General features: G+C 50.1%; 53 protein-coding genes and 1 pseudogene (1 of these 54 cut by a window edge). 9 read left to right on the plus strand and 45 right to left on the minus strand.

Annotated features, from left to right (window positions below; all coding sequences use genetic code 11):
* From QQK89_RS07110 to QQK89_RS07135, 6 genes are all read right to left on the minus strand, one after another.
* On the minus strand, positions 1 to 728 hold the 5' portion of the coding sequence (locus QQK89_RS07110) for a carbohydrate ABC transporter permease (protein ID WP_284237808.1). The gene continues 223 nt to the left of window position 1, outside the view; only the first 728 of its 951 coding nucleotides appear in the window; the start codon lies at positions 726 to 728; the stop codon falls past the left edge of the window.
* 90 nt (positions 729 to 818) lie between these two features.
* Positions 819 to 2,255: an ABC transporter substrate-binding protein gene (locus QQK89_RS07115; RefSeq protein ID WP_284237809.1), complete on the minus strand. Its 1,437-nt coding sequence runs from the start codon at positions 2,253 to 2,255 to the stop codon at positions 819 to 821.
* A gap of 119 nt (positions 2,256 to 2,374) precedes the next feature.
* On the minus strand, positions 2,375 to 4,150 hold the full coding sequence (locus QQK89_RS07120) for a cache domain-containing sensor histidine kinase (protein WP_284237810.1): 1,776 nt from the start codon (positions 4,148 to 4,150) through the stop codon (positions 2,375 to 2,377).
* Positions 4,147 to 5,745: a response regulator gene (locus QQK89_RS07125; protein WP_284237812.1), complete on the minus strand. Its 1,599-nt coding sequence runs from the start codon at positions 5,743 to 5,745 to the stop codon at positions 4,147 to 4,149. Before QQK89_RS07125 ends, QQK89_RS07120 begins: the two co-directional genes overlap by 4 nt.
* A 399-nt stretch (positions 5,746 to 6,144) precedes the next feature.
* Positions 6,145 to 6,369 carry a helix-turn-helix domain-containing protein gene (locus tag QQK89_RS07130; RefSeq protein ID WP_006040330.1) on the minus strand — a complete coding sequence of 75 codons (225 nt, stop codon included), beginning with the start codon at positions 6,367 to 6,369 and terminating at the stop codon, positions 6,145 to 6,147.
* A 193-nt stretch (positions 6,370 to 6,562) separates the two neighbouring features.
* Positions 6,563 to 7,429, minus strand: coding sequence for a YhcN/YlaJ family sporulation lipoprotein (locus QQK89_RS07135; RefSeq protein ID WP_284237815.1), 867 nt, complete (start codon positions 7,427 to 7,429; stop codon positions 6,563 to 6,565).
* Between the two features lie 169 nt (positions 7,430 to 7,598).
* Between QQK89_RS07135 and QQK89_RS07140 the strand changes: the two genes are divergently transcribed.
* The gene (locus QQK89_RS07140; RefSeq protein ID WP_284237816.1) at positions 7,599 to 8,588 is read left to right on the plus strand and encodes a ketoacyl-ACP synthase III; all 990 of its coding nucleotides are present in this window, start codon (positions 7,599 to 7,601) and stop codon (positions 8,586 to 8,588) included.
* An 11-nt stretch (positions 8,589 to 8,599) separates the two neighbouring features.
* On the opposite strand, the gene QQK89_RS07145 is transcribed toward QQK89_RS07140, so the two are convergent.
* The 11 genes from QQK89_RS07145 to QQK89_RS07195 all read right to left on the minus strand — a co-directional run bounded on the left by QQK89_RS07145 (position 8,600) and on the right by QQK89_RS07195 (position 22,518).
* Complete coding sequence (locus QQK89_RS07145; RefSeq protein ID WP_284237817.1) at positions 8,600 to 9,712, minus strand: CgeB family protein; 1,113 nt, start codon at positions 9,710 to 9,712, stop codon at positions 8,600 to 8,602.
* Positions 9,713 to 9,721: 9 nt separating this feature from the next.
* Positions 9,722 to 10,822, minus strand: coding sequence for a CgeB family protein (locus tag QQK89_RS07150; RefSeq protein WP_284237819.1), 1,101 nt, complete (start codon positions 10,820 to 10,822; stop codon positions 9,722 to 9,724).
* Positions 10,823 to 10,940: 118 nt separating this feature from the next.
* Positions 10,941 to 11,225 carry a hypothetical protein gene (locus QQK89_RS07155; RefSeq protein WP_284237820.1) on the minus strand — a complete coding sequence of 95 codons (285 nt, stop codon included), beginning with the start codon at positions 11,223 to 11,225 and terminating at the stop codon, positions 10,941 to 10,943.
* 1 nt (position 11,226) lies between these two features.
* Entirely contained in the window at positions 11,227 to 11,535 is a 309-nt protein-coding gene (locus QQK89_RS07160; protein WP_284237821.1) for a hypothetical protein, read from the minus strand.
* Positions 11,532 to 11,867 carry a restriction endonuclease subunit S gene (locus tag QQK89_RS07165; RefSeq protein ID WP_284237823.1) on the minus strand — a complete coding sequence of 112 codons (336 nt, stop codon included), beginning with the start codon at positions 11,865 to 11,867 and terminating at the stop codon, positions 11,532 to 11,534. Before QQK89_RS07165 ends, QQK89_RS07160 begins: the two co-directional genes overlap by 4 nt.
* Before the next feature lie 25 nt (positions 11,868 to 11,892).
* Entirely contained in the window at positions 11,893 to 12,180 is a 288-nt protein-coding gene (locus QQK89_RS07170; protein WP_284237824.1) for a nucleoside-diphosphate sugar epimerase, read from the minus strand.
* A gap of 79 nt (positions 12,181 to 12,259) precedes the next feature.
* Positions 12,260 to 13,612: a glycosyltransferase family 2 protein gene (locus tag QQK89_RS07175; RefSeq protein WP_284237825.1), complete on the minus strand. Its 1,353-nt coding sequence runs from the start codon at positions 13,610 to 13,612 to the stop codon at positions 12,260 to 12,262.
* Positions 13,613 to 13,627: 15 nt separating this feature from the next.
* On the minus strand, positions 13,628 to 14,350 hold the full coding sequence (locus tag QQK89_RS07180) for a sugar phosphate nucleotidyltransferase (RefSeq protein WP_284237826.1): 723 nt from the start codon (positions 14,348 to 14,350) through the stop codon (positions 13,628 to 13,630).
* 29 nt (positions 14,351 to 14,379) lie between these two features.
* Positions 14,380 to 15,132: a glycosyltransferase family 2 protein gene (locus tag QQK89_RS07185; RefSeq protein WP_284237827.1), complete on the minus strand. Its 753-nt coding sequence runs from the start codon at positions 15,130 to 15,132 to the stop codon at positions 14,380 to 14,382.
* A gap of 187 nt (positions 15,133 to 15,319) precedes the next feature.
* On the minus strand, positions 15,320 to 21,088 hold the full coding sequence (locus QQK89_RS07190; protein ID WP_284237828.1) for a WIAG-tail domain: 5,769 nt from the start codon (positions 21,086 to 21,088) through the stop codon (positions 15,320 to 15,322).
* 101 nt (positions 21,089 to 21,189) lie between these two features.
* Entirely contained in the window at positions 21,190 to 22,518 is a 1,329-nt protein-coding gene (locus QQK89_RS07195) for a glycosyltransferase family 4 protein (RefSeq protein ID WP_284237829.1), read from the minus strand.
* Between the two features lie 208 nt (positions 22,519 to 22,726).
* Here QQK89_RS07195 and asd point away from each other — a divergent pair, with 208 nt between their 5' ends.
* Positions 22,727 to 23,515 carry an archaetidylserine decarboxylase gene (asd, locus tag QQK89_RS07200; RefSeq protein ID WP_284237830.1) on the plus strand — a complete coding sequence of 263 codons (789 nt, stop codon included), beginning with the start codon at positions 22,727 to 22,729 and terminating at the stop codon, positions 23,513 to 23,515.
* Between the two features lie 312 nt (positions 23,516 to 23,827).
* Here asd and QQK89_RS29720 read toward each other — a convergent pair.
* Positions 23,828 to 24,346: pseudogene (locus QQK89_RS29720) on the minus strand (transposase); the annotation flags it as partial.
* A 362-nt stretch (positions 24,347 to 24,708) separates the two neighbouring features.
* Positions 24,709 to 25,497 carry a helix-turn-helix domain-containing protein gene (locus QQK89_RS07205; protein ID WP_284237831.1) on the minus strand — a complete coding sequence of 263 codons (789 nt, stop codon included), beginning with the start codon at positions 25,495 to 25,497 and terminating at the stop codon, positions 24,709 to 24,711.
* A 210-nt stretch (positions 25,498 to 25,707) separates the two neighbouring features.
* On the opposite strand from QQK89_RS07205, the gene QQK89_RS07210 reads away from it, so the two are divergent.
* Complete coding sequence (locus QQK89_RS07210; RefSeq protein WP_284237832.1) at positions 25,708 to 27,003, plus strand: aminotransferase class I/II-fold pyridoxal phosphate-dependent enzyme; 1,296 nt, start codon at positions 25,708 to 25,710, stop codon at positions 27,001 to 27,003.
* A 53-nt stretch (positions 27,004 to 27,056) separates the two neighbouring features.
* Here QQK89_RS07210 and QQK89_RS07215 read toward each other — a convergent pair whose 3' ends face one another.
* The 6 genes from QQK89_RS07215 to QQK89_RS07240 form a co-directional block, all read right to left on the minus strand.
* On the minus strand, positions 27,057 to 28,310 hold the full coding sequence (locus QQK89_RS07215; protein ID WP_284237833.1) for an ABC transporter permease: 1,254 nt from the start codon (positions 28,308 to 28,310) through the stop codon (positions 27,057 to 27,059).
* Positions 28,307 to 29,059 carry an ABC transporter ATP-binding protein gene (locus QQK89_RS07220; protein WP_284237834.1) on the minus strand — a complete coding sequence of 251 codons (753 nt, stop codon included), beginning with the start codon at positions 29,057 to 29,059 and terminating at the stop codon, positions 28,307 to 28,309. The genes QQK89_RS07215 and QQK89_RS07220 overlap by 4 nt, the downstream gene beginning before the upstream one ends.
* A 136-nt stretch (positions 29,060 to 29,195) precedes the next feature.
* On the minus strand, positions 29,196 to 30,398 hold the full coding sequence (locus tag QQK89_RS07225) for an S-layer homology domain-containing protein (protein WP_284237835.1): 1,203 nt from the start codon (positions 30,396 to 30,398) through the stop codon (positions 29,196 to 29,198).
* Positions 30,399 to 30,512: 114 nt separating this feature from the next.
* Positions 30,513 to 31,934, minus strand: coding sequence for a DEAD/DEAH box helicase (locus tag QQK89_RS07230; RefSeq protein ID WP_284237836.1), 1,422 nt, complete (start codon positions 31,932 to 31,934; stop codon positions 30,513 to 30,515).
* Positions 31,935 to 31,958: 24 nt separating this feature from the next.
* The gene (locus tag QQK89_RS07235) at positions 31,959 to 32,732 is read right to left on the minus strand and encodes an SDR family NAD(P)-dependent oxidoreductase (RefSeq protein ID WP_284237837.1); all 774 of its coding nucleotides are present in this window, start codon (positions 32,730 to 32,732) and stop codon (positions 31,959 to 31,961) included.
* A gap of 139 nt (positions 32,733 to 32,871) precedes the next feature.
* Positions 32,872 to 33,333: a chemotaxis protein CheX gene (locus QQK89_RS07240; RefSeq protein ID WP_284237838.1), complete on the minus strand. Its 462-nt coding sequence runs from the start codon at positions 33,331 to 33,333 to the stop codon at positions 32,872 to 32,874.
* A 168-nt stretch (positions 33,334 to 33,501) separates the two neighbouring features.
* Here QQK89_RS07240 and QQK89_RS07245 point away from each other — a divergent pair, with 168 nt between their 5' ends.
* Positions 33,502 to 34,491, plus strand: coding sequence for a hypothetical protein (locus QQK89_RS07245; protein WP_284237840.1), 990 nt, complete (start codon positions 33,502 to 33,504; stop codon positions 34,489 to 34,491).
* Positions 34,492 to 34,566: 75 nt separating this feature from the next.
* Here the strand turns inward: QQK89_RS07245 and QQK89_RS07250 are convergent, their stop codons facing one another.
* A complete protein-coding gene (locus tag QQK89_RS07250; RefSeq protein ID WP_284237842.1) occupies positions 34,567 to 35,550 on the minus strand; it encodes an HRDC domain-containing protein in 984 nt (327 codons plus the stop codon).
* A 204-nt stretch (positions 35,551 to 35,754) separates the two neighbouring features.
* On the opposite strand from QQK89_RS07250, the gene QQK89_RS07255 reads away from it, so the two are divergent.
* Together QQK89_RS07255 and QQK89_RS07260 are read left to right on the plus strand one after the other, a co-directional pair.
* Complete coding sequence (locus QQK89_RS07255; RefSeq protein WP_284237843.1) at positions 35,755 to 36,051, plus strand: DUF3055 domain-containing protein; 297 nt, start codon at positions 35,755 to 35,757, stop codon at positions 36,049 to 36,051.
* A gap of 58 nt (positions 36,052 to 36,109) precedes the next feature.
* On the plus strand, positions 36,110 to 36,373 hold the full coding sequence (locus QQK89_RS07260; protein ID WP_284237844.1) for a hypothetical protein: 264 nt from the start codon (positions 36,110 to 36,112) through the stop codon (positions 36,371 to 36,373).
* Between the two features lie 47 nt (positions 36,374 to 36,420).
* Here the strand turns inward: QQK89_RS07260 and QQK89_RS07265 are convergent, their stop codons facing one another.
* The 14 genes from QQK89_RS07265 to QQK89_RS07330 form a co-directional block, all read right to left on the minus strand.
* Positions 36,421 to 37,278, minus strand: coding sequence for a 5'-3' exonuclease (locus QQK89_RS07265; RefSeq protein ID WP_284237845.1), 858 nt, complete (start codon positions 37,276 to 37,278; stop codon positions 36,421 to 36,423).
* Between the two features lie 730 nt (positions 37,279 to 38,008).
* Entirely contained in the window at positions 38,009 to 39,202 is a 1,194-nt protein-coding gene (locus tag QQK89_RS07270; protein WP_284237846.1) for an aminotransferase class I/II-fold pyridoxal phosphate-dependent enzyme, read from the minus strand.
* A 4-nt stretch (positions 39,203 to 39,206) separates the two neighbouring features.
* A complete protein-coding gene (locus tag QQK89_RS07275) occupies positions 39,207 to 39,569 on the minus strand; it encodes an arsenate reductase family protein (protein ID WP_284237847.1) in 363 nt (120 codons plus the stop codon).
* Between the two features lie 50 nt (positions 39,570 to 39,619).
* On the minus strand, positions 39,620 to 40,570 hold the full coding sequence (locus tag QQK89_RS07280) for an RluA family pseudouridine synthase (protein ID WP_284237848.1): 951 nt from the start codon (positions 40,568 to 40,570) through the stop codon (positions 39,620 to 39,622).
* A complete protein-coding gene (locus tag QQK89_RS07285; protein WP_284237850.1) occupies positions 40,567 to 41,148 on the minus strand; it encodes a cob(I)yrinic acid a,c-diamide adenosyltransferase in 582 nt (193 codons plus the stop codon). The genes QQK89_RS07280 and QQK89_RS07285 overlap by 4 nt, the downstream gene beginning before the upstream one ends.
* A gap of 125 nt (positions 41,149 to 41,273) precedes the next feature.
* On the minus strand, positions 41,274 to 42,482 hold the full coding sequence (locus tag QQK89_RS07290; RefSeq protein WP_284237852.1) for an aminotransferase class I/II-fold pyridoxal phosphate-dependent enzyme: 1,209 nt from the start codon (positions 42,480 to 42,482) through the stop codon (positions 41,274 to 41,276).
* Positions 42,483 to 42,494: 12 nt separating this feature from the next.
* Positions 42,495 to 42,986 carry an Lrp/AsnC family transcriptional regulator gene (locus tag QQK89_RS07295; RefSeq protein WP_015843024.1) on the minus strand — a complete coding sequence of 164 codons (492 nt, stop codon included), beginning with the start codon at positions 42,984 to 42,986 and terminating at the stop codon, positions 42,495 to 42,497.
* Positions 42,987 to 43,080: 94 nt separating this feature from the next.
* Positions 43,081 to 43,467, minus strand: coding sequence for a spore coat protein (locus QQK89_RS07300; RefSeq protein ID WP_284237854.1), 387 nt, complete (start codon positions 43,465 to 43,467; stop codon positions 43,081 to 43,083).
* Between the two features lie 26 nt (positions 43,468 to 43,493).
* Positions 43,494 to 43,712: a hypothetical protein gene (locus QQK89_RS07305; protein ID WP_284237855.1), complete on the minus strand. Its 219-nt coding sequence runs from the start codon at positions 43,710 to 43,712 to the stop codon at positions 43,494 to 43,496.
* Positions 43,713 to 43,779: 67 nt separating this feature from the next.
* On the minus strand, positions 43,780 to 44,952 hold the full coding sequence (locus QQK89_RS07310) for a Ger(x)C family spore germination protein (protein ID WP_284237856.1): 1,173 nt from the start codon (positions 44,950 to 44,952) through the stop codon (positions 43,780 to 43,782).
* The gene (locus tag QQK89_RS07315) at positions 44,949 to 46,454 is read right to left on the minus strand and encodes a spore germination protein (protein WP_284237857.1); all 1,506 of its coding nucleotides are present in this window, start codon (positions 46,452 to 46,454) and stop codon (positions 44,949 to 44,951) included. Before QQK89_RS07315 ends, QQK89_RS07310 begins: the two co-directional genes overlap by 4 nt.
* Positions 46,423 to 47,577: an endospore germination permease gene (locus QQK89_RS07320; protein ID WP_284237858.1), complete on the minus strand. Its 1,155-nt coding sequence runs from the start codon at positions 47,575 to 47,577 to the stop codon at positions 46,423 to 46,425. The genes QQK89_RS07315 and QQK89_RS07320 overlap by 32 nt, the downstream gene beginning before the upstream one ends.
* 109 nt (positions 47,578 to 47,686) lie before the next feature.
* Positions 47,687 to 48,352, minus strand: a complete 666-nt coding sequence (locus tag QQK89_RS07325) for a DUF2642 domain-containing protein (protein ID WP_349816718.1) — start codon at positions 48,350 to 48,352, stop codon at positions 47,687 to 47,689.
* Positions 48,353 to 48,430: 78 nt separating this feature from the next.
* Entirely contained in the window at positions 48,431 to 49,162 is a 732-nt protein-coding gene (locus QQK89_RS07330; RefSeq protein ID WP_284237860.1) for a hypothetical protein, read from the minus strand.
* A gap of 315 nt (positions 49,163 to 49,477) precedes the next feature.
* Here QQK89_RS07330 and QQK89_RS07335 point away from each other — a divergent pair, with 315 nt between their 5' ends.
* Entirely contained in the window at positions 49,478 to 50,542 is a 1,065-nt protein-coding gene (locus tag QQK89_RS07335; RefSeq protein ID WP_284237861.1) for a CotH kinase family protein, read from the plus strand.
* A gap of 20 nt (positions 50,543 to 50,562) precedes the next feature.
* Here QQK89_RS07335 and cysK read toward each other — a convergent pair whose 3' ends face one another.
* The 5 genes from cysK to QQK89_RS07360 all read right to left on the minus strand — a co-directional run bounded on the left by cysK (position 50,563) and on the right by QQK89_RS07360 (position 56,544).
* Positions 50,563 to 51,480 carry a cysteine synthase A gene (cysK, locus tag QQK89_RS07340; RefSeq protein WP_284237862.1) on the minus strand — a complete coding sequence of 306 codons (918 nt, stop codon included), beginning with the start codon at positions 51,478 to 51,480 and terminating at the stop codon, positions 50,563 to 50,565.
* 201 nt (positions 51,481 to 51,681) lie between these two features.
* The gene (locus QQK89_RS07345; RefSeq protein WP_284237863.1) at positions 51,682 to 52,977 is read right to left on the minus strand and encodes an MFS transporter; all 1,296 of its coding nucleotides are present in this window, start codon (positions 52,975 to 52,977) and stop codon (positions 51,682 to 51,684) included.
* A 76-nt stretch (positions 52,978 to 53,053) separates the two neighbouring features.
* Entirely contained in the window at positions 53,054 to 53,560 is a 507-nt protein-coding gene (locus QQK89_RS07350; RefSeq protein ID WP_284237864.1) for a hypothetical protein, read from the minus strand.
* A 135-nt stretch (positions 53,561 to 53,695) separates the two neighbouring features.
* Positions 53,696 to 54,118: a DUF350 domain-containing protein gene (locus QQK89_RS07355; protein WP_284237865.1), complete on the minus strand. Its 423-nt coding sequence runs from the start codon at positions 54,116 to 54,118 to the stop codon at positions 53,696 to 53,698.
* Between the two features lie 50 nt (positions 54,119 to 54,168).
* Positions 54,169 to 56,544, minus strand: coding sequence for an endonuclease MutS2 (locus QQK89_RS07360; protein ID WP_284237866.1), 2,376 nt, complete (start codon positions 56,542 to 56,544; stop codon positions 54,169 to 54,171).
* 155 nt (positions 56,545 to 56,699) lie between these two features.
* Between QQK89_RS07360 and QQK89_RS07365 the strand changes: the two genes are divergently transcribed.
* Both QQK89_RS07365 and QQK89_RS07370 read left to right on the plus strand, forming a co-directional pair.
* A complete protein-coding gene (locus QQK89_RS07365; RefSeq protein ID WP_284237867.1) occupies positions 56,700 to 57,074 on the plus strand; it encodes a phage holin family protein in 375 nt (124 codons plus the stop codon).
* Positions 57,075 to 57,228: 154 nt separating this feature from the next.
* On the plus strand, positions 57,229 to 57,600 hold the full coding sequence (locus tag QQK89_RS07370) for a cytochrome C oxidase subunit II (protein ID WP_284237868.1): 372 nt from the start codon (positions 57,229 to 57,231) through the stop codon (positions 57,598 to 57,600).
* Positions 57,601 to 57,671 lie beyond the last annotated feature (71 nt).

Consider the following 57,671-nt stretch of genomic DNA (forward strand, 5'->3'; position numbering starts at 1 on the left):
CCGATAATCGTCATAATCGTGTTGAAGAAGATCGTTGGCGTCAGCATCGGAACCGTAATATGGCGCAACTTGCTGTACCAGCCGCCGCCATCCACGTCAATTGCTTCGTAATACGATTTAGGTACCCCGGACAAGCCGGCCAAGAAAATAATAACGGTCCCGCCAATTCCCCATAACGTCGTCAGCACGATCGAAGGAATAACGCTGCCTTCGCCAAACAGCCAGTTGCTCGTTGGCAAATGAAGCCAATTCAAAGCGGTATTCAGCAGCCCCAGATCCGGGTTCATCAGCCACATCCAAATCATGGAAGAAGCTACCGCCGGAACAATGCTTGGCAAATAGATAATCGTGCGGAACAGGGAACGGCCCTTCAAATTCATATTGAGCAGAATCGCCAGGAAAAACGAAATAATAATGACGGCCGGCACGCGAAGGACAACAAAATAAAAGGTCGTGCCCAGCGATTTGTAGAACAGTTCATCTTCACCGCTAAACAGCTTGATATAGTTGTCCAGACCGATAAAGCTGGTCTTATCCTTGAACACATTGTAATCCGTTAAGCTGAGATAAAAGCTGGCGATCATCGGCCCTAAAGTATAAATGATGAAACCGAGAATCGCCGGCGATGTAAAGAGCAGACCGTAGAACAGCGCCCTGCGCTCCCTGATGGAGCTTTTTTTCTGCGGTGCTGTCTTGGCAGACTGTCCTGTCTTTGCCGAAATCTCCACGCCGTTTCCCTCCTGTCTATAGCAGAGGACAACGTCCTTAATGTTCTAAGAAGCGCTGTCCTCTCCTGTTATCCGCTATTTGCGGACAGCTTACTTCACGTCGCGCCGGCCTTGAACTTGCTGCTGCGCTTTTGCGGCAACCGCATCAAGCGCCTCTTGGGCCGTCTGTTTGCCCAGCCACACTTTATCGAGAGCAGGGTTCACGACATCCATAATTTTGTTGAAGTTTTTCACATAAGCCGTTGGTGTTGGATGGCTGTGATTAAGCAACATGTCAATGATGGCGCCTTGATAGCCGGATGGACGGGAAGGCAGATCGGCCGTCCACTTCGCCAGCTTCTCGGAGTCGGTGTACCAGTCTTTCGGAGCCGGCATCCATGTTCCGGCTTTCAATACGTCAATCGCGGCATCCGGATTAAGCAAAGCTTTCAGCAGCTCCCACGATTCTTGCGGATGTTTCGACGATTTGAAGATGGAGAACATACCTGCTACAACGGTTGTTACCGGCTGTTTCATGATCGGCAGAACACCTACGTTGTAATTGAATTTGGATTGCGCAAGACCTGCGGTTGCCCATTGTCCGTCAATCGCCATAGCTACTTTTTTCGTTTGAAGCGCTACGTTTGTACCCGGAATGTTTTTCGATTGCAGCGGTGACGGAGCAACGTGATGAACGTTGATCAGGTCGGCCATTTTCTGAATTACTTCAACGGCTTCCGGTTGATTCAGAGCAAAGGTTTTACCGTCAGGCGAGAGGAAATCTCCACCGTTGGAGTAGATAAAGTTACTGTACGCTCCCCACCATGTTGGCAGGTTGATACCGAATTGTTTAATATTTTTAGGGTCAAAGCTTGGATCTTCAGCATTGCGTCCCTTGTTGTCGATGGTCAGTTTTTTGGCAACTTCAACGAACTGGTCCCAAGTCCATGCTTTGGAAACATCGGAAGGAGGCGGTTCGATGCCTGCTTCTTTGAATACATCTTCGTTGTAGAACAGACCAAACGTTTCCGGTCCTGGACCAATACCGATGACCGTACCCGGCGTAAGCGAATAAGTGATGTTAGGCACGATGGATTCAAGCGTCAGCTCCTGGTCTTTCGCCAAGAAATCCTGCAGGTTCAAGAACTTCCCTTCTTCAGCGAGCGGAAAAGCAATTGTTGCCGATTCCATCATCGCTACATCCGGCGCGTCGTTGCCGGCAACCATCGTTGTCAGCTTCGTATCGTAATCGCCAGCCGAGATCGCCTGAAAATCAACCGTAACGTTCGGATGCGCATCTTCGAATTTCTGAATAGCGAACTTGTAAGCCGCTACTTCTTCCGGCGAACCCCAGCCGGTCAATTTCAGCTTGATTTTCTCGCCGCTGCCGGAATCTTTGCCGGTCGTGCCTTCAGCAGCGGTATTCTTGTTATTGGATGAGGAATTTCCATTAGAAACATCAGACTTACTACAGCCGGACATGACAAGCACGGCCGACAGAATCGTAACCATAAATGCAGAAGCGTATTTTTTTCGATTCATAATCATTATTTCGAGCCCCTCTCTTATTTCCATCCTCATGGATCATAGCTGCAGTCTATGAATGTCTTTATTGTAGAGGATAGATAACGCTTACAAAACCCGAGCATTTCTAGAATGGTGGACTTTTATTGGGTCTTGTGAGGCAAACAAATCATAATGCTCGTTCCCTTGCCCGGCGTGGAATGAATACGGATGCCATATTCGTCGCCATAAGCCATCCGAATGCGGGAGATCGTATTTTTAATGCCGACGGATGCCGATTCTTCATACAGAATCGTATCTATGCCGTCTTTGCTGATTCCCCGCCCGTTATCGCGGATTTCGAAATACCGGTTGCCCTCTTCAATCCAACCCCGGATCGTGATCACTCCGCCTTCCTCCATGCCGCTGAAGCCATGCAATATGGCATTTTCCACAAAAGGCTGGAACAATAGCCTCGGTAATTTATTCTCGTACAAAGCCGGTTCGATCTCGTAATTCACCGTGAACTTGCCTTCGAACCTGGCTGACATGATGTAGAAATAATTTCTCATCCATTCCAGCTCTTCGGACAGATGAACCGCTCCCCAGTCCTTCCTGGACGTATAATGAAGCATATTGGAGAGGCAGACGAGCATCTTGCTGAGTTCCTTCTGGTTATTCTCAAGCGCTGTCCAATTCATGATGTTTAACGTGTTGTATAAAAAATGAGGATTCATCTGCATGTTCAAAGCATGAATCTCCGCTTCTTTCTCCTTCAGCTTAATCTCGTAATTTTCTTTCACCAGCATGGCAATCCGGTCGTTCATCCGGTTGAACCGCTGCGAGAGCAACCCGAATTCATCTTGCCTGGTAATCTCGACATGAGTCCCGAAGTCCCCTTCTCCAACCGAACGCATGGCGCCCATCAGCTTTTTGATCGGGCCGGTCATGCGGCTAAGGATGAAATAAGCGAACAATAAGGCAATAACGCTCAGTACAATCGCCGTCACGACCGTTGAAGTGCGGATGACCGGTACAAGACTGGCTACAAGTACGGATTGCGGCGTAACGACGATAGACATCCAGCCCGTAATCTCCGAGCGGGCATAACTGACGATCTGATTGTGGCCATCGATCTTAATCCGCGCCGTACCGCTAGTCTTGTCCCGCAACTGCTCCAACCAATCCGCATCGTAGGATTTGGTTACTCTCGTCTTGTCGCTTGAAGCGACCACAATATTGTCCGGGTTCAGCACCATGTAGGAGGAGCCGGCCGGAATGCTTTTCTCGAACAGCTTGTCCATCACGGTGGATTTAAAGCTGATCGTCAATACCGGACGTTCAACCTCCGGCTTCAGCCCCATTAGCGAGCTGTCTTCCATATGGGAGAAATTGAGCAGCCTTGTTGCCGAGAACAAATACCGGAAATCGATTGTCCCGTCTTCCAGCCACGGCTGATCAAACATCTTGATGAAATCATACGTCGGATACCAGACCATCTTCCCTCCCGCCTTAACCGCTTCCTTGTAAATCGCCGATTGCGCAGGATCGCCAAGCGGCATTTGCACGGAACTTCCGAAGCTGTAATAAGAAGTCCACAGCTGCGCCGAATAGACATCCTCGTTGAGGGAGAAATACTTGCTTAATATTGCGGTAACCTGGCGGTCCGCCGCGACCAGCGCCGCTTCGTCAGACGGATTCAGATTGTTGAAGATTTGAAATAAGTCCTTGTCTACAAACAAAGCCCGGCTGTTCTGATCGGCTATGCCAAGCTTCGTGTCGATGACATCATTGTTTTTCATGACAACGTCATACACGTTTTGTTGCGCCTGCTCGGTCACTACATGAAGACTTGTTCGGTAAAACAAGGTACTGAGCACTAGCAGCGGCAGCGCAATCAGCGTCAGATAGCTAAGCAGCAGCCTTTTCCTGAATGTCATAGGGAATCTCCTCCGGTTAATGATCGTGCCGTGTGCTTGAATGCTTCCGGAGACAAGCCGACCTGCTTCTTAAATATCCGGGTGAAATACTTCGTATCCCGGTAGCCGCACCGCTCCGCGATCTCGTATATTTTCAGCTTCCCGGCTGCAAGGAGCGCTTTCGCTTCCCTCATCCGGGCTTCCGTAAGATGATCGGAGAACGAACGCCCCGTGCGCCCCTTAATCAAGGTGCTGAAATAAGACGGATTGAAGTGAAACCGTTCCGCTGCCGTCTCCAGCGTCAGATCCTCGCTATAATGGGATTGAATCCAGCTTAAGCACTGCTCGACGGCTGCGTCGCCGGTGCCCTGCTTCCGTTCGGATAAGGCGCGGTGAACCGTTGTCAAACCGCATAGCAGCTGCTCCATGAGTTCTCTGCCCGTTCCGCAAGCAGGAATCCGCTCGGAGGCCGCTTCGGTGAGAACGGTTCCAACCTGCTGATCAATAATGCCCGAGGTCCGGCTCTTGAGCTTGATTAATGTTAAGGCCGCATAATTATGAAGGAGCCTTGGTTCTGTATAACCTCCGGCTGCAAGGCTCTTGAAGGCTTCGCGGCACATCGCTTCGACTTTTGAGAAGGAAGGGTCTTGAAGAGCTTCGAACAACAACTCGCCGTCGAGCAAATACAACGTCTCCTTCGGCTCATTGCCTTCCAGCTCTTCCGCGCGGACCACTCCTTGCCACTCCTCGTGAAAAGCATAATGCAGCGCTTTCTCTGCCCGCCGATACATAGCAGGAATGTCTTCCGAATCCGTTCGGCAGGCAATGCCGTGTAGAATGCGGCCGGAACGCGTTTGCGTTTGCTCTCTTAGCTCATGCTCAAGGGCTATTGCCGATTGATCTGACAACTCGCTGAACTTCAACGCCGTAATGAGTCTCTCTCCCTGTTGTATGGTCTGCAAAGGAAATACGCAGGCTTGTCCATGGATCTCCGCCAGTACTTGAAGCTGTTCGGACAGAACCGTCATTAATGGCGGCAAGTCGGCATCCTCCGGCTCTGCCCGCCTGATCTCTGTAAGCATGAGAACATCCAGCTGCTCTAGCAGCGGGTATTCCTGAAGCTCTTCGCCTTGGTCTCCCGAAAGCTCGCCGATCAGCCATTGATGAAGCAGCTTGTCCCGGTAAGCGGAAGATGCCTGCTCCAGCTTATGCTTCATACCGGCGGATTCGCCTCTTTCCTTCGCTTCCGACGCAAGCTGCTGCTCGAGCCGCGCCAGCAACGATTCCACTTTGTCCATATCTACGGGCTTCAGCAAATAATCATAGGCGCCATGGCGGATGGCAGTCTGGGCATATTCGAACAGATTATAAGCCGATACCATTACGACCTTGACCTCAATGGCCTCTTCTTGCAGCTTCTGGAGAAAAGCGAGCCCATCCAAATTGGGCATTTGAATATCGCTCAGCACAACATCGGGCCTCTCCGCACGAACAAGGTCAAGCGCAGCCGCGCCGTCTTTAGCCGTCATCACAGCTGCGTCCGGACGCATGGAGCCGATCATGCCGGCCATCCCTCTTAAATGCCGAGGCTCATCGTCAACGATCAATATTTTCATGGTGCAGTCCTCCCCCGTCTCTCGCTCTCTTTGGTTATTACAGTACTACGCACCAAAGCGCTTGAATAGGGGGATAGTCATTTGAGAAAAATTTACAACTGGATCATCATGCTCAATTTGGGAATGAAGAATCGTGAGGGAAATGAATCTGAAGGAACAGAAATGGCGGAAGGAAGGACTAGGACATAAGGGCAGGAGGGTATATAAAAAAAGGGCCCGCTTGCGGAAGCGGGCCTGTCCTAGAAATGGTATCAACTGTGGGGTTGATGCATATGATTGTATCGAATGAACCTTAGTCTAAGATTAAAGAACTTTGTCGAAATTTAAAACAACAAGTAAAACCCCGTTCCAAATATAGGAACGGGGAACTAGGAAACAGCCCGAATCGAGTATGGGATGTTAGATTTGCAACTCCCCAAGCTTGATCAGCTCGACAACCGCTTGCGAACGACCTTTAACGTTCAATTTTTGCATGACATTGGAAATATGGTTGCGGACGGTTTTCTCGCTGATAAATAATTGCTGCGCTATATCTCTTGTAGTCTTATCCTGCACCAACAGCTCAAATACCTCGCGTTCGCGATGCGTTAATAAAAACTTGCTTTTATGGTCGCTACCCTTCAAGTTTGTCACCCCTCCTTGCTCGGGTTTTTATGGTTTAACAAGGTTAAGGGATACAGTCAAATTATAGTATGAATCGGCTATAGCAATGGTGCTGTATGTAAGGAAAATGGGCGCTTATAATCTTAAAGAAATAGGGCTGTCTCCTCGGTCAATCCAACGACCTCTGGGGACAGCCCATGCTTCGTATTACTTTTTAACGGTGATCATAAATATAAGGGGTCGTATGCTTCGTGTCTGGAGAATTCAGCTTTGTAACGTTAGCCGGGAAAATGCGCTCGACCATCGCGTTGAATTCGGACACAAACCCTTGAATCGGGTGGCCAAGACGCACATCGCCCATATAGCCGTTCATCCGGTCTACGAAATCCGGGTTGGCCGAAACGTAAACGTTCTTAACGGAAGGATGGATACGCTTTACTTCGGCGGCAATATCGCTTTTGATTTTGTCGGTTAGCTGGCTTTCGCCGGAATTCGTCATGCTGAGACCGCGCATGCTGCCGTTATGGCCATTCGTGTCATATCCGCCCATCGTGCCGTTCATGCCGTAGGTTCCGTTCATGCCGTTCATGCCGTATTTGCCGGCCGAACCATACGTTCCGTTCATGTGACGGTTCGTATCGGTAATCGGACTGCTCATGTTCGTGCGGCTGTAGCTCTTGGCGCTTAAGCCGCGCGTATGATCTTCAAAAGATACGGCAACATAAGCATTATTGTCGGTAAGCATGACATTGGCGGTTTTGACCGTATTCATGGCAACAAGCTTGTTGGCGATTTCTTCGCTCATTTCCATCTTATAATTTTTATGACTGCCCACGATATTGTTGCTGTTGAGGCGGCGGCCATTGACACGGTTCATTTCGTTCATTTGGTCATTCGCGAAACGTTTGTCCGTTATCGTGCCTGGCGCCGAGAAATTGCGGATCATATTTCCGTTAGCATCGTAACGCACGCTGTTGGGACGAATATTTTTGTTGCCGATATCCCCCTGATTGGCGGCGCATCCTGCTAACGTCGTTGCTAAAGCCACACTTGCAGTAAGAAGAATGAATTTGTTGTTCATGAGCTGGCCACTCCTCCATTCGTAAGTTTAAGCTTTGACCCGTCCTTTATTGTGCTCGGTTACGGCGAAGCTATCCGACAATCGGCTTGACAAATCCATTCAAGTTAAGTAATTTATTATCAAGTATTAGTACCTGGTGCTAAATTATAAACGCAAGGAGCTGGTTATCATGGAAAAACTATTGCAATCCAATGCGGTTATTACCGCCATCGGCACTTATACGCCCGAGAAAATTCTTTCCAACGCGGATTTGGAACAGCTTGTTGAGACGTCGGACGAATGGATTGTGCAGCGCACCGGTATCCGGGAACGCCGAATTGCCGCGGACCATCAGTTCACGAGCGATTTGTGCGTCCGGGCCGCGCGTGATATGCAGCAACGTTACGGCGTCCAGCTTGAGGACGTGGATTATGTTATTGTCGCAACCTCCACGCCGGATAATGTGATCCCAAGCGTTGCCGCGCAAGTACAGGCTGCGCTTGGCATTCGGAAATGCGGAGCAATCGATATTCAGGCGGCATGTGCCGGTTTCACTTCGGCCATCCAACTAGCGAACGGGCTTCTCCTCTCCGGTGTTTACCGCAAAATTCTGGTTATCGGCGGAGAAACGTTATCCAAAGTTACCAACTACGAAGATCGCACGACCTGCATCTTGTTTGGTGACGGAGCCGGCGCTTTCTTGATGGAAGCCGGGGCGGAAGGCGATATTTTGGCGATGTCCGCTCACACCGACGGATCGGGCGGTCATCATGTTTACCGGAGCGGCTTGTCCACTTCAATAAATGCGGCGGATATCGATACAACGAGCCGGATTGTCCAAAATGGACGGGAAGTTTATAAATGGGCGCTTAGCCAAGTATCCGAAGGAATTGCCGGATTGCTAAGAGACAGCGGGTATACGCCGGAGCAGATCAACTGGTTCGTTCCGCACAATGCGAATCAACGCATCATTGACGCGTTATGCGAACGGACCGGCATAAGCGAGCAGCAAGCATTGTCGAGCATTGAGCATTACGGGAATACGTCCGCAGCTTCGATTCCGCTTGCTCTTGATGCCGCTGTCCGGGACGGCAGGGTATTGCCGGGACATGTGCTGCTGCTCTACGGCTTTGGCGGAGGACTAACCCAATCCGGCGTTTTGCTTCGCTGGTCCATATGATTCATGATGGCTCACAGAAACGGGAATAATACGGACATCATCATATGAAGACGGTTGGAATACGTATGGTCCCGGTAAGCCCGGTACATGCCGCGAAGCGCGATTTGTTTCCGTTCCTGATCGTGCTTCAGGTAGTAGTCCAGCTTCTCGATTAGTTCCGCAGGCGAAGAATAAGTGACGATTTCCTGTCCGGGCGTAAAAAAGGATGCGAGGTCGTCGCGCGTATCGCATACCTGCAGTACGGCGCATGCCGCGATCTCGAAAGTGCGCGGATTCGGCGAGACAGCCGTCAGTCCGATTCTGTTGCTGTTATACAAAGCATCGTCATGAGCACGGTGCATGTTGATGACGATCTTGGAAGCATTGTACGTCAAGGCCGTTTCTTCCGGCCCCATCCAATGATTAAGCTTGATCTTGGAGCGGAGCAGTTCATAACGGGACAAACGATCCCACCATATGCCGGAAATCAACGTATTTTTCTCTGCCAGATACGGCGTTAACTCATTGAAATATTGGACCCGGTTCAAATAGGCCGAACCGATAAACGTAATCTCCTTGCGATTGGAACGGTCAGGGTTAATCGGCTTGTATTGGGCCGGATGAAAACAAAACGGCAAGTAATGGACATTCTGGCATCCCAGCTGCTTGTAATAATCAATCGTATTGCGCTCCAACGTAAACACGGTGTCGTAATGAGGAACAAGCTGCGTGGTAATGTCCGTATAATAGGGGTCATCCGTCAGCCATATGGCTGTTCGGATCCCTTTTTCCTTCAAGGCCACTACTTGACCGACGTCAAACTGAAGGCCATCGAGCACGATAACAATGTCCGGAGGATCAGCTGCCGCAATCTCGGCAACCGGCTGCGTGGAATTGACTACGGTTAACCGTTGAACCATCGCCGTTAACGTTTCTCTAACCGCTTGATCGATCGGCGAATAAGGAAACCCTTTGCCGGTCTCCACAAACATCGCATGAATCGGCCATACTTTATTGTTTTGAGGAACCCGGCTGATTGCCTCTTCGCATAACCCATACCAGTATCCGTGATCCCATCCCAGCTGATATCTGGCCGCCCGTCCAGCCTCCTCGCTTGTTTTCCTCTTGAGTCCTGGGGCCATCATTCGTCACTCCTACCTCAATAAATTGACAAGCGTTGCAATCCGCGACGTCATCGTATGATGGCGCAATGTCCGGTACATGCCTCTCATCGCGATTCGAAGCCGTTCTTCTTCATGGGACAAATAATAATCCAGTTTCGCAACTAGTTCTTGCGCGCTGCCATACGTCTCAATCTCGTGCCCGGGACGGTATTGCGTAGCCAAATCCTCCCGAATATCGGTTAGCTGAAGCGTAGCGCAAGCCGATACGTCATACGTTCTCGGGTTAACCGATAAACCCGGCATTTGCAGCATATTCGGATTGTCCGGGCCGGGAATGTCCGAGCGGTGCATATTGATGACGATTTTGGAGCCGTTATAATAATGGGCTGCCATCTCCGGGAGGACGCTGTCCATATGGATGGACGGTTTCAGCAAATGATGATTTTTCAAGCGGTCCCAATGTCCCCCGGCAATAAACACCTTCCGGCGCGACAATTGCTCTGCGATCGAATCAATGAGCTCCACCCTGTTCCAGAAAGCAACTCCGATAAAACAAATATCATATTGGTATTGCTTCTCCGCCCGGAATGACCCGAAGACCGTATCATTTACGGCTAGCGGCAAATGATGCACCTGGAGGCAGCCATGCTGCCGATACAGCTCTACCGTGCCCCGTTCATGCGTTAATACAACCTCATAATGAGGGGCAATCTGAATCGTTTGCGCCGTCATGTACGGATCATCGACAAACCAAATGACCGTCTTGATTCCCATGGCGCGGATAGCCGCAATATGTTCGAGATGATCCGGCGGAAACGTATATAATCCATTCAGCACCAGTACAATATCGGGCTGAATAGCCGTGACCTGCTGAAGCAAGCCCTCTTGCACGCCAACATGCACCTCGCTGACGCATTTTTGGAGCGCCAAGACGATGCCTGAATCAATAGCGTCGAAACCCAATGAGCCTTGCGGTATATACAACACACGCAGAGGCACCACTTCCGGCAATGGAGTCAAGAGAGCCGTCTTTGCCCACTCACAAGCTCCGTCCCGCCATCCTGCGTGGAAGCCGGCCGAATGTCCCTGCTGTTTACCCAACTGGAAGGACGCTGCTGCTCCCGTGTTCACAATTCCCCGTCACCTGCCCGATTGTAGTAGTTATACAAAAAAAGAGCCTTATTCCTGTTTTGTCCAGCTTGGGCATGAACAAGGCAGAAGCTAAGCCCTCTATTGAAAGTTAAAGCCGTTAGACCTGCGTCTCATAAGCAATCTGATGCCCATCTTCGAAACCTTTGGCAAATCCGGAATTATAGCCGTCATTATAGGCTTGGTTAAAACCGTTATCATAGCTGATCGGATCATAACTTGCGCTTTTTCTTCTTTTTCTGACCGACTTTTTCCGGCGAAGCAGGGAGCCCTTGCCGCTCTTCTTGCCAGCTGACTTCTTAGCCCCGCTTAATTTGCGTTTTGTACGGGCATAAGGCTTGCGTTTGGTTTTCCGTTTGGCTGCGGTAGTGCTTTTCTTCTTCATATCAAACGCCTCCTTTGCGTGGACGTTTCCTTCTTAATCCGCTGATTGTGGCATTCAGCCATGGCGTGCCGGGACTGCCAAGCTTCCTATACTTCCGGCGCATGGTCAGTCCCGTTACGGATTCCGCTATATATTTTTGCATCGTTGTCAGTAACTCCACATTTTCGGCAATGCTTTGGGCCAGCGCCGGGGAAGCCCCCGACACATCGGCTATGCTGTCCAGAATACGGGCAAGCGCGGTCTGGCTTCTCGCCAAGGAAGACAGAAGCTCGAGTTTAACTTCCCGCTCCGTTTGAGTGATTGTGCTCAATTCATATCACCCATGCCGAACAGCATTTCTTCGTCATCCCCTTCATTACCTCCGGCTTCGCCTGATTTAGGCAGCACGGATCTCATGACGGAAAGAATCCCTTGGCTCATTTTGTTTACGCCGTCCAATACTTCGATTACCTGCTCGTTGATTTGAGCCGTTTGCTTCATCTGCGTTTGATCACCAAGGAAGGATGCCTCCGTAATATGATTGCATATCCAATTCCGCGCTTTTTCCGCTTCCTCCGCTTTGGCTTCCAGCATTAAGGCGATATTCCACTGCATATTGGCCGTAGCGCCAAGCATGCGCATATAGGCCTGCTCCCGATTCATAAACAAACATCCTCCTTCAGGCCGTTCACTCTTCTTCCTCGAGGCGAAGCTCGCGAACGGTAAACGTCAGCTGCGCTGCAAGCGTCTCTTGCAATTCCGCTATGGTTGATAAATAGGAGACAATTCCGCCAAGCAGGGATTGCGTGCTTGTGAGCAGCCCATCCGTACCGCCGAAATTCGGATTGTTGTCCGGGATGGTCTTCACAACTTCAGCCATCCGAACAACAACATGGCGCTTGGAATCGATCATACGGGCCATTTGTTGATGGGAATGGGATAAATGTTCAATAATTTCGTTTACGATCTGCTGCAACACCAGTCCCTCCTTTGCAGCCATATACGTCTAGTTGTCGTCTTACCAGCATATGCACCTTTGAAAAAGGGTGATACTTCTACAAAGCCTGGCGCAGCTTCACCGGAGGAATGACCGGCAGCCCTTCCGGCAGCGCCTGAAGTTCTTCCACCGTAATCGGATATTTGGCTCTATCTTTCAAACACCAGGCAGCAGCGGCTGCTTCGGTAATGACTTTCCGCTTGGCGCCATGTTCCAGATAATAGAGAAAACCGTCGATTCCTCTTGCGATCTGGCCATGCTTCGGAGCACCGTGATGAACGGCATGGAGAGCCTGCCACTTCCACGAGGCGTCGCCTGCGGCAAGAACTTCGCCAGTCGCCCAGCTGCGGATCAACACTTGCGGCAACCGGACAACCGGTCCGGACCATGCTCCTTCAATTGGACGTTTGATCCCGTTCTCAATCCAGTAAACCTGCGGTCCAACGCCTTTCACAACTACTCCCTCCGGATAAAAGGCGGTTTCCCCCTTCGATTCTGGAGAGGTAAGTTGCGCTGCGTTTGCGCGAACCTGGTGAATCCATGCGTACGGGTTATTCCATTTGGTCATATAATAAACCATATTCCGGGCAGTCACTTGTTCCAGCTGGTCTCCCAGCGCTTTGATGCTGACGCTTCCGAAGTGATGGATAAAAGAATCTCTTGCGATAACAAGGGAGTATCCAAGGAGCCTGGTCCGAATATTATAATCATCGTCTTCATAATTGCCGTATTCGAACCCTTCATCGAGGAAGCCGATCTTCTCCCACAATTCTCGCCGGAATAGGAGGCAGAAGCCCGGAAGCCTGTCGGTTCTTTCCCAGCGCTTCGGATCGGATATATTGTTCAGTCTGGCAAATTCGGGCATATCCTCGACATTATCGTAAGATACCTGGATCTGCTGGTCACCGCTTATATAGTTGGTGACAGGACCAACCATCCCGATCGCCGGATCGCTGTGCAGACAGATCAGCAAGTTGCCCAGCCAATTATCCGTAGCTAATGTATCGTTGTTCAGAATTAGCAGCGTAGTTCCTTTGGCCATCATCAGCCCCATATTCACGGCGCCCGCAAAGCCGTAATTCTGGTCCAGCACCCGGAACCTAACCTGACCGTCAAGCTGCTCCAAATACTCTGCCGTACCGTCCGTAGAAGCATTATCAATGACTATAATCTCATGCGGCTGCTCCGTGTTGTCCATAATGCTGTCGATGCAGCCTCTCAGATAGTCGACTTGATTGTAGCTTGGAATGATAATGCTCGTTCCTTCAAACAAAGATTGGTAACTGCTCTGGCCGGCCTCTAGTCCCTGGTTGTATCCCGCTTGAAAGCCGGCCTGGAAATTGGCCGAGCGTCCGCCTTCTTTCGTCGGCGCGAGCTTGAGACGACGGATGCCCCGCGGTTTACGTCTCACTTAAATCTCTCCCGTCTAGTATTCTATATCCCAATACCTTGCCGATGCTTCCTTCAGCGACTCGAACGTTCCGGCATCCATCCACCAGCCGGATAAGGTCCGGTAGGTTAAGAGACCTGCAGCCGCATATAAATTGTTCAAATCGGTGATCTCAAGTTCGCCTCTGCTAGATGGGCTTATTTCCTCAATCCGCTGGAATACATCGGAGCTGTACATATACAATCCGGTCACCGATAGATTCGACTTCGGATTCGCGGGTTTCTCTTCAATATGCTTGATCGAACCATCCGATTCAAACACCGGTATCCCGTAACGATGAGGATCGTCAACCTCTTTGAGCAGCACCATCGCACCGTCTTGCTGCTCTTTGAAATCCTGGATAAAAGGAGTCAAATCCTCTTCAAACAAATTGTCTCCGAGCAGCACAAGAAATTTCTCGCCATCGGCAATAAACGGTCTTGCCAGCTGCAAAGCGTCCGCAATCCCTCCGGCCCCTTCTTGAATCCGGTAGGCAAGCGACACCGACAGCTCCGCTCCGCTCCCAAAGTATTGGATAAACATGCCTGCGGAATGGCGATTGGTTGTAATGAGAATCTCTTCGATCCCTGCCTTGCGCAGCGTCTCGATGCCATGATGGATCATCGGATGCCTGCCGACCGGCAGCATATGCTTATTGATATAAGAAGTAAGAGGCAAAAGCCGTGTACCGGTTCCTCCTGCCAAAATAACAGCTTTCAAAAGAGCAATCCTCCTATCCATGTGCAGACTTACAAGGCCATCTCGCGCTTGCGCAGCCGATCTTCAAATCCGCCCCGTTCATCTGTGCAGGACAGCAGCCAATGGATCGCTTCCAAATGGTCTCCTAGAATTAACCGTTCGAGCGGATTTCTCCGCTCCCGCTCCCGCCGGGGTTTGTTTAGTTTTCCGACATTAACCGTGTGTACGGCCTTTACTCTCAGCCCCTGCTTAATCGTCATGGCATGGGCAAGCGGCGGAACGGACAAGGCGGAAGCCCCGATCGTATCCAGGCATTTGCGGCTTATAGCATGCGGTACGGCCGTAAACGAGATTCCTTTCAGGTCGGGTCTTTGGAGAACGGCATTCAAGGCATGTTTAGCGAGAACCACGCTATGAACATTTGCCTTGTGCACAGGGCCGGAATAGTTGTTCAATGCGGCATCTACTCCCCGATCTCTCACAGCGTGAATGAAAGGACGCAATTGAGAGGCAGGAATAATCATATCTCCGTCTATAAACAGCAGAACTTCGCCCCTTGCTTCCAGCGCTCCTATCGTTCTTCCAACGTCATGACCAAGAGGCTTCTCATAGAACAGCACTCTAGCTCCCATCTTTCTAGCAATAGCGACGGAGCCGTCCGTTGAACCGTTAGCAACAACAATAACTTCTGTCCGGGGGTGCACTTTTGCAGCTTCGCGAATTACGCGCCCGATGGTCGATTTCTCGTTCATAACAGGGATAATGACCGATACGGCTGGATAAGGATGAGGTGCGCGTTTCATCCACTGAATCACCTCAGTTTATGCCTATTAAAATTTGCAAGCTTTATTGATGTACATCACATAGTATGTAGGATGATTGCTGGCGCAACGGCATTTGTACAACTTCCAAGACGTCTGTCCCCCACCAAATGAAAAAAGAGGATAGGAGCATAGATTATGCTCCCATCCCCTATTGAATCTATGAAGATTATCGGCCAATGGCGATCCAGTTCATATATCCCTCCGGTTCAAATGAACCTCTGGAACGAACAATGTTGAGAATGGCGCTTTCTTTCGTCTTGCTAAAGACGGATACATAACATTCCGGATTATCGCAAATGGCGGTAATGACATAATTGGCATCGCTATACGGCTCATCAAACGTAACTTCGATTTCGAGCTGTTTACCTTTTTTGAAGAACGAATAGGGTGCAAGGCCAAATTGTTGAATCACTTGACCGGTCCCCGCGGAGCGGATGAAGTTTGGCGCCGGTTCCGGTTCGGCTTGCACTTCTACGATGGTTTCGACGATTTCGGGAAATAACGCTGACACTAACTCTGGCGCTAATTTGTCGACTGTAATGGATTCCGAGGCGATATGCCAGCCGCATACGCTGCTCTCCGCCAACTTCTCGCTGATTACACTTTCATCGGCTAGCTTCTCGCTCGTTACGCTTTCGTCGGCCAATTTATCCGTCAGGATACTCTCATCCGCGAGCTTCTCGCTGCCTATGCTGCCGTCCGCCAGCTTATCGCCGGTCACGCTGCCTGCTGCCAGTTTCTCCTCTGTAACGCTATTAATTGCAAGCTTATCGTTTGTTACGCTGCCTTCGGCCAGCTTGCTGCTTGTAATACTGAATTCAGCCAGTTTATCGCCCGTTACGCTGCCGCCTGCCAGCTTCTCCTTCGTTACGCTATCGCTCGCAAGCTTGTCGTTTGTTACGCTGCCCTCAGTCAACTTGCTGCCGGTTATACTGTCATCCGCCAGCTTATCGTTTGTAATGCTGAAATCCGCCAGCTTCTCCGTTGTTACGCTATCGGCAGCCAGCTTGCTGCCCGTCACGGCCAGATCGATCAGCTTTAAGGTTGTGACGCTATCATCGGCTAGCTTATCGCTCGTTACGCTCTCATCGACCAGCTTGCGGGTTGTGATTGTATCGTCGGCTAGCTTTTCCGTCGTCACGCTCTCGGCAAGCAGCTTGCTGCCGGCGAGGCTTTCCGCAGCTAGCTTATCGCTCGTTACGCTCCCCGCTGCCAACTTATCGCTCGTAATGCTCGCATCCGCCAATTTGCTGCTTGTAACCGCCAGATCGGACAGCTTGATTGTGCTGACACTATCCGCAGCCAGCTTATCAGCCGTTACGCATTCATCGATCAGCTTGCGGCCCGTAATGCTGTAATCGGCGATCTTGCCCGTCGACACGCTCTCGTCGGCCAGCTTGCTGCCCGTCACTACGAGGTCGGCGAGCTTAATCGTAATAATGCTTCCGTCGGCCAATTTGTCAGCCGTTACGCTTTCGTCGACCAGCTTGCGGCTCGTGATGCTATCGTCGGCAAGCTTCTCTGTCGTCACGCTTTCATCGGCGAGCTTCCGTCTGGTCACACTCTCGCGTGCCAGCTTATCAGCCGTAACGCTGCCGTCCGTCAGCTTCTCCGTCGTAATGCTGTCGACCGCCAGCTTGCTGCCGATAACCGCCTCGTCGGCAAGTTTCGCCGTTAGGACGCTCTCGTCGGCAAGCTTCTCGCTCGTCACGCTTTCGTCGATCAGCTTGCGGCTTGTAATACTGTCATCGGCAAGCTTCTCGCTCGTAACACTTTCATCCGCCAGCTTGCGGCTGGTAACGGCTTGATCCGAGAGCTTGATCGCGGTTATGCATTCATCCGCCAGCTTCTCCGCCGTTACGCTCTCATCAACAAGCTTACGGCTTGTAACGCTGTCGTCGGCGAGCTTCTCGGTTGTAATGCTTTCGTCCGCCAGCTTACGGCCCGTGACGCTTGCATCAATAAGTTTCTCCGGCGTAACGATGTCGTCGGCCAGCTTGCTTGTTGTGATGCTCTCGTCAGTTAGTTTGTCAGTCGTGATGCTGCCAGCTGCCAACTTGCTGGCGGTAATGCTCTCATCGACGAGCTTCACGGTTGTAATGCTTGCATCCGCCAACTTGCGCGCGGTAATGCTCTCGTCGGCAAGTTTATCTCCGGTAACGCTGCCTCCGGCGAGCTTGCTGCCCGTGACGCTTTCAGCCGTCAACTTGTCGCCGGTGATGCTGCCTTCGGCCAGCTTAACTCCCGTCATGCTTCCGTCCGCAAGCTTCTCGGCCGTGATGCTGTTGTCGGTCAGCTTCTCATTCGTGATGCTTCCGGCTGCCAGCTTGCTTCCCGTAATACTCTCATTTGCCAGCTTCCGATCCGTAACGCTATTGTCGGCCAGCTTTTCATTTGTGATGCTTGCATCCGCAAGCTTAACGCCAGTTACGCTGCCTTCAGCCAGTTTTTCCGCCGTCACGCCTTCGTCAGCCAGCTTGCCGGTTGTTACGCTGCCCTGCGCAAGCTTGGAGGAGTCGATAATCCCTTCTGCCAACTGCTCGCTTGCGATGCTCTTCGGTCTAAACTCGTTAAGCACGTCTCCGTTCAGATGGTCGAAGGATACCGTCCCTTTGCGGATATGATAGCTTTGAATCGAATCCGCTTTAATATGCTTGCTCGCGATCGTCTCAAGCCGCAAGTGATCGCCGGACACGGTATCGAACGCAAGCTTGGAGGACGTTACCGATCCGTTCTGCAGCTTGCTCTCGTCAACGATGCCCGGTGCCAGATGTTTCTCCTGAACCGATTGCGGCTGAATATGGCGGGTATGAACGGACAGCGGAGCAAGCTTGGAATCCTGTACGGCACCGTCCACGAGATGATTCGTGTCCACAATATCATCAAGCAAGGCTTCCGCGCCGATCGCTCCGGGTTGAATATGGTCTTCTCCGACGCTAAGCGGAGCGAGTTTGGTCTCGGTGACTGCTTCATCGGTCAAGTGAACGGAACGGATGCTGCCTTCCCCAATATGAATGCCAAGAACGGAATCGTTAGCCAGATGCCGGCTGAGCACCGTTTCATTGCCGATATGGCCGGACTGCACGGCCCCCGTTGCAAGCTTCGATGCCGATACCGATTGGTTAGCCAATGCATCCGTGCCGATCGCACCGCCGCGAATATGATTGGCTCCGATCACGCCGTCCTTCAGATGATCCGATTGGATGGAATGCGGCTCGATATGATCCCCTTGGATCGCTAAAGGACGAATGAGGTCCGAGTAGATGGATCCTTCCGCCAGCTTGCTTGCCGTTACGCTTCCATCCGCAATCTTCGGCGACGTTACGCTCGAATCAAGCAGCTTCTCGGTCGTGACGGCATCCTTGGACAACTTGCTTGCCGTTACCGCTTGTTCCGTAAGATGATCCGTGCCTACAATGTCATACGACAGATTGATTTCCGTAACGGACTGATAACCCATATGCTCCGCTTGGATAATCCCTGCCTGCAGATGCTCGGAATTAATAGCTGCCGGTCGGATCAGCTCCGAGTGAATGGAACCGCTAGCGATATGGGTGTCTTGCACGCTGCCACCCGCAAGCTTGGAGGACGTTACGCTCGATTCCGCGAGTTTATCGGATGTTACCGACTGGGAGGCTAACTTCTTGGTCGTTACCGACGCATCGGACAGATGTTGCGTCTTCACGCTGTTTCCGGACAGATGTTGTTCCTTGACGGCCTCGCTTGCAAGATGAATCGATTGGATCGCTTCGTTTTTCACGTGGATTTGATCAATCGATGATGGCTGTACATGGCCGCCATGAATGGATGAAAGCTGAACCGCATCGGAATTAACCGATTCTGGCGCCATATGCTGCTCGTTGATGCTACCGGCGTTAAGCTTCGACGAAGTAATGCTGCATTCGGCGAGTTTATCCGTCGTCACGGACTCCGGGGCAAGCTTCTGGGAGCCGATGCTGAAATCGGCCAAATGATGCGGATGCACGGAGCTTGGCGACAAATTAAACTCGGTGACTGCTCCATACGCAAGTTTGCCGCTTGTTATCGATAAATCCTGCACGGCGTCCGTACTGACGGATTGATTGGCAAAATGCTGCTTCTCGATCAGCTTCGGCTTCAAATGCTCGCCGGAAACCGCCTCTGGAGATATTGCTTCCCCGGTAATGGCTCCAGCCGAGAAATGATAGGAACGGAGCGCTTCCGGCGCAATTTTTTGGAACGTAACAATTTCATTCTTTAGATGGGCGTTTTCAATGGAACTTGCGGCAAGCTTCGCGCTTTTAACCGCGCCATCGGCGATTTTTTTATCCGTAACGGATTGATCCGCCAGCTGCTGCGTATCTACCGCGGAATCACTTACATGTTCCGTGCTTATCGCTTGAGGGGCAATTTTCTCCCCTTTAATAGAACCGTCCTGCAGTTGCTCCCTGCCAACGGAACTTGCTTGCAGATGCTGACGGGATACGACCTGATGGGCAATATGGCGCTGTTCAATCTGTCCGATGGCAATATGGTCGGAAATAACGCTGCTTCTGCCGATATGCCTGGTTTGGACTGCTTCATTGGCGATTTTGTTCGAGATGATAATTTGATCGCCCAGATGTTTGCTTCCAATTTGTCCGTGTGCAAGATGCTCGCCTGTCACGGCTTCCTGTTGAAGATGAGTGGAACTAACGGCTCCAGGCGCGATTCGCTCAGCGTTTACGGATTGAGGTTGAAGGGCTTCGGTCCCTACTGCCCCTTCCGTGAGATGCTCTTGCGTGATAGCGCCTGGAGCTACGTGCTTCCCCTGGATCGCTCCAATCGAGACATGCCCGGCAAGCAGCAGCCCTTGCTTCAGATGAACGGATTCAATCGTATCCGATGCGAGTTTGCTGCCGGTTATCGCTCCGTCGCGAAGCTTGGAATGGGTGACGGACGCTTCCCCAAGCTTGGAATTCGTGATGGCTTCATTAGCGATTTTGTCCGCCCGCACGGCGCTATTCTGGATCTTATCCGTTGTAATCGCGTGGTTATCAATCAGTTCTTCCGTAATGATGAACGTTTGGAGATGCCTAGACGTAATGGAACCGTCCGCGATTTTGCTGGAATCGATTGTCCGGTCGGCCAGCTTCTCGGATGTAATGCTGCCATCCGCAAGCTTGCTGCCGCTAATGGAGGAATCTACGATTTTATCGCTTGTAATGGAGCTGTTGGCCAGATGATTCCCCGTAACTGCGGAAGCCGAAATCTTATTGCCGGTTACGGCTCCCGGGGCGAGATGAATGTTATTTACCGCATAGTCGGCAATCGTGGACGATTCAATGCTGCCCGGACGCATGTTCTCCGAATCAACCGAATACGGGGCAAGCTTGCTGCCGGTTACGGCACCGTCCACGATATCGTCTGTATAAATAAACGGAAACGGTTTGTACAGATCCTGTTTCTCCACCAGTTTATCAAGCTTTTGGTCATAGGTAGGTTGTTGGTTGAGTTGAACGGCAGGTGCAGATGCAGGCGCTGGTGTCGGGACTGGCTGCGGTTCCGTTTTTTGAATTTGGATGAGCGGGCTCGCTTGCGTTTGCTTTGGCTCCGTCACCGGAGCGGGTATCGGCTTAGCATCATACGAAACACTTTCCTCAATAAGCGGCTCCGTCTCGGTGCCGCTCACTTCAGCCGATGAGGAGGCATCGGCAATAAGGATCAATTCTTCCGTCAATGCAGGGATAATTAGCGTCTCCGCTTGTGGTGCTTCTTCTACAGGAGCAAAGGCGTTGATGTTAACCGTCCTGTTCTCTTCCGGCTTAGGTTGCGGGACAAGAGGGTTAAGATTTTGCACTGTATTTTTTTTGCGGTTTAATTCATCCAACCACTTTAATTCCGAGGCATTCGGATTGCTCACATAATAACTCGGTTTGCGCCCTTTGGCGTTTTTAGACGATTTTCCTTTTGTCATTGACCTCTCCTTCTTTCTTCCTCCTCAAAGTTATTTCACTATATGCTCCTACCCATGGGCGCGCTACTGCCGTTTAGGCAACAAAAAAAGGACGACAGCGCTTAACTGCCATCCTCCGGGGGGAGCACTTCTTGATGTTTTTGTTGTTCCGGGTTACAAAAACCCATGTCGTAGCTGATGGACTCCTCTAACGCGGCGCCTTTGCCGGGTTCAGACTCAAGCTCTTCTTCCGGACTATCGTACAGATCCAACTCCGGATCGTCATGGAATCTCATATCCACTTCATTTCTTTGAATCTTTAGCCATCGCTTCGCCGTATGTTCCCATGTAAACAGCTTCTCTACCCGCTGCCTGCTTTTTAGCCCCATCTGACGGCGCAGCGCTGCATTTTGAAGCAGCAGCAGCAGTTTTTCGGTCAGCTCGTTTTTAATTTCTTTTTGATTAATGAGATAACCGGTCTCCCCGTCTTGTATAATTTCTTGCATCCCGCCGGCACGGGTCGCGATCACGGGCAGCCCGGTTGCCATGGCTTCGACATTGACTAGGCCAAATGCTTCCCGCTTCCCCGAAGGCATGACCGCAACGTCCGCCGCCATGAACCAGCCGGGTACCTCCGAATAAGGAACGTAAGGCACAAATCGGATATGTCTCTTATATTGCTCGCCCATCTTCATAAGCTTGCGTGAATAAGCGGTCGTGCGATGAGAGCCGTAGAAAGGGCTGCCGACGATGACCACAAGCAGATCCGGATGAATTTTAATCAGCCTTGGCACGATCGCAAGCAAATGATGTACGCCTTTGAGCGGGATTAGCCGGCCCAGAAAAACGATTACTTTGCGGTGCGCAAGCCCTTTCCGCTCCCTGTGGTAACGGCGAGCAGCTTCGCCTTCCGCCGTATAGCGGGATTGGAATCTCCGCGTCTCCACGCCGGGATACACGACGCGGATCTTAAGTTTTGCTTCCGGCACTTTAGCAAGCACGAGACTTCGCAAAAATTCGCTGTTTACAATAATCCGGTCGGCAAGCGCAAAACTTCTGCGAAGCACGGTACCCGATATATGCCTCGGACTGATATACGTCGAAGAATGCAGATTAAGCCATATTTTCGCTTTCGGATTGGAACGTTTCAGCTTGATCACGTATGTCGGACGGTTCTCGACTTGTATGATTTGCGGACTGAATTTCTGCAATGCGTGTCCTACGTTCGCCACATAGGCGGATCTATTGGCAGCATGGAACCTCTCGCATAGACAATCGTTAACCAAGCTTCTGCGCGGTAAATGCCGCCCGATTTTCCCGTAAATACGAGGCTCTACATGAGGACGCAAGAGCGGAACGAATTTTTCGACGACCCGTTCAACAGAGCTGCTGTTCCCCGAAGGAATCGGATAGGCTCCTGGCGTAACGAATGCCACTTTTAAAGGCGACATGTCGAAGGAAGGCCTCCCTCGTAATCAATTTGCAGTTAGCATACGCGAGCTTTCGCGATATTGCCACAAGGCTAAAGCGGATACCTGCGCTATTGATTTGTAGTGCCGGTTGTGTCACACTGTTCGGAGAACATCGCAAGTTCATCAAACGGCAAATGAATGAGCAATAGTTAAGCAAGATGCAAGGAAAGGACGTGTTGGTGCGGGCATGATGGGATGGTTGTTTCAAGCCATGACGGAACTAAGTTCGCGCAAATGGATTTCCAGAATAACCGGCCGTTTCGCGCAGTCGAAAGCGAGCCGCAGCTGGATTCCGAGATTCGCAAAGATGTATAACATTCAAGTTGAAGAAGCGGAGAAGCCGCTGAAGGAATACAGCACTTTAAATGAATTTTTCACTAGACGACTGAAACCCGGCTCCCGGATTATTCATGAAGAGACAACAGCACTTATTAGTCCGGTAGATGCGCTCATCACAGGCGCGGGATCCATACAAGCCGGAACGATTGTCAATGTAAAAGGGCAAGATTACACGATCGAAGAATTGCTTAACCGTTCTCCGCGGACGGATCATTACCGGGACGGCTATTACATCGTATTGTATTTAAGCCCAACCGATTACCACCGCATCCATACGCCGGTAAATGGACGGATTGTAGAGCGGGAACATGTTCCGGGCAAAGTATATCCCGTTAATGATTTTGGCCTTCGCCGGATGCGCCGGGTTCTTAGCCGGAACGAAAGACTTATTACATACATCAAACATGCCGGAGGAGAAACGGCGGTCGTCAAGGTTGGCGCGATGAATGTCAGCAGCATTCGTTACGTGGAGCCGCTGCGCGATCAAGCTGTAAAAGGCGACGAGCTCGCTTACTTCGAATTTGGTTCAACGGTCGTTCTTCTCATGGAAGACGATACCTTTATCCCAAGGGAGGATCTTGCTCCGGGGTTGAAGGTTCGTATGGGTGAGAGGTTGGGTAAGTTGATTGATGGGTGAGATGTAAAGCATGCTCATTGCGCATTGAATGTTCTTTCGATCGCCATTGCTCGGGGATTCCTTCGAACAATCCTTGCGGATTGGAATCCCCAGAGCAAAAGCGAACGTTACACTTCTACAGAATCATTCAATGCTCCAATCGCATTTTTACAAACCCCACAATCAACTTGGGGTTTATGGGGCCTTATAAAAGCCATTACTAAGTTAATGGCTGCATGTATCGCTCACTGTGAAGACGGCTCGCATAGGTAAATAAAAACGTTTTTTATGAAAATAGCACTGTAGGGATTACCCTTGCAGTGCTATTTTTGCTTTGTCCACGTGTGGCTTGAGACAACGCTTATCTGTTGGACGTTGATGAATTGATCTTCCGTTCCAATCTGCACGTTATATCCCGGCTTCAGCTGACCATTGCGCATGTGGTCTTCCTACATGTGCAATCATTAACGGTTTGTCCTTCGGCTTTTCTTGAAGTTTGTTTTCTAGTCGCTGAACAGCTTGCGCTCGTGATAGCGGAAGCCTCTCCGAGCTTAGGAAGGTCCAAGTTATTCAGCGCCTGATCTTCCTGTTTCTCTGCCTCTTCAATGGCAGCGAACAAAGCCTGTACCTTCTCTTGCAGCTTCATCTTCTGTTTGACGACAGCTTTACCCCAGTTTCGCGATTTGACGAGAAGAGTAGATTCGCTGCGTGTAAGCGTAGATGATGACCTTCATGAGCATTTTGGGGTGATAGCCTGTCCCAGCCACCTCCGGGATAAGCTTAGATAAAGAGGTACATATCTGAGCGATTGACCGCGTCGTTGATGACGCGTACGAGATGATTTTCGGGGATATCATCTTACAAGTCCATTAGCAAGGACAGTTGATCCATAGTATATTCTTGTTCATAAAGAAGCCTCTCTTTACTTAAATTGGTTGGGTGGTACCTTCATTTTAATAAGGGTCGGCTTCTTTATGTTTAAGCATTTTATGAATAGGTTAAGGGCAGACGGAGTATTTAATGATTCTGGAGAAGCGAAGCGTTCGTTTTTGTGAAGGGATGCCCACCATACCTCGTTGATTCAAGAAATCCCTGAGCAATGGCGATCGGAAGAACATTAAATACGCAGTTGCTGTTTTACCTAAATAAAAAAGGAGTGCCCATCCGTCATTTTCATGACTTATGGGACACCCTTTTTTATCGTGGTGACAAGATTAACGGATTTCGGACGGGCTACGGCCCGTGTATTGCTTGAACTGCCTGCTGAAGAAAAAGATATCCCGGTAGCCTAACGCATCCGCGACTTCCGTTACGTTCATGCCCTCGTACATAAGCAAATGCTGGGCTCGTTCAATTCGCGTGCGAATCATATAAGATTGGACCGACATCCCGATCATTTCTTTGAACTTGACGGAGAAATACCGCGGGGACAACTGAGCGCGCATCGCCAGATCTTCTACCCGATGGGCAACGCTTGGATGCTGCTTCACGTAATTGGCGACCTCGTGAATGGCTTCGGTCAGCTGGTTGCTTCCTTTTCGCTCAATCATCGGCTGATCATGGTCCTCCCGCAGAAGATGGATCATGAGCTGCTTAAGCACAAGCAACGCCTCATCCTCCGCCGCATACGTCTCAACCAGAAACAACCGGACATAACGGGACAATAAATATTCGAAATCAACGGTATCCTCAAGCTTCCGGTAACGCTCGGGAACAAACTTTACCGGCTCGCGCACGTCAAAATGGATATAGGTTAACACAAGCGGTTTTTGCGGATTATGGGTTGCGCTTGTATGGTCGCCGGGACGGAACAGAAAACAGCTTCCCTTTCCAACCGGATAGATGGTGCCGTTTACTTCCACTTCCCCTTCGCCGCTCCATACATAAAATAAATCATAGTTTGCCATCGGCTTTTCCCGGCGCTGCCATTTCCAGTTCGGTTCGCAGACGATTTTGGCGATAGGCGGCAATTTGATGTAGGACTCCGGAGATAGGTGCAGCATGAATTTCCTCCTAAAAACTTATCAACAACGCTTGATGCCGACATCATACAACAGCCGTAAACTCCCGCGCAAGCAGGTATATTCACCCGTTTGCACAAAAGACAAAAAATTTTGCATTTTGGTTGGCTTGATTTATTAAAAAAATGTTATAATAGCACCCGATAAGCGTTAAATGACGAATTGATTTCCCGGAAGGATGGAATGAAGTCCATGAACCCACTTGCTCAGCAGTTGAACGAGACGCTCAAAGCCGAAAGTCCGAACGTCTATGATATGTTGTCCGCTTTAGGAAAGGCGATTTATTTCCCGAAAGAAGGCATACTCAGCCAATCCGCAGAAGCAAAGGCCAAGGCTAAGAAATTTAACGCCACGATCGGCATTGCAATAGAAAATGGTCAGCCCATGCACCTTAAGGTTATTCAAGACACGTTGTCTTCGTATGAACCAAAAGATATATACGAATATGCGCCGCCTGCAGGCAAGCCGGAGCTGCGCTCCGCATGGCGCGCCAAAATGGTTAAAGAAAATCCTTCTCTTGAAGGCAAAACATTCAGCAATCCCGTCGCTACAAACGCTCTGACGCACGGCCTTAGCATTGTGGCCGATCTGTTCGCCGACGTAGGCGATGCGGTCATCATCCCTAACAAGAACTGGGAAAACTACGAATTGACCTTCAACATCCGCCGCGGTGCCGAGATCGTTGAATATCCGCTGTACAATGAAGAGTACCGCTTCAACAGCGCGGGTCTACGCGAAGCGTTGTTTGCTCAGAAAGACAAAGGCAAAGCGATCGTTATCCTAAACTTCCCGAACAATCCGACAGGTTACTCGCCGGGTCCTAAGGAAGGCGATGAGATTGTTGCTGCGATCCGCGATGCGGCTGAAGCCGGCATTAACGTTGTAGCGGTAACGGACGACGCGTACTTCGGTTTGTTCTTTGAAGATTCGATGCACGAATCGCTGTTCGGCAAACTTGCCGATCTGCATCCTCGCGTGTTGGCTGTTAAAGTTGACGGCGCTACAAAAGAAGAATATGTATGGGGCTTCCGCGTTGGTTTTATTACTTACGCAAGCTCTTCCGATAAAACGCTTGCTGCTCTCGAGCAGAAGACAATGGGCATCATCCGCGCAACCATTTCCAGCGGTCCTCATCCGTCGCAAACCTTCGTATTACGCGCGTTGCAAGCTCCTGAGTTCGACGAGCAAAAAGCGGAAAAATACGATGTGATGAAAAAACGCGCCAATAAAGTAAAAGAGCTGCTAGACAGCGGACGTTACGGCGATGTATGGGGCTATTATCCGTTTAACTCCGGATACTTTATGTGCCTGAAGCTGCAAGGCGTATCGGCGGAAGCCGTCCGATGCCGTCTTCTCGACGAATACGGCATCGGAACGATCGCGCTTGGCGAGACTGATCTTCGCGTGGCATTCTCTTGCATCGAAGAACCAAACCTGGAAGAACTGTTCGATACGATTTACAAAGCGGTTACCGAGCTGATTGGATAATAAAAAGCGGTGAGAGGATTTAATCCTCTTCACCGCTTTTTTCATGCCGGAAATTATTCATCTTCCGCATCCTCGGCCAGTTTGCGGCGCAGCCGGCCGGGCCGGACAAACCAGATTTGCGCATAGGCCGCCAATAGGGCAACTATAGCAGGGATGAACTGGCCATGGACCAGCAGCATAATGGCTGCCGGCAGCCACATAAGGGTCGCTGTTGCCGCCATTGCCCAACGGTCGACGGTCAACAAGCTGTCCGCTCGTTTCGCCTCGGGTAACGGATAAACATGCCGCCACACCGAGTAACGATGGGCATGTCTAAGCCCTCCCAGCTGCACGGCAACAAGCTGCAACAGTACGATATACACGGCCGCGGCTCCCCAGCCTTGCAACCAACTATCTTCAGAGAACCAATATAAGATCAGAGCAAACAATACCATAAGCCGCAGTATAATGCCGCCAATTTCCGTACGGACAAGCGATGCGGAGTACAGATAAACGTAGGTCAATCGGTGCCTGGTAGGTATGTAGCGCAAAACCCATGACAAGTAAGCTCTGGAAGCCGCCTTGGACGGCATCGTAGGAACGTCTATAAATAAGCCGAAAAACAAATAGTAGCTTCTTCTCGTACGCGCCTCTTCTTCGATCAACCGTTCCCACGGAAAGGCATGCTTGTCCGGCAATCTGTACAGCAAGGCAAACAAGGCTGCAAGCAGCAGCAGGAATAAGGCCGCCTGCCATGGCGCGCTTGTCAGGATTACGGCGAGCGTCAGCCCTGTTGCCACCCAGCGCAGCAGACGGAGCAGACGGCGGATACCGGACCAGGCCAACCTCCGTTCTTTCCATGCTCCAAGCAGATTAACCGCCCGAATAACGGCTGCAAACAGCAGCAGCAAGCCAAATCCGGCTTCCCCTTCGCCTTGCCTATAGATCGGCCAATATAGCAGCAGTACGGCTAGTCCAAACAAACCGGTCATTATAGCGGAACGCCGGAACGATCTTCGCATATAATTGCCCATTTCCGCTTCCCTTGGCGTATGGAAGACAATATCCGGCAACGTCAGCCAGGTCCGAAGCGGACTCCAGCTAAGAACCATAAATAATGCCGCTACGCCAACAAGTGTAATCGGAAAGTCGCTTGGCAGATTGCGAATGAGCCTTATATAGCCAAACGCTGAGGACAACACGATAAACGACAGAAATAACGGGAATCCGCTTTGTCCCATGTAACCAAAATACGGGGTTACCTCTTTGCGGAATTCGCGCGCCCTCTTCTCCCATAAAGCTTCAAGCGACCGATTTCCCCCGCTCATTGGCGTCCCTCTGTAACAAGTTTATAGAAGGCATCCTCCAGCGCTCCGCCACGCGCCTCGATTCCGGCTGCCTGGCATACCTCTTCGAGAGTGCCGTAAGCGGCAACATGGCCTTGATGCATGACGATAAAGCGGTCGCAATAGGCTTCCACCGTGGATAAAATATGGGAGCTCATAAGTATCGCGGAACCTTTCTGCTTCACCTCGACAAGCCGCTCCAGCAAGGAGCGAATACCAAGCGGGTCGAGACCAAGGAACGGTTCATCAATCATGTACAGCGGCGGCTCGGAGAGCAGCGCGTTCATAATCATAACCTTCTGCTTCATCCCCTTGGATAGATGGGAAGCAAACGCCTTGCGTTTAGCCCTCATCTGGAATTCATCGAGCAGCTGTTCCTGCCGCTCGCCAAACGCGGATTCGGCTACATTATAAGCCATGCCGGTCAACCGCAAATGTTCCTCCACCGTCAGTTCGTCAAACAACACAGGCGTTTCGGGCACATAAGCAAAAGCCGATCGATACCGCTCCGCATTCTCCTCCAGCGTAACGCCGTCTACCTTCACTTGCCCTTGATGGGGCTTCATAAGACCAAGCACATGTTTGATCGTTGTGCTCTTGCCGGCACCGTTCAGGCCTATTAACCCTACCATTTCCCCGGCTCGGACCTCAAACGATACGTCATGAAGCACGGGTCGGCGCGGGCTGTAACCGCCGGTTAGACCGGCTACCTGCAGAATCGGTTCACTCATAAATGTTGTCACCTTCAATATCCTATTAAATGAATTGCTGTTTACTTATCAGCATACCGAATTATAGCGGCAATATCAAAAAAAGAGGCATTCCTTTCCACCGGGGAAAGAAATGCCTGCTTTCTGTCATTCGCGTTTAGAGAATCGTAATCCCTGCGATAACGCCGTCTTTGCCTTGGATTCTAACGTCATGACCCGTTACAAGATCATCGCGGTCTCCGGCGATCAGAGCGTTGTCCGCCACGTTATAAATCGTTACGATCGTTTGATTGCCGTCTTGCTTCGAAATGGAAATCGTAGACAGCTTGCCGTTTGCATTGTACGTAATGGTGTTGATTTTGCCTGTTACGTCAAATACTTTGGATTCGTCTACGGCTTGTTTCGTCACTTCGATGAAGACGATTTTGTTCTGATACGTGCGGACAAGAACTTCGTCGCCGGCTTTCAGCGCGCTTACCGCTACTTTCTTGTCATCTCTGAAAATAAACACGTTCGAATCAACCGCAAGCGTCAAGTCCGTACCGCTGGATTGCGTAATGGTCAGTTGGCCGTTCGACACGGCTGCCTTAAGCTTGCCCGTAATAGCTTGTCCATCGTTATCCGGAAGTTCCGAATCCGTACGGTCCAGCAGTGCCGCCAGTTCCGCGCGGGATACCTGCTGGTTAGGACGGAACGTATTATCGTTATAACCGGTAATGATGCCTTTTTTGATCGCGAGTGCTACATAACCAACGGAACCCGCCGGAATGTTTTTCGCATCCTTGAAGTCCAGCTGCGTGTTGCTGAGAGCTTTTGCTTCGTCTTCCAGCTTAAGCGCTTTTACCAGAATCGTTGCCGCCCACAGGCGAGTTGCATTCTCCTGAGGTTTCACTTCGAAATCGTTTTCGTTGAACAAATCGTTCTCAACGGCTACCGCAACATAACCAACCGCCCAAGGATATTTTTTCTTGATCAGATCCGCATCCTTGAAGTTGAGTTTTGTATTCATCTCTTCCGTTGATTCGGCTTGCTCGCGCAGGCCCATCAGACGAACAGCCGCTACAATCGTCTCAATGCGGGAAATTTTTTGGTTTGGTTTAAACGAGCCGTCCTCGTAACCTGTAAATACGCCTTTCGATGCCAGGCGCATAATATATTCCATTGCCCATTTCATATCATCTTCATCTTTGAATTTCCAGCTTACTTTTATTTCTTGCTTATGATCGTCCCGGTCGTTGCCTTTTCCTTTGCCGTCATCGTTATGGTTGCCGTTTGCAAATGCCGAAGACGCTCCGCCTGCGAGCATCATTACAGCAAGCGATGAAATCACCGTTTTTTTCCATACCGTTTGTTTCGTCATAAAAAAGCCACTCTCCCTTGAACTTTTTATCGGAAAAATATTCCGCTTGTACCTTCGCTATACGTTTCGTCAAAGGTTTAAAGTTTTGGGAGGGTGGCTATCAAAAAAAATTTCTTATTTTTGGTTATCCTGGCTTTCGCGTTTGGCTTTCAACCACTTCGGAGCGCCTTTGTCTTTCTTGTCGCGTTGCCGTTCCTGCTTCGTTTGCGCCTGCTTAGGACGAGGTGCTCTAGCATCGCCTTCCGGCTTTGCGGCTTCTTTCTTCGGCTTGCGGTCTTCCTTCAGAAGCGTTTGCCATTCTCCGCTGTTCTTCGGCGCCGCAAAGGAACGGGAACTTACTTCCTGCTGCTCAGCCGTACGGCGAGGAGCAGGTCTTGTATTTGTTCTGTCCGGCAATTCGCTTGGAGCAACAAATTCACCTTTGAACATCGCTTTCTCAGGCAGTTCAATTCGGAGCGACTTGCGGAACTTGTCCATAATAAACCGTTCTTGCGGCGTAATAAGCGAGACGACGGTCCCTTTCCGCCCCATGCGCCCAGTACGGCCGGCACGGTGAACATAATGATCCGCATCAATAGGCGGCTCCAGATTGATAACAAGCGGCAAACCTTCGATATCCAGTCCTCGCGCCGCTACATCCGTTGCGAGCAGCAGCTGGATTTTCCCTTCGCGGAATCTAGCCAGCGTTGCGGCCCGGCGCTGCTTATCCGAATCTCCGTACAAGGTTTCCACGGTAAAACCTTCGTAACTCAGCTTCGCTTCCCAGTTCGCAATATTTTCCGTTACGTTCAGGAACAGAAGCGCCGATTCAGGCTTCAGCATACGTACAATTCGTCTTGCGACATCCGGCTTGTCCCGTTTATCGCATACGACATAAAAGTTGTTGATCGTCTCGGAAACCCGTTGTTCCGGAGCGATCTGAATACGGACCGGATCCTTCATCCAACGTCCTTCGAACCGGACCATAACATCCGGATAAGTCGCCGAGAAAAAGGCCATCTGACGCTCCTGGCTCATGGCAAACAGAATCGTCTCAACCTCTTTGGTAGAGCCTAATTCAAACACTTGATCCGCCTCGTCAATGACGATATGGCGCACCTCGCTGAGCTTCAGCTTGCGCAACTTCAGCAGTTCATGAATACGCCCGGGCGTACCGATCACAATCTGCGGACGAAGCTTCAGCTTCTCAATCTGGCGCTTCATCGCCGCTCCGCCGATCAACTGCTGGACGCGAAGTCCAAGCGGCTGCGCATAACCGTCCGCAACGCGCACGATTTGCATCGCAAGCTCTTGCGTTGGCGCAAGAATAATCGCTTGAATAGCACTCGACGAAGAATTAAGTTGCTGGAGCATCGGCAGCAAATACGCAAGCGTCTTGCCCGAACCCGTCTGCGAACGGGCAGATACGTCCCGTCCCGCCAGCAAAGTCGGGATTGCGTCGGCTTGAATAGCCGACGGCACCTTTATGTTGTTCGCTTCAAGCTTAGCGCTAAGCGTCTCGTTAATACCAAGTTCATTCCATGTCTTCTGACTCATATACGTTCCTCTCTTATTCCACCGCTATTTTCGATTAAACCAGCCGCCGAATATACGATCGGCTATCCGCGGGAACAGCTGATACAGCTTAATGCCAACAGCCGCGGTTTTAGGCAGGTCCACTTCGGCTTTTCGGCGTTCCATCACTTTAATAATTTGATTAGCCACATATTCGGGCTTCATCATAAACCAACTTACGTTTTTCACATAGGTGCCGGAAGGGTCGGCAACCTCAAAAAATTCAGTCCTTATCGGACCGGGATTAACCGCAGATACCGCAACATTCGTACCGGCAAGCTCCATGCGCAGCGAATTGGTGAACCCGAGTACGGCATGTTTCGTTGCCGAATAACCGGTAGACTTCGAGGAACCGATCTTCCCTGCCATAGAAGCGATATTTACAATATGTCCGCTTCCTTGCTTCAGCATGTAAGGCAGGACGGCTTTTGTGCAGCGGACAACTCCCATATAGTTCGTGTCCATCATTTCCTCAAAGCTTTCTACCTTTGCATCCAGGAAGGTCTCGAATTTGCCGAACCCCGCGTTGTTCAGCAATACGTCGATTCTGCCGTATTTAGCCATAATCGCATCCACTGTCTGCTGCACCTGCGACATGTCCGTTACATCCATCCGATACATCGGACAATCGGTTCCGATCGCAGCCGCATGTTTGCGAAGCCGCTCCAAATTCCGCCCCGTCATAATCGGAAGCGCTCCAAGCTTAGCGAGCTGTTTGGCCGTTACCGCACCGATCCCGCTGGAGGCTCCCGTAATGAGGACAATTTTCCCTTTTAACACTTCACATCACCTGCATCCGCATCTCTCATTATCTCTTCAGTTTACTTGATCAGACCATGATTAGCAAAAGAAATACGCAGGGTGTGAACCTATAAATGCTATGAATTAAAAAAAGCTCCCGAAGGAGCCTGCTTCTATGTTACGATGCGACTAGAACTTGAATATCAAATTGACCTATGCCGTCCATAATGAGAGGTACCGTTAGTGCCTGTCCCGAAGACAAGCTTTCGGCGCTTGCCGACTGGATAATTCGCGGAGGCGTAATGTCAACGCTAACCCCCTGATTGTACAACATCGTGCTTGCATTGCCGCTAATCATATTCCCTAGCTCCGATATTGCGCTGCGGCCGATTTCATCCAATTCGGAGATGATAAATCCGCCCATCATGGCTGAGACCATCTTCAGAGCCACCTGCTCGCTCAGCCCGAACACAATATCACCGTTCATTTGTCCATTAATCCCAATCTGAATCCAAATATGATTTTCTACCATCTCGATATTCTTAAGGCCCAGCTTTCCAGTGGAAGGCCGAATTTGGACCACCTGTTCAATGACGATCGTCGCGGCTTCAAGAAATGGATTAATGTATTCTGCCTTCATTAGCGGGAACGCTCCTTTTCGACAAAATTCGCACGTAGTCTATTCTGATTTCCATTATACTGAAATATGTAGGACAAGTATACTAGTATTCTCATTATTGAAACTTAAGACCTATGTAAATAGTCACTTTATCACGCTAAATTTGACAGTTATTGGAGGTGAATTTCCATGCCAAACGTGTGGACCCATCTTATTTTTGGCCAAAAAGTACTTGATCGGCTGCAAGAGTCCAGCCTTATTGATTCGGGGCCCCTTAAGCGGTTATTTAATATGGGCTGCCAAGGTCCGGATTTTTTATTTTACCACCGTTTCTTGCCCTGGCAGGGCCATTCGCCAATGACCCAGCTTGGTACGGAATTCCATAACAAACATTGCGGCCCCGTCCTTATGCAAATGCTCGACTCCGTTCTCGGACGTTCGACAGATGCTGGCCAGCCTGATTCCTCCGTCATTTATTCGCTTAGTTTTGTGCTGCATCACGTGCTGGACCGGCATATGCATCCGCTTGTGTTCAGCAAATCCGGCTTCCGCAAATGGGATCATCAGCGTTATGAAGTGATGATGGACACGTTAATCGCAAGGAAGCTATGGGCCGTAGAGACATGGAAGACACCTGTCTGGCGGCATATCGACACCGGAGGCCGGCTTCCGGACACCATCGTTCAAACCTTTCAATCGATCACAAGCAGCTTTTATCCCGAGCTTGCGCCTGCCGTTCGCGCGGAAGACTGGAATTCCGCAATCCGGGACATGATCCGCGCCCAGCGGCTGTTCCATGACCCTGTAGCTGTCAAGCGATCCTTGACCTTCGGCCAGATTGATCCTTTTGTCTTTCGGAAGACGGTCCCTTACGATGTGCTGAACGAAAACCGGCAACCATGGATAGACCCCACCGACAAGTCGGTTATCCGGAGCGAAAGCGCCTGGACGTTATGGGACCTTGCCATGGAGGATGCCTTGCTCGTTATTCCCGCCGTTCTGAATTATTTAAGAAGCAGCGGATCAAATCAACGGGAGCTTCGGCAAATCGCGGCGGAGCGGATCGGCAATCTTTCTTACGAGACCGGTTTGCCTTGCGATTCCGGCGCCATGATTCGATATGCGGAGCCGATTTGGCCAGGCGGCATTAAAGAACTGTCCCATGAGTCTGCCAATTGACGAAGGGCAGCAGAAATAGCGTTGCCGGGTCAGCAACGCTATTTCTGCTAGAGCCTATTCAATTGCAAAATGCGGCTACACAGCCGTCTGCTTGACGGATTTGCGGTAGTGGAGCCTAACGAGCCGCAATCTTTCATACAGTACATCCATCTGCTTCTCCTTCAAGCTATCCTCCCCGTACACGCGCTGAAGCACGGGTTTCAAATAACGGTCTCCGGCCTGACGGAACGTCTCCCAGATCAACTCCCGCTCCGTGTCCGGCATATCCGCGAGCTCCCTTGCGATCAGCGGCTCGAAATCGTAACCTTCCGTTTCCAGCTGCTCGATACGGTCCATAATTTCCCTACGGGGCAATTCGAGCTCGGATTGCAGCTCTTCCATTGAACCGCCTTCAAATACAAAACTCAAAATCCGTTTTTTCTGCTGCTGGCGAATCATATCGTTTTTGTATCTGGCTTCCTTTTGCTTGTACATCCATTGCCTATAGGCTGAAGCTTCCAGCTTCTCGGCAACCCATTTGAGCGGAAACTCGGTCTCACGGCTGTATTGCAATGTAATTTCGAGGAGCTCCTGACCATATAACGCATGTTTTTGCGAGCCCCAGCCCGGGATTTGCAACAGCTCTTCATTCGTGAAAGGGACAAAAGCGCTAATCATCCAGAGCATCCGGTTCGTAGCAACGAGATAAGCGGAGCGTTTCTCGGACACGGCTTTCTTGCGCCGCCATTCGCGAAGCGCTTCGAAGAGTTCCTGCTTCGCGTGAAGTTCGCCGTAACATTGCAACATGGACAAGAAGCTGCCGGCTCCTCCCCGCTTCTCCTCCAGCATGCCATCCACGACCGGCGTATAACCTTCGCCCATTTTGACAGCAATCCCATGGCGGAATCCAATCATCATCTCTTGCCAGGAAGTGCCTTCAAACCAGCTAACCGCCTCTTGCGATCCTTCCGACCATAGAACGGCCCAAATTCCGTCTCTCTCGCAGATCGACAGCTTTGCGCTTACGATCGCCCCATTGTCCGAAGGCTTCTCAAAGGTGTTCAAAAAAACGATTTGCATACCTGCTCACTCCTCTAATCGCGTATTTAATCCCTTCGAAAAAGACCGGAACAAAAAAAAGCACCCCTCCTGCAAAATTTGCAAGAGAGGTGCTTCCTCACGTTCGGTTTATTCGATTAATTCAATGCTATCATAACCAAATCTTTCTTACAAGCGTTTTCTTATTGTATAATGTGTGGAAACGAAAACGTGGAGGCTTTACTTATGCTGCTGCCAGATTATGATTTTATGTCCGATACAACGGAAGAGACTTCGACTCGATTTGTGACGTTTATTACGCCAAGCCTGAAACGGTTTGACCTTGCGGTTATGTCCACGGCAAGATTTTATGGCAAGAAGCTGATTACCGATTTGCAAGCAGGACGCACGGCTATTATCGGTCCGGATGACCTCGAAGAGGAGGGTTATCTGGAACATACGTTTAAGATCAGCGAAGAAGAAGCGGCCGAACTTGCCCAGTTTTTATATTTTGTAGTAGGAACGGTGAATTTTACCGATTGATGCTGGGAAAACTGAGAGGGCTAACGTAAACTTAAGCCATTTCAGGAGGAGATCTCGGTTGAATCGGTTTAATAGCGATGACCATACGGATTTGTCAACGGTTGAATCCCAGCGCAATGATCTTGCGCATGAAGAGTTTCCGGACGGTTCCTACGGCTCCATCATTTCCGGGCCAACGGGCAAAAGCAGACCTTGGCGCAATGACCAACGTTCTTCCAAGCCGTATGGCTACGAGAACCGCTCACTGCACGAAGACCTGGGCCGTGATTATCCGGGCGACGACGATTACGGCTCGTTCCCGGATGCCATGGATGAACCATAATAGAATGAAATGAACAAAACCCCGGCCAGAATTGGCCGGGGTTTTCATTATCCGATGATTTTAAGGAATGAGGACAGACGATATTTTTCAAATACAACTTCCGCTTCCGCCGGAATGCTCCAAATGCATTCCTCCAGGCTGCAGGCTACCGGCACTTCAATGTTGATCCGCGCCAGCGTCCGGGACAAATGCAGCATGTCGAGATCGGCTTCAATCTTCGCTTTTACGCTTTTGGACAAGGAGTCCAGATTGCCCAAAATGCCGTCGATCGACTCGAATTCTTGAAGCAGCTTCAGCGCTGTTTTCTCGCCAATGCCTTTGACGCCAGGGTAGTTATCGCTCGTATCGCCCGTCAGGCCCTTCATCTCAACCACCTGGAATGGATGAATGCCTTTATCTTCCTTAAGGAATCCTAGATCATATACCGCATAGTTGCCGCGGCCTTTCTTCATGATGACAACGTGTATGCGCTCGTCAACAAGCTGCAGCATATCTTGGTCGCCCGTCAAAATGTACACATGAGCCATCTCGCTTAGTTGCTTCGACACGGTCCCGATGCAATCGTCCGCTTCGTAACCTTCAATCCCGATGTTCGGAATGCCCAGTGCGGCTACGATATCTTTTACGAGCGAGAATTGCGGGATTAAATCTTCCGGGGCTTCCGGACGGTTTGCCTTGTAATTCGAATACATTTCGGTACGAAACGTCTTGCTCCCCATATCCCAGCAGCAAGCGACGTGTGTCGGCTGGAATTGCTCAACCGCGTCAAACAGATATTGCATAAAGCCATAAATGGCATTGGTCGGCGTACCGTCGGCCATTCGTCTAACGCTGTATTGCTGGGCAAAAAAAGCACGGAACAACAAAGCCATTCCGTCTACGATAAGAATTTTATTTTCATTCATTAGGAGGCCATCCTCTACTCATAATATAAAACTATTGTACATTAGTTTGGGCGCTCGTTGTTATGCAAAAAGCTGGCATTGTTCGCTTAGGTCGCATTCACTGGGCAAGGGAATGTTCATTAAACCTAGCTTCGCCGCGTTCACTGCGTAAGGGAATATTCTTAAAAATGACGTCGCCGTGTTCACTGCGTAAGAGAATATTCTTTCAATCGCTGTTGCGTCCAGATTCTTTGAACAATCGGACTAAGGTCCGAATCCGGACACAAAGGCGAGCGCTACGCTTTTTCAAGAACATTCCCTTACTCCGCTCACCCACTCCGCTATTCAAGAATATCCCCTTACTTCGCTCACCCGCTCCGCTGTTCAAGAACATTGCCTTGCTCCGTTCCTTCGCTCCCGGCTCACTTGCCACCGCATAAAGACGAGACCCAACCATGTACATATCGGTGGGCCACAGTCCATCACTCAATTCCCGAGTGATGGTAACTAGTGAGGATCCATTACTCGTATTCCGAGTGATGACATATAGAGAGCTGCCATCACACAGGTTGTCGAGTGATGGAGTATGGCCCCTTAGATTGCTGGACGAAGCGAAGCAAGCCAATACTCTGGAGAAGCCCCGCGTTCGCTTTTGTCCCCAAATTTCATCCGCTAGCGGATTACAAACAAGAAATTTGGGGACAATGGCGATCGGAAGAGTATTGGCTTGCATAGTGCCGCATCGCAACGATTATCCTTTTATAAACGCACCAATACGCCCAGCCGCCACAAGCAACCGTGCTTCGTCTTCGACCAGCGCAATCCGCACGTATCCTTCGCCTTCGCTGCCAAACGCCACACCCGGAATGACAACTACTCCAGTCGCATCCAGCAGTCCGCGGGCGAACTCGCGCGAGGTCCATGTTGTGCCGTCGCTGCGTTTAGGCAGCTTTGCCCAGATGAACATCGTTGCTTTGGGCTTATCCACGGCCCAGCCCTCTGCCGCCAAGGCGTCGATAAATTTATCACGCCGCTGTTCATATAATACGCCTGCTTTAGGCGGAGCAGAAGGAGACATAGCTTCCTGCAATGCAGCTACGCCCGCTTCCTGTACGACGCGAAATACGCCGTAATCAATGTTTTCCTTCAGCTCCCGAAGCGCTCCAACAGCATCGCGATTGCCTGCGAGGAAGCCGATTCGGCAACCCGCCATATTAAAGCTTTTGGATAAGGAATGGAATTCTACCGCACTTTCCAGAGCACCCGGTACAGCCAATATACTTGGCGGTTCATGGCCGTCGAAAGCCATTTCCGAATAAGCCGCGTCATGTACGACCAATACGCCATATTGTTGTGCCTTGGCAAGGAGACGTTCAAAGAAAGCAAGATCGACTACCGTTGACACCGGATTGCCCGGGTAGTTCAGCAAAATAAATTTTGCGCGCTGCCACACGTCTTCCGGCACCGATTCCAGATCCGGAAGGAATTGATTCTCTTCCTTCAATGGCAGCAAATAAGGCTCAACGCCGGCTAATGCTAACGCAGCGGTATATATCGGGTAACCAGGATTAGGTACGATTACTACATCGCCAGGATTGCATAACGACATCGCCAGATGGGACAAGCCGTCCTGCGAGCCCATCAGGGAAACTAATTCATGAGCGGGATCAAGTTTTACACCGAACCTGTGCTCCATCCATGCCGCGGCCTGCTGCCGGAATGCCGGACTGCCATGCGTGCCCGGATACGAATACATATCTGTACGAAGCGCCGCTTCGCTAAGCGCTTTTCTTACAGCTTCGGTAGGCGGCTTATCCGGACTTCCTATGCTCAGATTAATAATATCCCTGCCGCTATCCGCAGCTTCCTTCATCCACTCCGCTACCTCTGCGAAGATGGACGAACCGAGCTGCGACAAACGTTCCGATCGCCACGGTTTGCTCATGACCTCACCCGTTCCATTCTTGCTCGTATTGTTCTTCCTTGTAGCCCAATGTTACTTTGTTGCCGTCGGTTACAATCGGCCGTTTGATCAGCATGCCGTTAGAAGCAAGCAACTCCAGCTTCTCGTCTTCATTCATCCCGGCAAGCTTGTCCTTGAGGCCAAGCGCCTTATACACTTCTCCGGATGTGTTGAAAAACTTTTTGAGCTCCAGTCCGCTGTTCGCAAGAAGCACCTTCAGATCAGCAGGGGTTGGCGTCTCTTCCACAATGTGCTTGAGCTCCAGCTCATGTCCTTTTGCCTGCAAGGACTTCACCGCTTGGCGGCATGTACCGCATTTCGGATATTGATATATCGTTAACTTACTCATCTGGTTAAAATCCTCCTGTATGTTGTATAACGGACGTCTTTGTATTCGTGTTAAACCTCGTTCAACACTTGCTCCAGCTTGACGAGTTCAGGCGGCAATGCCGCTGTCCATTCAATCCATTCCTTGGTCATCGGATGCGTCAAGCCAAGCGTCTCGGCGTGCAAAGCCTGGCGTCCGGCGGCTGATTCCCAATCCTCGTGCTTGCCTGCCAGCAGGCCATACATCGCATCGCCAATTAGCGGACAGCCGATATGCTTCATATGGACGCGGATCTGATGTGTCCGGCCGGTCTCCAGCTTAAGGCGCACCTTGGAGGCCAGGCCTTGTCCAAATGCAGCCGCCGTCTTGTAATGCGTTACCGAAGGATAACCTTCAGGGGTCACAATCCGTACATGTGGGTCAACGGGATCGCGGTCAATCGGGGCATCTACCGTGCCGTCTGCGGGAGACGGTACTCCGTACACGTACGCGCAATACATTTTCATAATGGTGCCGGCCTGCAGCTGTTCCGATAACTGCTGGTGGATATATGGATTTTTTGCGATAACGACAAGCCCCGACGTATCTTCATCAAGCCGGTGCACGGGGCGGAAGCGGACCCGCTCCCCCTGCATCTGCCAATGATGCACAATGCCATTGGCGAGCGTATTCGTGTAATGTCCTTTGGTCGGATGAACGATGATTCCCGCCGGCTTATTCACCACCAGCAAATAATCATCTTCAAACACAATGGATAGAGGAAGCTCCTGCGGCAAAATATCTTCGGATACTTCTTCCTCCATCCGAATGGCGACCTGGTCTCCCTCCGCTACCTTGGCCGTCGTATACGCTCTAACGCCATTAATGGTTATCCCATACTCCGTCAGCTTCAGCCGCGACAGAAGCGAGCGCGAGACGCCAAGCTTGCGCTCCAGCACCGTTCTGACATCTTTCCCGGCCATCTCTGCGCCAACCTCGACGCAAAGCGCTTTGTAATAACCGTCCATATCGGGTGCCGTCATTTGGACTTCTTGCGGAACACTTCCGCGCTCCGTACATATTCCGTATCCGGTACGCCAAGCTTCGCATTAGCCGCTCTTGCCGCAGCGAAGAAAAAGTCCGACAACCGGTTCAAATATTTCTGAACCTCCGGATTCGCCGGATTTGCCGGATGCTCGGCAGCGAGCGTCACCACTCGGCGTTCCGCGCGGCGGCATACCGTTCGGCATACATGCAGCAGCGCCGATACCGGACTGCCTCCCGGCAATATAAATCTCGTAATCTCAGGCGCTTCTTCCGTATAGCGGTCAATCAGCGCCTCGAGTCTTGCCGCGCCTTCCTCCGTCACTTTCAAATGGGCTCCCGGACTTGCATAAGCCAGATCAGAGCCGCAGTCAAACAATTCCTGCATAATGTCCACAAGCTGATCCGCCATCTCTTCCAGCTGTTCGTGTTTTGCGGCTTCCGCAGCCGCCTGCCCGACAAAAGCATTAAGCTCGTCAATGGTTCCGTAAGCTTCGACGCGAATATCGTCTTTCCGTACCCGGCCGCCAATTAGCGAAGTTTGCCCTTTATCTCCCGTACGCGTATATATTTTCATCCTTGATCCGCCCTTTCCCAGCAGGGTAATTCCTTTCACTATACCACAAATTAACTTGTCCGATTGAACAAGGCGCACAAAAAACAGGCAGGGCGCGCCCTGCCTGTTCGTCACACATTCACGTATTAGCCCTGCTTCAGCTTATGAACAAATTGCCCGATCCGGTCAAGCGCTTCTGTCAGTTGAGCAACCGAAGTTGCGTACGAACAGCGCAAATGCCCTTCGCCTCCAAGACCAAATACATCGCCCGGCACCGCGGCAACATTGCCTTCCTCCAGCAACCGTTGCGCGAATTGCTCGGAAGTAAGTCCAGTTGACGTAACCGACGGGAACGCGTAAAACGCTCCTTCAGGCTCATGGCATTCGAGTCCAATCTGACGGAAGCCCTTCACGACAAGCCGTCTGCGCTGGTTGTAAGATTCCATCATACGGTCCTTTTCTTCCAGCCCATGCGGAGTGAGCGCTTCAAGCGCAGCGTATTGCGCCATAATCGGTGCGCACATCACGGTATATTGGTGGATCTTCAGCATGGCGCCAATCAGATCCTGATGGCCGCAAGCATACCCCATCCGCCAGCCTGTCATCGCAAAAGCTTTGGAGAAGCCGCTCACCAGAAGTGTCCGGTCCTTCATGCCCGGCATCGCGGCAAAACTTACATGCTTCGAACCATAAGTAAGCTCGGCATAAATTTCGTCGGAAATGACGATCAGGTCGTTTTCTTCCACAACCTTTGCAATCGGCAGCCAGTCTTCGTACGTCATAATGCCGCCGGTTGGATTGCTCGGATAACATAAAATAAGAACTTTGGATTTAGGAGTAATCGCCGCACGCAGCGATTCCGCCTTCAGCTTGAAATTATCTTTCGCAAAGGTTTCAATGCCAACGGCTTTCCCGCCGCTAAGCGTCGTAATTGGCGAATAAGAAATATAACACGGTTCCGGAATAAGAATCTCGTCGCCAGGGCTGATGAGCGCCCGTAGCGCCAGATCAATCGCTTCGCTGCCCCCGACCGTAACGAGAACTTCATTCGCCGGATTATAAGGAACGGCAAACGAATCATTCAAATATTGCGCAATCGCTTCGCGCAGCTCGGGCATGCCCGCATTCGAAGTATATTGCGTTTTGCCTTTCTCCAGCGCGTACACGGCCGCATCGCGGACATGCCAAGGCGTTACGAAATCCGGTTCGCCTACGCCAAGCGTAATAACGTCCTTGCGGGTACTAACCAAATCAAAAAAACGCCGGATGCCCGACGGCTTAATGCTCCGTGCAAGCGGCGATAAGTAATCAGCCATCGATTGGCGGTGATTGGATGTTACCTCGTCTTTAATCATTGCCATCACCCTTTACGGCGAAATCATCAATCGATGGTCACCTTCATGCTCCTCGAAGATAATTCCGTCCTGTTTGTATTTTTTCAAAATGAAGTTTGTTTTTGTCGACAATACTTTGTCAATCGGCGACAATTTATTGGATACAAAAGAGGCAACCTCTTTCAAGTTTTTGCCTTCAATCTCGACAAGCAAGTCATAAGCTCCGGACATCAGATAAACCGACTTCACTTCCGGATATAAGTATATGCGCTCGGCGATGCCTTCAAAGCCGCGCCCGCGCTCAGGCGTAATTTGAACTTCGATCAGGGCGGTAACCTTCTCGTCATCCACCTTGCTCCAGTTCACGACTGTCGCATATTTAACGATGATATGTTCTTCTTCCATGTAGGCGATTGCCTGCTTTACGCTCTCAACCGGCTCATTTAACATGGCGGCGATCAGATCGGCGTCTCTGCGCGCATCTTCCTTGAGCAGCTCCAGCACTTTCAGCTGTAGTTCGTTCATCGTCAAACTCCTTCCAAAACTGCGGTTATGACAAATATTTTACAACGAATTAATGGTTACTGCAAAGAAAAAAACGAAAGACCCCGAAGGGTCTTTACATGTAAAAAGGCTGATGCGGCTGGTGCTGCTGAGGTTGCTGGTATTGTCCGTATTGCGGGAACGAAGGCTGCATGCCGCCCATGCGTTGCTGCAAATACTGCGAAGTTTTTTGCTGCGTTTGCTGATATTCCTTCGTTTGCTTGTCGATTTCTTGGCGCAAAGCCGAGGAAGCCGTGCTGTACATATTATTCTGCTGCATAACTTGGAACAGATTCCCTTGCAGCTTAAGCGTGCTGTTTAAGAGCTGAGTGAACATTTGGCGTACTTCCGGGCAGGTAGACTCCGTAGCCGCCGTCGCATATTCGCGAACAACGCGCTTCAGATCGGACAATACCGTATAAGCCAAATCTTCATCCGGCAAATGATGCTGTTGTTGATACATGGTTATTCCTCCTTGATGTCCAATCTTTATTGTGGCTGCGTAGGCGCCATATGCTGGTGCTGCTGCAAGGCTTGCATCAATGTTTGATAATGCTGCTGATGGGTTTGCAATTCAGCCATGCCGGCTTGTCTTAACTGCGGATTCATCGCAAGGGATCCAAGTAGTGCATTTTGTTTGATTAACAGATCTTCATTGGACAGCGAATCTGCAATATATTCGAGTTCCTTCGCGGTTAATGCTTGCATCTTGTCATAACTCTCCTTCATGCCATGTTTATGGAAGCATACGTATTATGGGCGCAAATCCCATAAATTATGTACTCGTATGAAGCTCCGATTTGGAGCGGATCTCCGATTCCTTGGTCAGCTTGCATTTTACCTCAATGCTCACATCTTCCGAACCAGGCTTCCACCCCTCTCGTTCAAGACGCTTCCACCATTTGTTGTGATAACGGTATATCTCATGTCCCAGACCATACAGATCCGCATGCATAGCTACTCCTCTCAGATACGTATCCTCCAACTGTTTCTTTACATTCTGCTCCACTTCCGAAATAAGCTCCTGGTCCGTAAAATCCGTTGAGGCTTCCAGTAAATGTCCGGTCACATTAACCTTCAGTTCAAATTGGGGTTGACCGTTTGCGCCCTTCACTTTGATCTTGGTGTTGGAAGAGTCTACGACAACCGATCCTTTTTTATCGTCTATACGAATAGGAACAAGCGATCTCTTAAAGGCGGCATTGGTCCAGGTTAAACCTTTGGATTTCTCTTTGGATAAATACCCGATTGGTTGTTTTTCGTTAAATAGGAATGTGCCGCCTATCGTTAAGAAATTTAGTTTCTTTTTATTATTCTCCCAATCATTAGACACCATGGAGAGCGATGGAAGAGCTACCGTCAAAGCAGGTTCATATGCCCCTCGCACCAGTGTTTGCAGCGTCATTGGCTCCACATAACTGTTCTGGTCATTCTCGATATGAGGGGCATAGAGCGGGGTTGTTAACGGCGTTTTGTTGAATAACATATCCATCGTAAACAGGCTATTGATATCCGTCTTGGTACCAAACACCAGTGAATTAAACCGGGTCGAGCTCAGACGGTTGACGCTGTCGATAATTTGTTCAATTTGACCAAAAGCGCGCTCATGAATAACGACGGATTTCAAATGATCGAGTGAAAGCTTGTATTGGGAGGAATCCATCAGGTTAAATATGGCGGCAAGATTAGTGTCCCCTTCATGTTTTCCTACCCATATCGGACTCCCCGGCGGAGGCGCCGCATCTTGTTTGGCTAACACGCCAAACGAAATCATCTGGGCGTACACCACAAATTTATCGTCGACATAATCGATTCCAACGGCTGAAATATAACTGACATCCTGCAGATTGACTTCATCCCAACAGCCTCCGGTCATTAGCATGGCACAGACAGCCAGACTTGCTTTGATTGTTTTGACATAGGTTTGAAACCGTCTATGCGAGGTCATGGTTTCTCCCCTTTCGCTCTGGATTTCCATGGTTTTTGAATAAAGGCTGTTACGAGTTCTCTCCATTTGATCGGAGCAAGCGGCTGCATATAATGCTGGTTAAACGTCTCCAGCGAACACATATAGATCAGAATGATAAACACGCCTGCAAAAAAACCGAATATTCCGAAGATCGAAGATAGGATTAATACGAAAAACCTTAATATGCTCACGGTCCCGCTCAAGGTCTGGTTGACGAGCGTAAACGTCGCTACGGCCGTGATCGCCGCTGCTACAAGCATGGTTGGAGAGGTGATCCCCGCCCGGATGGCCGCATCGCCAATAATAAGCCCCCCTACGACAGACACCGTCTGGCCAACTGGTCTTGGGAGCCTGACGCCCGCTTCCCGAAACAATTCAAACATCATCATCATAAGGAACATTTCCATCGTTGCCGATATAGGTAGTCCAACCCTGGAATTTGTGACCGTAGCAAGCAGCGTAAACGGAATTTGATCGGTATTGTAAGCCGATAACGCAACCCAAAAACCGGGCAGACAAATGGCCAGAACAAAACCCGCAAAGCGGAGCAGCCGCTCAAGCGTTACAAAATAAAAAGGAAGATGGGCATCCTCCGGCGATTTGACGAGCAGAGTAAAATTGCCAGGAAGAATGATGACAGACGGATTGCCATCAACGACTAAACATACTCTGCCTTTCATCAAAGCTTGAACCACATAGTCGGGGCGACCGATGTAATCAACAAGCGGAAACAAGCTGTTTGGTCTGTCCGACACCAATTCTTCCAACTCCGATGAACTGTACAGCGCTTCGATGTGAATAGCATGAAGCCTTTTTCTCGTCTCGTTGACCAATGCGCGATCCGCTTTACCCCGCATGAACATCATGGAGATTTCCGTTTGTGATTCGGAACCTATTTTCAAATACTCCACCTGCAAATCCGGTGTCCGAAGACGTCTGCGAATAAGTGCGATATTGGTGGATAAGCCTTCTACAAACCCGTCCCGAGGCCCCTTAATCGAAAGCTCCATTGTAGATTCTTCCGGCTGGCGCCCAGGAATGCTCGCGATATCGAAGATATAAACCGATCTCGTAGCTTCGTCAACCGTTATGACGCTGCCCGAATAAAGACTCGAGAACAAGTAGGCAACTTCTCGCTCGTTATCGAGAGATAGACGCGCGCCAAACGAGCAACCTTTCTTGTACCGGTCGCCTTTTTCCATGATGACGGATTCCTGTTTATGGTCTGCCTGTTCAAGACCGCCGGCATCTTTATTTAAATCCTCGGCCAGCTTGTCCATCTGGGGCAATAAAGCAATAAACACCGTCTGCATATCGACCATGCCGCTGCACATGAGAATGCGAAAAGCGCGTTTGGGCTCTTCTTTGCCAACATTAATCGTTTGGATAATGACATCGCCGGAACCGTCCAGTTCATCGTAAATCCTATCCAGACGGTCCCGATGCCGATTACGCTCCTCGGTTTCCGTTCTTTGACTCATTACGATAACCTCCTTCTGCATTCGGCTTGTCTGCGTTCGTAGACTTGCGGAATGAAAGTAACCATACAATCAACAGAACTACTCCAAACAAGATCCAAGCCGACATAAAATAAGCATGCATTAAGATCATGTACCAATTCATGTGCATAAGGACCAACAAGCTTATAGATGCCAAAATGACAACCGTGATCATCATACCGATCCATTTCCGCCGGATCTTTTGGAACGGACCATAAATGGATAGGAGATAAAGCGGCAGAGAGATTCGTACAAGAGCACCCGATAACCATTGAAACACAGCAAAGAAATCAACGTGTTCGAAATATTTACCGATTCTAACCAAACGCCATTGCGAATACGCCGGGTAACGCATGTAACTTGCCTCCTCTGGCCCGAACAAAGTGATCGCTCCGATCGTTGGTCCCATGGTCAAGAGCATAAGCATAAGAGTCAGCAGGATTAAATGCCATTTCTTGAAGCTCTTTTTCATCTCATGCTGGACTAACAGCAGGAAGGATAGCTCCATAAATGCGCTGAGCGAATAAACAGCCCCCTTGAATACCGGATACATTCCCCCTTCTAACAAGGGAAGCAAATAGTGGTAGTCTTTGACCGGCATATTAGCCGACATAACGAAATCGCCTAATACAACGACAAGAGGAAGCAAAATACAGGATACATAGGTAATTGTACGCAGCCCATTCATCGCGGCAAACATGCAAATCACGCAAAAGACCAATAAGACCATAAACTGAGGGGTCCGCGGCAAATACGTGGTTGATGTCCAGGCAACAACGTCCACTAAGGCCCCAAAAGCAACAAACAGAAGAGACAAATTAACAATTGCGAGAAGCAGCCATACGAAAAATGTTGGAACCTTCTGTTGTCTCAACCACTGGTCAAAGCGGACTCTATTCATCTTGTGCATGACCCGCTGCAACGGGAACGCAGCAACTGGAAGCGCAATAATAAGAGCAACCGGCACGCATAACCAAGCATCTCTCTTGGCTTCGGCTAGCAGCAGCGGTACAACTATGACATGATTCACAAGCCCTACAGTAAGCAAAGTCATCATCACGATTGGCCATAAACCGATAGGCTTGGCAGGAAGCTGCACGGACATTCACCACCTTCGCTTCCAGCATTCCCCTAAGCAAGGAAAGTGATGCATATTTCCCCGCATGCAAATAGCCCTTTGACTGGCTGAGGCAATCAAAAGGGCTGTTTGTTTTTTAAGGCAAATGAATCGTTTTGACATGATCGTAATGGATAAATACCGATGATCCGCTTGCATCTGCTAGCTCCAGCAAGTTAAGATCGACATTTTTGAGTACTCCTGTTTTTCTTGGATTCTCCCCTAAATCAAGCACGACGAATTGTCCGATATGCTTGCGCAACTGCTGATCAAAGGTTCGGGCAAGGGTTAACGGCGTTGGCTTTAACGGGAATTGCTCCGAAGAAAGCGAATAAGGCGTGACATTGGCATTGTAGGGAACGAGATATTTCAAATGCCTCATCGAAATCATAACGGAATGGTAAATTGGCGAGTAGAAAACAAAGAAATCATTCATTACCGCTGTCACATAACCATGTATGGACTGATTGCCCGTAATATAGATTTCCGAGAACATGCCTTTTGCGTTTAATAGAATTTTACGGAAAGAAATAGAGTCATTATACGGTTCAAAAGGCAACTCCGGCGTACCGCTATAGGTTTGTTCTTCATCTTGCACGATTCTCAGTTGCTGCAAATGGATTAAAGGGACATAGAAAAATTGGATGCCGTTATACAACACGAGAATATCCTGGCCAAAATCAATAAGCTTGCCTCTAATGCCCGCCCTGCCCGAGATAACGAGTTCAACCTGCGAATCCAGGAGTGGATGTTGGTTCTTCAACTGCTCGACCTCCTTTTCAAAAAGCTCCATCTTAGTAAGGATGCCGGGCAAGAAAGATTCATGCCCGGCATCTATCGATTAGCCTTTTTTCGAGCGGTTGCTGCCACCTGATTTTTTGGATTTATTGCCTGTTGTTGTTGTTTGTTGAGCTTGAGCACCGGATTTGTTGCCTGATTTGTTGCCTGATTTGTTGTTCTTGTTACCGCCCGATTGGCCGCCTTGATTACCGGATTTGTTGTTGTTTTTGTTGCCGCCGGATTGGTTTGTGCCGCCAGTTTTGTTGCCGCAAGATTTGCCGCCAAGTTTTTTAATGGTTTTGATGTGGTCGATCAGAATATAAACAATTTCACGTCCTACAACGACAAGCGCCGTGTTTCCTTGTACGTCTGCGAGGAAGCCTTCAACTTTCTCCGGACCGCCCCAGTTGATTTGCACGAATTCTTGTTTCAGAGCTTTTACAACGCCTTTGAAGTTGTCTGCGTTGATGAAATCAGCGCCATGACCGCCGCTCTTGCAAGTAGATAGTCCAGTCACGCTTTTAACATGACTCAGATCAACATAAACAACGCCATCTTTTGTAGAAAGTACTAGATAATCGCTTTTTACTGCAAGCAATCTGCCTTCCAAAGATTCCGGACCGCCACGGTTGATTCTAACAAGTTCACCTACCAGATTTTTAAGCTCAGTGTTGCCGGATCCTGTGTTACCGTTGTTACCGTTGTTACCGTTGTGTCCGTTGCTTCCGTTGGTTTTGTGGCAGTTGTGGCTCTTGTGGCTGTTGTTCCCTTGTTGCCAATTGCATCCGTACATGTAATAAATCCCTCCGATGATTCTCTTAATAGATTTACAACCGTGCCATCCAATTGACATTCTACCGCTAATAGGCTGATCTACTTGGTGATTCACTTACTAGTCATCTACCATTGGTGACGGTTTGTAATATATCTATATGTAACCCGTATATGAGAGGTACTAGATTAGTAACTATTTATCTGGACAATAGATAAGAAATGATCAAAATGATGACTAAATGGTGTCATCCGCCCCCATTGCCGAATAGGGTAAATAAGCACAGAAGCCTATCGGTCGCGGTAGGCTTCGACTTGAGTCTAAGGGGTGAGGCCCGTGGCACAACTGCCAACTCGAAAAATTGACATTGACGAGGATGATCTGAGGGATCTGAAAAACAATCCTTGGAGCAAATCGTTTAAGCCCATCACGATTGCCATTGATGGCAAAGATTATTCGGGGACTTGCGGCATTCGGGGCGGCCATACGCGCAATTACAATAAGAAATCGTTTGAAATCCGTCTTGACGGGGGCAAAACGCTGCACTGGAACGCCGAGTTTGATGATCCGTCCATGATCCGCAACGCTTTGTCTTTTCAGTTTTTTAACGGGATTGGGGTACCGTCTCCGGATACTCAACATATCTCCGTTGAGATCAATGGCTATCCGCAAGGAGTGTATCTTGAGATTGAAGCCGTAGATAAACGTTTCTTCAAAAAGAGAGGAATAGGCTATAATTCCCTGATCTATGCCGTCAATGACAACGCGGACTTTAGCTTGGTTGATCAGAGCACCAGTATAAAGAAAAACTCCTTGTTCGACGGTTACGAGTTGGTTACGGGACAAACGAATACCAAATACCGTCTCGTCCGGTTCATCCGCAACATCAATACGCTCCGTGCCAAGCAGCTAAACGTCTACGCAGCTAAACGACTGGATATTAACCAGTATTTATTATGGCTTGCAGGTGCGGTTCTGACCGGGAATTATGACGGATTTGATCAGAACTATGCTCTGTACGAGCACAAAAAAACGAGCAAATACAGAATTATTCCTTGGGATTACGAAGGAACCTGGGGAAGGAACTGCTACGGCAAGCCTTGCGGCAGTGACTTGGTCCGGCTGGAAGGCTACAATAAACTAACCAGCAAGCTGTTCACTTATTCTTCTTGCCGCTTGCGATATCGCCGCATTATGCAAAACTTATTAAAGACTGCCTTTACCGTCGAACGGATCGATCCTATAATTAGCCAACTTTACAAAGAGATTACGCCGGCGATCCGCGACGATTTCACCCGCAAAAGCAGTTATGATACGTTCCTCGATGAGCCGTCTTTCATCCTTGACTATATTCGCGAACGCCGCGGTCTAATAAAAGAAGCCCTAAAAGCTTGGAAATAAGCTTTTAGGGCTTTCTCATTCTAAAATATATTCATGCTCAAGTACCTCTCGCCGGTATCGGGAGCAATGCAGAGCACGCGTTTGCCCGGTCCGAGTTTCTTCGCAACTTGCATCGCCGCCCATACTGAAGCGCCGGATGAAGGTCCCAGCAGCAAACCTTCCAGCCGTGCAAGATCCCTCATCGTATTTAAGGCATCTTCATCGGCAACCTGAATGATCTCATCGTAAACCGCCGTATTCAGAATGGCAGGAACAAACCCGGGGCTTGTGCCGACCAGCTTGTGCGGTCCGGGCTGTCCTCCCGACAGGACCGGCGACCCGGCAGGTTCAACAACTGCAATATGTATATGAGGTAATGACGCTTTAAGCGTTTCGCCGGTTCCGGTAATGGTGCCTCCCGTCCCTGCCGTCGCTACAAAGGCATCAAGCTTGCCTTCGGTCTGCCGCAAAATTTCCAAAGCCGTTGTCGTGCGGTGGATATCCGGATTGGCATGATTCTCAAATTGATTCGGGATAAAACTTCCCGGAATTTGTGCCTGGAGCTCCAATGCTTTGCTGATGGCACCGGGCATTCTTTCGGCAGCGGGCGTAAGAACCACTTCCGCCCCGTATGCCTGCAGCAGCTTGATCCGTTCCGCCGACATATTGTCGGGCATAATCAGAATAAGCTTATACCCCTTGGCAGCGGCATTCATCGCTAGACCAATTCCGGTGTTGCCGCTTGTAGGTTCGATGATCGTGCAGCCCGGTGCGATCAGGCCGCCTTGCTCGGCGGCATGGATAAGAGCGGATGCGGCACGGTCTTTCACGCTGCCGCTTGGGTTGAACTTCTCGAGCTTCACTAATACGTCTGCACTGTTTTCTTGGACGAGCCGATTAAGCTTAATCACGGGCGTATCGCCTATAAGTTCTGTAATGGAGGATACAATTTGTGGCATAAATTCTCCTTTTCGTGATAGTTTCCAGTCGATCCCCTGAGCCCCGAGCTACACGAGTCTATCTTGATTCCGATCGCTGTTGTCCCCGAATTTCTTTGATTTGATTCCGCTAAGCGGATGAAACTCGGGGACAAAGGCGAACACTACGTTTCTCCATCAAGATAGACCCGCTCCGCGCTCTCGGACGACTGAAAAAAACACTTAACGAAATTTATTGTTGGCCGAGAGGAACGGCCGGATAAAAAACCAACCGGCGATCGGAACGATACCAACACAAAACATGAGAGTAACGATTGCCGACGTACTCTGCGTCTGGGATAAGACGATCAGATAAGCGGCAAGGCCGATGACACGGCCAATAATGAGACCCGCTTCACGGAGAACGATTAATTCTTCGCGGTTGCTCGCGCTCTCCTCGGAATGGCCGATCAGGTCAAACACTCGGGATGTCATCGGAATAATGTACAGCGGCATGAACAAGGAGGTTCCGATGCCAAAGATAAGCAAGGTATTGTAATCGACTTTATAGAAGAGCGGAAGTACGATCAGTCCAATCATAATCGTGCCCGCAAGCATCGCTATTCTCCGGTTGGCCGGTTTAAGACGTTTGCCTACAAACCAGAAGCTGATTAAAGCAACAAGGGAAGTAATCAACGAGAAGTTGCCCAGTTTGCCTTCGTTTTTGGTCGCGATATAAATAACGAGCCCGATCAGGAACATAAATACGCCTTCGCGGACCCCTTGCGTTACAATGGCCGGAAACATCCGCCGCCAAGGATTACCCTTCTCCCTCAGTTGCCTGGCCCCAAGGAACCATTGGTACTTCTCGCCTTGTACTCCCCGATTAGCCAACCAGAAGCTGCCGACGACGGCTAGTCCAAATATGACAAGAGATATCGTAAAGATCAGTCTGTACCCGCGTTCACCTTGCAGCGATGTAATGAGGAACCCCGACACCCACGGCGCGATAATTCCCGACAAAGCGCCAAGGATGCCCGCAATACCGTTAAACCGATCGCGGTTATCGGGCTCGGTAATTTCGAAATAAACAACGTTGTAAGCCATCCAGTAAAAGCCAAGCGCCATGCCGCTTAACATGCCAAGCGGAACGTAATAGACTTTGGCCTGTTGCCCTAGCATTAATACGGTAAAATAAAACGCCCCCGACAGCACGATGCCAAGACGGAGGCTGTACATTTTATGATGTTCCTTCACCCATTTGCCAGCCAGCCAAAAAGTGATTCCGCTCGTTAGGTATTGACCAAGCGTGAACCAGCCGATCAGCATAAAGGACTGGCTTGCCTTCCAGAGATAGACCGGGATGAACGTACCGGATAGCGCGCTTGCTACACCAAACAGACCTTGCACGGTCAGCAGTAAAATAGCCTGCGCCCCCAGCGCTCCGCCTTGGCGCGAACCTGTGACGCTGCGGCCCAGCGATCCCGGTCTGGCAGCCATGCCTCCCCTGGTTTTTACGCCATGATGACTCTGCTTCAATCCGATTCCTCCTAACAATGGTGATTCTCTGTTAGGTTTACCGAAGCGGGCAGGGTACATGCTTACCTGCCAATAATTACTCTTTTGGCGTTAGTAAAGCAAGCATCTGATTGCGTGCTTCCGGGCTAAGTACCGACGAGGTTTGGAAGCAGGACGGGCAAATGTAGGTTACCGTCTCGAATGGCGATTGAATAACCGGTTTGCCGGTAGCTGCATGAATGGTTGGCGTAAGCGCAACGCTTTGTCTGCCCGCTTCCAGCATATATTCGCGGCATGTTGGACATTCCGGCGCTTCATCCTGGCTATCCGTCATTTGGCGGATGGTTTCTTCCGCCGCAAGCCAAGAAACATTCATCTGGCGGAAGCCTTCATTGGACTCGTCATTATAAGAGTCGTCCTGCGCTTGTTCTTCCTTCTCATCCCAGCTGTCATCTTGATCGTCTTCATCACGGTCAATCCCGATCTGCATCGTACGGTAACCGCTCAGCTCGTTATCGCAATGCGGGCAATGTTTCTCCGGTCCAATCTCCTCATCCCATACGATTTCAGAATCACACCATGGACAAATTGTTTGCTCTTCCATTTTCAAAAAACCTCCACAAGCTTCATTGTTAATTGTTCATAATATATATAACGCCTAGTCCAAAAAAGATAATTGCGATTGCGAGCAAAATCCCCCATAAATACTTCATGATTGCCCTGCCCTTCTGAACATGTCTTACAAAATAACCGTTGCCCCAATCACATAGGACAAGGAAATCGAAATAACCATGGCGATAAAGCCTACTGCCCGATTATCCTTGGCAATTTCATCATCGATCTTAAATACCGGGGTAAGAAACTCAAATAAGAAATAGGCGGCAAGCAAAACAATAAAACCGAATATGCCCCAGATCAGACTTTCATAGATGGAATCTTTCGCTTCGATCGAAAACCTGAAAATATTGCATATGCCGAATATTTTGCCGCTTGTCGCCATAGCTACCGCCAAATTGCCGTTTTTAATCTCTTTCCAGCAATTATAACGGGTTACAAGCTCAAATACGGACAAAAAGACGATTAGCGACATCACTACAAGCGATACATAAACAAGAGATGCCGCATACGAATTGCTCAGCAAACGATCGACTTCATTACCCATTATTATCACTCCTATGGGCCTTATTCCTTACCGCAAGCTTAGCGGCGAAGCTATTTCAGCTCCGCTACCGTTACGCCTGCGCCGCCCTCGCCGTATTTTCCAAGACGATATGCCTTCACAAGACTATGTTTGCGCAAATATTGCTGGATGCCCGCGCGAAGGACGCCGGTCCCCATCCCATGGATAATATACACCTGGCCAAGACCGCCTAAATACGATTCGTCCAAGAAACGGTCCACTTCAATAATGGCTTCTTCCAGATTCGCTCCGCGAAGATCCAATTCCATCCGGAGACTATCTTCCTTGGAACGTTTCAAGCTTGCGGTTTGCTTCGGCTGCTGCTGTTTATTGAGCTGTGCGACCGGTTTAAGCAATTCCAGATCGTCTATGGCAACTTTCATTTTCATAATGCCAAGCTGAACCGTTGCGTCGGATGCGCCAATCTCAACCACAATGCCTTTCTGATTGAGGCTGTATACCATAACTTCATCGCCTGCACCAATCTTCGCGGGTTTCTTCGCGTTACCGCCGCCGGCAGGACGTTTCTTCTTCGTAGCTAGTTCCGGCGCCGCTTCTTCCAGTCTGCGTTTCGCTTCGATCAGCTTATGTTCCTTCACGGACGCCCCTTCTTCAAGCGCCAGCTTGCGCAGGTCCGCAATGATCTGGTCCGCTTCGCGTCTGGCCTTGGCTACGGCTTCGTTAGCTTCCTCTTGCGCCTTCAGCAGCATCTTGTCGCGTTGTTCCTCGAACCGCGCCAACTCCGCTTCATGGCGTTTGCGCTCCGCTTCCATCTCGCGGCGCAACGATTCAGCCGTATTGCGCTCGGATTCGGCGCTGAGACGGTCTTCCTCGAGCGAAGCGATCATGTTCTCCACGCGTTGATCCTCTTCGCTGACTTCTCCGCGGGCGTGATCGATAATCGTCTGGCTTAAGCCAAGGCGCTCGGCAATGGCAAACGCATTGCTTCGGCCAGGCACGCCAACGAGCAAACGGTAAGTTGGACTAAGCGTAGCGACATCAAATTCCATGCTGGCATTAATGACGCCTTTCCGGTTGTACGCGTAAGCCTTCAATTCGCTGTAATGCGTAGTTGCGATAATCCGGCTGTCGAGCTTATGGATATGTTCAAGAATAGCGATTGCAAGCGCGGAACCTTCCGCCGGGTCTGTACCGGCACCAAGCTCATCCAGCAACACGAGGCTTTTTGAAGTCATGGACTTCAGAATCCGAATAATATTCGTCATATGGCTGGAGAACGTACTAAGGCTTTGTTCAATGCTTTGTTCATCGCCAATGTCGGCGTAGATCGAATCGAATACGCATAGCTGGCTGCCTTCCTCTGCCGGAACAAACAAGCCCGACATCGCCATCAGGCTAAGCAGACCTACGGTCTTCAAGGATACCGTCTTGCCGCCCGTATTCGGGCCGGTAACAATAATGGCAGTGACTTGATTGCCCAGCTCGATATCAAGCGGAACAACCTTGTCCGGTGCAATTAACGGGTGGCGGCCTCGTTTGATTTTGAGGAAACCCCTGTCATTCATGCGCGGCAACGTAGCTTTCATTTCATGGGCAAATCTAGCCTTTGCATAAGCGAAATCAAGCTTGCCGAGCAGATCCTGATTGTAAAGCAAATCCTCTACGTGTTCCGCCGCGCGGGCCGTCAGCTTTTGCAAAATTTTCTCAATCTCGCGAAGCTCTGCCGCTTTCGTTTCCCGCAGCTTGTTGTTCATGGACACAATCGCTTCCGGCTCAATGAACAAGGTTGCGCCTGAACCCGACTGGTCATGGACTATCCCGCCAAAATGCGAACGGTATTCCTGCTTGACCGGAATAACATAACGGTCATTGCGAAGCGTGATAATGGAATCCTGCAGCATCTTCTGTACCGACGACGAACGGATCATCTGCTCCAGCTTCTCGCGGATTCTCGATTCGCCGCTGCGCAGCTCGCGGCGGATGGAAGCAAGCTCAGGGCTTGCGCTGTCCATTACCTCAGCCTGATCATCGATGCAGTCAAAGATGGCGTCCTCCAGAGGCTTGTGCTCGGATAATTGTTCGGTCAATTGGAACAACAGCGGAATCGGATCATCCTCATGAAGGTTGTCGATATGCTTCTTCACTCGGCGAGCGCCTCTTGCCGTTGCCGCGATATCCATCAGTTCCGCCGGATTCAATGTGCCGCCAATTCTTGCGCGGTGCAGCGACGCGCTAATATCGACAATGCCGCCAAACGGGGCGTTGCCCTTCAGCCGGTCAGCCTTGTAAGCCTCATCGGTTGCTTGCAGCATAAGCTTGACCTGTTCCAAATCGGAGTTAGGAGCAAGCTGATCCGCTACGCTTTTGCCAAGCGAAGTAGCGACGCGCTGCACTAATTTATTCGTAATTTTATGAAATTCCAAAGTGGATAAAATTTTGCTGTCCAAGTGAACACTCCTCTCGCCCTTTTATTATAGCTGATCAGGGTTTAGGATGCACGGGTGTCGCCTCTTGTTTCATACATGTTTCCCCGATTTAATGGCCATAATAGAAATGAATTCGCACCATACTTAGGCTAACCTAATTAAAGGAGGCTAACGATATGAGTTTTCTTGGCCATGTAGTCCGTTTTATCGTTTCAGCCATTGTATTGATGGTTGTGGGCTGGATCGTACCGCAGTTTAGCGTCGGCGGATTCTGGAGCGCGTTGCTGCTGGCTCTTGTTATTGCGGCGCTTGGTTGGATCGTTGAAGGCATTTTCGGCAAAAGAGTCACCCCGTTTGGACGCGGCATTGTTGGTTTTATCGCGAGTGCGGCGGTCATCTGGGTTGCGCAGTTTATTGTTGGCGGCGTATCGGTAACTTGGCTCGGCGCGATTCTGGCCGCGCTTGTGATCGGGATCATCGACTTGTTTATACCGGTCAGCACCCCTTATGAAGCAGGCCGAAGCGATTACCGCGATCGCGACCGCGATTAGCGGAGGCACAAGCCAGTTCATGCCCTTGTCCATTCGGAAACGATGGGCGAGGGCTTTTTCATTTGTCACTTGACTGTCACTGCAAATCCATTTGGGATAAGCTACAATAGGAAAAGAATGCAATTTTTCAGGTTAGCTATGGAAGGGAGTATTAATGATGAAGAAATGGATTATTTTCGCGGCTGTCTGCTGCCTTTGCGTGGTTGTCGCAGCTTGCGGATCGGGCAATAAAGGCAATAATGCGGATTCGAACGCAGCAAGCTCCGCTGTTGCGGACGTTGTTATCAAAGCAAGCAGCTGGGAATTCGATCAGCCGGAATACCATATCAAAAAAGGCCAATCGATTAAGCTCGAACTCATTGATGGCGTTCATGGCGTCGAGATTGAGAAGACCAATCTTAAGCTGACTCAAAATAAGATCAAAACGGTTAATCTGGATGCGGGGGAATACGAAATAAAGTGCAATATCCCTTGCGGCGGCGGTCATTCGAAAATGACGGCGAAGCTTATTGTTGACGAAGCGTAATAATCGAACGGTATGGTAGGGGTCGTCCTAATTAGGACGGCCCTTATTTGGTTGTCTTGGCGATGCGCCGC

Origin of the sequence: Paenibacillus glycanilyticus (assembly GCF_030161375.1) — a bacterium.
Lineage (GTDB): Bacteria > Bacillota > Bacilli > Paenibacillales > Paenibacillaceae > Pristimantibacillus > Pristimantibacillus glycanilyticus_B.

Bases quoted from the DNA above. Each gene is read 5' to 3' on its own strand.
- QQK89_RS07115 (WP_284237809.1), bottom strand. From the start codon at position 2,255: ATGATTATGAATCGAAAAAAATACGCTTCTGCATTTATGGTTACGATT.
- QQK89_RS07120 (WP_284237810.1), bottom strand. From the start codon at position 4,150: ATGACATTCAGGAAAAGGCTGCTGCTTAGCTATCTGACGCTGATTGCG.
- QQK89_RS07125 (WP_284237812.1), bottom strand. From the start codon at position 5,745: ATGAAAATATTGATCGTTGACGATGAGCCTCGGCATTTAAGAGGGATG.
- QQK89_RS07135 (WP_284237815.1), bottom strand. From the start codon at position 7,429: ATGAACAACAAATTCATTCTTCTTACTGCAAGTGTGGCTTTAGCAACG.
- QQK89_RS07140 (WP_284237816.1), top strand. From the start codon at position 7,599: ATGGAAAAACTATTGCAATCCAATGCGGTTATTACCGCCATCGGCACT.
- QQK89_RS07145 (WP_284237817.1), bottom strand. From the start codon at position 9,712: ATGATGGCCCCAGGACTCAAGAGGAAAACAAGCGAGGAGGCTGGACGG.
- QQK89_RS07155 (WP_284237820.1), bottom strand. From the start codon at position 11,225: ATGAAGAAGAAAAGCACTACCGCAGCCAAACGGAAAACCAAACGCAAG.
- QQK89_RS07165 (WP_284237823.1), bottom strand. From the start codon at position 11,867: ATGAATCGGGAGCAGGCCTATATGCGCATGCTTGGCGCTACGGCCAAT.
- QQK89_RS07185 (WP_284237827.1), bottom strand. From the start codon at position 15,132: ATGAAACGCGCACCTCATCCTTATCCAGCCGTATCGGTCATTATCCCT.
- QQK89_RS07190 (WP_284237828.1), bottom strand. From the start codon at position 21,088: ATGACAAAAGGAAAATCGTCTAAAAACGCCAAAGGGCGCAAACCGAGT.
- QQK89_RS07195 (WP_284237829.1), bottom strand. From the start codon at position 22,518: ATGTCGCCTTTAAAAGTGGCATTCGTTACGCCAGGAGCCTATCCGATT.
- asd (WP_284237830.1), top strand. From the start codon at position 22,727: ATGATGGGATGGTTGTTTCAAGCCATGACGGAACTAAGTTCGCGCAAA.
- QQK89_RS07205 (WP_284237831.1), bottom strand. From the start codon at position 25,497: ATGCTGCACCTATCTCCGGAGTCCTACATCAAATTGCCGCCTATCGCC.
- QQK89_RS07210 (WP_284237832.1), top strand. From the start codon at position 25,708: ATGAACCCACTTGCTCAGCAGTTGAACGAGACGCTCAAAGCCGAAAGT.
- QQK89_RS07215 (WP_284237833.1), bottom strand. From the start codon at position 28,310: ATGAGCGGGGGAAATCGGTCGCTTGAAGCTTTATGGGAGAAGAGGGCG.
- QQK89_RS07220 (WP_284237834.1), bottom strand. From the start codon at position 29,059: ATGAGTGAACCGATTCTGCAGGTAGCCGGTCTAACCGGCGGTTACAGC.
- QQK89_RS07225 (WP_284237835.1), bottom strand. From the start codon at position 30,398: ATGACGAAACAAACGGTATGGAAAAAAACGGTGATTTCATCGCTTGCT.
- QQK89_RS07230 (WP_284237836.1), bottom strand. From the start codon at position 31,934: ATGAGTCAGAAGACATGGAATGAACTTGGTATTAACGAGACGCTTAGC.
- QQK89_RS07240 (WP_284237838.1), bottom strand. From the start codon at position 33,333: ATGAAGGCAGAATACATTAATCCATTTCTTGAAGCCGCGACGATCGTC.
- QQK89_RS07245 (WP_284237840.1), top strand. From the start codon at position 33,502: ATGCCAAACGTGTGGACCCATCTTATTTTTGGCCAAAAAGTACTTGAT.
- QQK89_RS07250 (WP_284237842.1), bottom strand. From the start codon at position 35,550: ATGCAAATCGTTTTTTTGAACACCTTTGAGAAGCCTTCGGACAATGGG.
- QQK89_RS07255 (WP_284237843.1), top strand. From the start codon at position 35,755: ATGCTGCTGCCAGATTATGATTTTATGTCCGATACAACGGAAGAGACT.
- QQK89_RS07265 (WP_284237845.1), bottom strand. From the start codon at position 37,278: ATGAATGAAAATAAAATTCTTATCGTAGACGGAATGGCTTTGTTGTTC.
- QQK89_RS07270 (WP_284237846.1), bottom strand. From the start codon at position 39,202: ATGAGCAAACCGTGGCGATCGGAACGTTTGTCGCAGCTCGGTTCGTCC.
- QQK89_RS07275 (WP_284237847.1), bottom strand. From the start codon at position 39,569: ATGAGTAAGTTAACGATATATCAATATCCGAAATGCGGTACATGCCGC.
- QQK89_RS07280 (WP_284237848.1), bottom strand. From the start codon at position 40,570: ATGACGGCACCCGATATGGACGGTTATTACAAAGCGCTTTGCGTCGAG.
- QQK89_RS07285 (WP_284237850.1), bottom strand. From the start codon at position 41,148: ATGAAAATATATACGCGTACGGGAGATAAAGGGCAAACTTCGCTAATT.
- QQK89_RS07290 (WP_284237852.1), bottom strand. From the start codon at position 42,482: ATGATTAAAGACGAGGTAACATCCAATCACCGCCAATCGATGGCTGAT.
- QQK89_RS07295 (WP_015843024.1), bottom strand. From the start codon at position 42,986: ATGAACGAACTACAGCTGAAAGTGCTGGAGCTGCTCAAGGAAGATGCG.
- QQK89_RS07300 (WP_284237854.1), bottom strand. From the start codon at position 43,467: ATGTATCAACAACAGCATCATTTGCCGGATGAAGATTTGGCTTATACG.
- QQK89_RS07305 (WP_284237855.1), bottom strand. From the start codon at position 43,712: ATGCAAGCATTAACCGCGAAGGAACTCGAATATATTGCAGATTCGCTG.
- QQK89_RS07310 (WP_284237856.1), bottom strand. From the start codon at position 44,952: ATGACCTCGCATAGACGGTTTCAAACCTATGTCAAAACAATCAAAGCA.
- QQK89_RS07315 (WP_284237857.1), bottom strand. From the start codon at position 46,454: ATGAGTCAAAGAACGGAAACCGAGGAGCGTAATCGGCATCGGGACCGT.
- QQK89_RS07320 (WP_284237858.1), bottom strand. From the start codon at position 47,577: ATGTCCGTGCAGCTTCCTGCCAAGCCTATCGGTTTATGGCCAATCGTG.
- QQK89_RS07330 (WP_284237860.1), bottom strand. From the start codon at position 49,162: ATGTACGGATGCAATTGGCAACAAGGGAACAACAGCCACAAGAGCCAC.
- cysK (WP_284237862.1), bottom strand. From the start codon at position 51,480: ATGCCACAAATTGTATCCTCCATTACAGAACTTATAGGCGATACGCCC.
- QQK89_RS07350 (WP_284237864.1), bottom strand. From the start codon at position 53,560: ATGGAAGAGCAAACAATTTGTCCATGGTGTGATTCTGAAATCGTATGG.
- QQK89_RS07355 (WP_284237865.1), bottom strand. From the start codon at position 54,118: ATGGGTAATGAAGTCGATCGTTTGCTGAGCAATTCGTATGCGGCATCT.
- QQK89_RS07365 (WP_284237867.1), top strand. From the start codon at position 56,700: ATGAGTTTTCTTGGCCATGTAGTCCGTTTTATCGTTTCAGCCATTGTA.
- QQK89_RS07370 (WP_284237868.1), top strand. From the start codon at position 57,229: ATGATGAAGAAATGGATTATTTTCGCGGCTGTCTGCTGCCTTTGCGTG.